The sequence below is a fragment of the Embleya sp. NPDC056575 genome (genome assembly GCF_042793325.1).
In the GTDB taxonomy this organism is placed as follows: Bacteria; Actinomycetota; Actinomycetes; order Streptomycetales; family Streptomycetaceae; genus Embleya.
This window is the reverse complement of the sequence record NZ_JBHTVA010000003.1, coordinates 127,255-184,315: the sequence shown is the minus strand read 5'-3', so window position 1 is coordinate 184,315 and position 57,061 is coordinate 127,255. Positions and strand designations below refer to the sequence as shown.

Annotated in this window: 52 protein-coding genes and 3 pseudogenes; 26 read left to right on the top strand and 29 right to left on the bottom strand. The window is 70.8% G+C overall.

Annotated features, from left to right (window positions below):
* The first annotated feature begins 385 nt into the window (after positions 1–385).
* The 4 genes from ACFRCG_RS03350 (at position 386) to ACFRCG_RS03335 (ending at position 5,558) form a co-directional block, all read left to right on the top strand.
* The gene (locus ACFRCG_RS03350; RefSeq protein ID WP_380028258.1) at positions 386–826 is read left to right on the top strand and encodes a hypothetical protein; all 441 of its coding nucleotides are present in this window, start codon (positions 386–388) and stop codon (positions 824–826) included.
* A 77-nt stretch (positions 827–903) separates the two neighbouring features.
* The gene (locus tag ACFRCG_RS03345) at positions 904–3,828 is read left to right on the top strand and encodes a tetratricopeptide repeat protein (protein WP_380028256.1); all 2,925 of its coding nucleotides are present in this window, start codon (positions 904–906) and stop codon (positions 3,826–3,828) included.
* Positions 3,829–4,253: 425 nt separating this feature from the next.
* Entirely contained in the window at positions 4,254–4,721 is a 468-nt protein-coding gene (locus ACFRCG_RS03340) for a hypothetical protein (protein ID WP_380028254.1), read from the top strand.
* A gap of 51 nt (positions 4,722–4,772) precedes the next feature.
* Positions 4,773–5,558 carry a transposase gene (locus tag ACFRCG_RS03335; protein ID WP_380028252.1) on the top strand — a complete coding sequence of 262 codons (786 nt, stop codon included), beginning with the start codon at positions 4,773–4,775 and terminating at the stop codon, positions 5,556–5,558.
* Positions 5,559–5,748: 190 nt separating this feature from the next.
* Here ACFRCG_RS03335 and ACFRCG_RS03330 read toward each other — a convergent pair whose 3' ends face one another.
* On the bottom strand, positions 5,749–6,336 hold the full coding sequence (locus tag ACFRCG_RS03330) for a hypothetical protein (RefSeq protein ID WP_380028250.1): 588 nt from the start codon (positions 6,334–6,336) through the stop codon (positions 5,749–5,751).
* Between the two features lie 474 nt (positions 6,337–6,810).
* On the opposite strand from ACFRCG_RS03330, the gene ACFRCG_RS03325 reads away from it, so the two are divergent.
* Together ACFRCG_RS03325 and ACFRCG_RS03320 are read left to right on the top strand one after the other, a co-directional pair.
* Positions 6,811–9,006, top strand: coding sequence for a hemopexin repeat-containing protein (locus ACFRCG_RS03325; RefSeq protein ID WP_380028247.1), 2,196 nt, complete (start codon positions 6,811–6,813; stop codon positions 9,004–9,006).
* 701 nt (positions 9,007–9,707) lie between these two features.
* Positions 9,708–10,022 carry a helix-turn-helix domain-containing protein gene (locus ACFRCG_RS03320; protein WP_380028245.1) on the top strand — a complete coding sequence of 105 codons (315 nt, stop codon included), beginning with the start codon at positions 9,708–9,710 and terminating at the stop codon, positions 10,020–10,022.
* Positions 10,023–10,945: 923 nt separating this feature from the next.
* On the opposite strand, the gene ACFRCG_RS03315 is transcribed toward ACFRCG_RS03320, so the two are convergent.
* Both ACFRCG_RS03315 and ACFRCG_RS03310 read right to left on the bottom strand, forming a co-directional pair.
* Positions 10,946–11,548, bottom strand: coding sequence for a GPP34 family phosphoprotein (locus ACFRCG_RS03315; RefSeq protein ID WP_380028243.1), 603 nt, complete (start codon positions 11,546–11,548; stop codon positions 10,946–10,948).
* 158 nt (positions 11,549–11,706) lie between these two features.
* Positions 11,707–12,030, bottom strand: a complete 324-nt coding sequence (locus ACFRCG_RS03310; RefSeq protein WP_380028444.1) for a hypothetical protein — start codon at positions 12,028–12,030, stop codon at positions 11,707–11,709.
* A 181-nt stretch (positions 12,031–12,211) separates the two neighbouring features.
* Here ACFRCG_RS03310 and ACFRCG_RS03305 point away from each other — a divergent pair.
* Positions 12,212–12,661 (top strand): annotated as a pseudogene (locus tag ACFRCG_RS03305) (transposase); the annotation flags it as partial.
* Here ACFRCG_RS03305 and ACFRCG_RS03300 read toward each other — a convergent pair.
* Positions 12,612–13,526, bottom strand: a complete 915-nt coding sequence (locus tag ACFRCG_RS03300; protein ID WP_380028241.1) for a transposase — start codon at positions 13,524–13,526, stop codon at positions 12,612–12,614. The pseudogene ACFRCG_RS03305 and the gene ACFRCG_RS03300 overlap by 50 nt on opposite strands.
* Before the next feature lie 923 nt (positions 13,527–14,449).
* Positions 14,450–15,112, bottom strand: a complete 663-nt coding sequence (locus ACFRCG_RS03295) for a class I SAM-dependent methyltransferase (RefSeq protein ID WP_380028239.1) — start codon at positions 15,110–15,112, stop codon at positions 14,450–14,452.
* Positions 15,113–15,173: 61 nt separating this feature from the next.
* On the opposite strand from ACFRCG_RS03295, the gene ACFRCG_RS03290 reads away from it, so the two are divergent.
* Together ACFRCG_RS03290 and ACFRCG_RS03285 are read left to right on the top strand one after the other, a co-directional pair.
* Positions 15,174–15,812 (top strand): TetR/AcrR family transcriptional regulator, encoded by a 639-nt coding sequence (locus tag ACFRCG_RS03290; RefSeq protein WP_380028237.1) that lies wholly within the window; start codon positions 15,174–15,176, stop codon positions 15,810–15,812.
* Between the two features lie 371 nt (positions 15,813–16,183).
* Positions 16,184–16,657: pseudogene (locus ACFRCG_RS03285) on the top strand (leucine zipper domain-containing protein); the annotation flags it as partial.
* Between the two features lie 99 nt (positions 16,658–16,756).
* Here ACFRCG_RS03285 and ACFRCG_RS03280 read toward each other — a convergent pair.
* Entirely contained in the window at positions 16,757–17,020 is a 264-nt protein-coding gene (locus tag ACFRCG_RS03280; protein WP_380028235.1) for a hypothetical protein, read from the bottom strand.
* Positions 17,021–17,117: 97 nt separating this feature from the next.
* On the opposite strand from ACFRCG_RS03280, the gene ACFRCG_RS03275 reads away from it, so the two are divergent.
* Positions 17,118–18,286, top strand: a protein-coding gene (locus tag ACFRCG_RS03275) for an IS3 family transposase (RefSeq protein ID WP_380028233.1) whose coding sequence is annotated in 2 segments (ribosomal slippage) — positions 17,118–17,367 and positions 17,367–18,286 — 1,170 coding nt in all. Because the reading frame shifts where the segments join, the coding sequence is not laid out codon by codon here.
* 39 nt (positions 18,287–18,325) lie between these two features.
* Here ACFRCG_RS03275 and ACFRCG_RS03270 read toward each other — a convergent pair.
* Complete coding sequence (locus ACFRCG_RS03270) at positions 18,326–19,099, bottom strand: hypothetical protein (RefSeq protein WP_380028231.1); 774 nt, start codon at positions 19,097–19,099, stop codon at positions 18,326–18,328.
* A 678-nt stretch (positions 19,100–19,777) separates the two neighbouring features.
* On the opposite strand from ACFRCG_RS03270, the gene ACFRCG_RS03265 reads away from it, so the two are divergent.
* Together ACFRCG_RS03265 and ACFRCG_RS03260 are read left to right on the top strand one after the other, a co-directional pair.
* Positions 19,778–20,131, top strand: a complete 354-nt coding sequence (locus ACFRCG_RS03265) for a GlsB/YeaQ/YmgE family stress response membrane protein (RefSeq protein WP_380028229.1) — start codon at positions 19,778–19,780, stop codon at positions 20,129–20,131.
* Positions 20,132–20,782: 651 nt separating this feature from the next.
* Positions 20,783–21,616: a hypothetical protein gene (locus ACFRCG_RS03260; RefSeq protein ID WP_380028228.1), complete on the top strand. Its 834-nt coding sequence runs from the start codon at positions 20,783–20,785 to the stop codon at positions 21,614–21,616.
* Between the two features lie 60 nt (positions 21,617–21,676).
* Here ACFRCG_RS03260 and ACFRCG_RS03255 read toward each other — a convergent pair whose 3' ends face one another.
* The 3 genes from ACFRCG_RS03255 to ACFRCG_RS03245 form a co-directional block, all read right to left on the bottom strand.
* The gene (locus ACFRCG_RS03255; protein ID WP_380028226.1) at positions 21,677–22,159 is read right to left on the bottom strand and encodes a hypothetical protein; all 483 of its coding nucleotides are present in this window, start codon (positions 22,157–22,159) and stop codon (positions 21,677–21,679) included.
* Between the two features lie 166 nt (positions 22,160–22,325).
* Positions 22,326–22,679, bottom strand: coding sequence for a hypothetical protein (locus ACFRCG_RS03250; RefSeq protein WP_380028224.1), 354 nt, complete (start codon positions 22,677–22,679; stop codon positions 22,326–22,328).
* A 176-nt stretch (positions 22,680–22,855) separates the two neighbouring features.
* Positions 22,856–24,499, bottom strand: coding sequence for a GMC oxidoreductase (locus ACFRCG_RS03245; protein WP_380028222.1), 1,644 nt, complete (start codon positions 24,497–24,499; stop codon positions 22,856–22,858).
* A gap of 442 nt (positions 24,500–24,941) precedes the next feature.
* Between ACFRCG_RS03245 and ACFRCG_RS03240 the strand changes: the two genes are divergently transcribed.
* Positions 24,942–25,709 (top strand): MerR family transcriptional regulator, encoded by a 768-nt coding sequence (locus tag ACFRCG_RS03240; RefSeq protein WP_380028220.1) that lies wholly within the window; start codon positions 24,942–24,944, stop codon positions 25,707–25,709.
* A gap of 113 nt (positions 25,710–25,822) precedes the next feature.
* On the opposite strand, the gene ACFRCG_RS03235 is transcribed toward ACFRCG_RS03240, so the two are convergent.
* Both ACFRCG_RS03235 and ACFRCG_RS03230 read right to left on the bottom strand, forming a co-directional pair.
* On the bottom strand, positions 25,823–26,251 hold the full coding sequence (locus ACFRCG_RS03235; protein ID WP_380028218.1) for a toxin Doc: 429 nt from the start codon (positions 26,249–26,251) through the stop codon (positions 25,823–25,825).
* Complete coding sequence (locus ACFRCG_RS03230) at positions 26,199–26,444, bottom strand: hypothetical protein (RefSeq protein WP_380028216.1); 246 nt, start codon at positions 26,442–26,444, stop codon at positions 26,199–26,201. The genes ACFRCG_RS03235 and ACFRCG_RS03230 overlap by 53 nt, the downstream gene beginning before the upstream one ends.
* 129 nt (positions 26,445–26,573) lie before the next feature.
* On the opposite strand from ACFRCG_RS03230, the pseudogene ACFRCG_RS03225 reads away from it, so the two are divergent.
* Positions 26,574–26,777, top strand: a pseudogene (locus tag ACFRCG_RS03225) (GNAT family N-acetyltransferase); the annotation flags it as partial.
* Between the two features lie 176 nt (positions 26,778–26,953).
* On the opposite strand, the gene ACFRCG_RS03220 reads toward ACFRCG_RS03225, so the two are convergent.
* The gene (locus tag ACFRCG_RS03220) at positions 26,954–27,226 is read right to left on the bottom strand and encodes a hypothetical protein (RefSeq protein ID WP_380028213.1); all 273 of its coding nucleotides are present in this window, start codon (positions 27,224–27,226) and stop codon (positions 26,954–26,956) included.
* 566 nt (positions 27,227–27,792) lie between these two features.
* Between ACFRCG_RS03220 and ACFRCG_RS03215 the strand changes: the two genes are divergently transcribed.
* Positions 27,793–29,139: a VWA domain-containing protein gene (locus ACFRCG_RS03215; protein ID WP_380028211.1), complete on the top strand. Its 1,347-nt coding sequence runs from the start codon at positions 27,793–27,795 to the stop codon at positions 29,137–29,139.
* Between the two features lie 338 nt (positions 29,140–29,477).
* On the opposite strand, the gene ACFRCG_RS03210 is transcribed toward ACFRCG_RS03215, so the two are convergent.
* The 9 genes from ACFRCG_RS03210 to ACFRCG_RS03170 form a co-directional block, all read right to left on the bottom strand.
* A complete protein-coding gene (locus ACFRCG_RS03210) occupies positions 29,478–30,233 on the bottom strand; it encodes an alpha/beta fold hydrolase (protein ID WP_380028209.1) in 756 nt (251 codons plus the stop codon).
* Between the two features lie 10 nt (positions 30,234–30,243).
* Positions 30,244–30,681: a nuclear transport factor 2 family protein gene (locus ACFRCG_RS03205; RefSeq protein ID WP_380028207.1), complete on the bottom strand. Its 438-nt coding sequence runs from the start codon at positions 30,679–30,681 to the stop codon at positions 30,244–30,246.
* Positions 30,682–30,806: 125 nt separating this feature from the next.
* Entirely contained in the window at positions 30,807–31,325 is a 519-nt protein-coding gene (locus tag ACFRCG_RS03200; RefSeq protein WP_380028205.1) for a flavin reductase family protein, read from the bottom strand.
* Complete coding sequence (locus tag ACFRCG_RS03195; protein ID WP_380028203.1) at positions 31,322–31,702, bottom strand: cupin domain-containing protein; 381 nt, start codon at positions 31,700–31,702, stop codon at positions 31,322–31,324. The genes ACFRCG_RS03200 and ACFRCG_RS03195 overlap by 4 nt, the downstream gene beginning before the upstream one ends.
* Positions 31,699–33,861: a 4-hydroxyphenylacetate 3-hydroxylase N-terminal domain-containing protein gene (locus ACFRCG_RS03190; RefSeq protein ID WP_380028201.1), complete on the bottom strand. Its 2,163-nt coding sequence runs from the start codon at positions 33,859–33,861 to the stop codon at positions 31,699–31,701. Before ACFRCG_RS03190 ends, ACFRCG_RS03195 begins: the two co-directional genes overlap by 4 nt.
* Positions 33,858–34,697, bottom strand: coding sequence for a carbon-nitrogen family hydrolase (locus ACFRCG_RS03185; RefSeq protein ID WP_380028199.1), 840 nt, complete (start codon positions 34,695–34,697; stop codon positions 33,858–33,860). Before ACFRCG_RS03185 ends, ACFRCG_RS03190 begins: the two co-directional genes overlap by 4 nt.
* A complete protein-coding gene (locus ACFRCG_RS03180) occupies positions 34,697–35,362 on the bottom strand; it encodes a GntR family transcriptional regulator (RefSeq protein ID WP_380028196.1) in 666 nt (221 codons plus the stop codon). The genes ACFRCG_RS03185 and ACFRCG_RS03180 overlap by 1 nt, the downstream gene beginning before the upstream one ends.
* Before the next feature lie 306 nt (positions 35,363–35,668).
* Positions 35,669–36,142, bottom strand: a complete 474-nt coding sequence (locus ACFRCG_RS03175; protein ID WP_380028194.1) for a nuclear transport factor 2 family protein — start codon at positions 36,140–36,142, stop codon at positions 35,669–35,671.
* Positions 36,143–36,407: 265 nt separating this feature from the next.
* Complete coding sequence (locus ACFRCG_RS03170) at positions 36,408–36,734, bottom strand: ArsR/SmtB family transcription factor (protein ID WP_380028442.1); 327 nt, start codon at positions 36,732–36,734, stop codon at positions 36,408–36,410.
* Between the two features lie 79 nt (positions 36,735–36,813).
* Here ACFRCG_RS03170 and ACFRCG_RS03165 point away from each other — a divergent pair, with 79 nt between their 5' ends.
* Complete coding sequence (locus ACFRCG_RS03165) at positions 36,814–37,230, top strand: tautomerase family protein (protein ID WP_380028192.1); 417 nt, start codon at positions 36,814–36,816, stop codon at positions 37,228–37,230.
* Positions 37,231–38,101: 871 nt separating this feature from the next.
* Here ACFRCG_RS03165 and ACFRCG_RS03160 read toward each other — a convergent pair.
* The 5 genes from ACFRCG_RS03160 to ACFRCG_RS03140 all read right to left on the bottom strand — a co-directional run bounded on the left by ACFRCG_RS03160 (position 38,102) and on the right by ACFRCG_RS03140 (position 42,386).
* The gene (locus tag ACFRCG_RS03160; RefSeq protein WP_380028189.1) at positions 38,102–38,425 is read right to left on the bottom strand and encodes a hypothetical protein; all 324 of its coding nucleotides are present in this window, start codon (positions 38,423–38,425) and stop codon (positions 38,102–38,104) included.
* A 341-nt stretch (positions 38,426–38,766) separates the two neighbouring features.
* Positions 38,767–39,279, bottom strand: coding sequence for a molybdopterin-dependent oxidoreductase (locus tag ACFRCG_RS03155; RefSeq protein WP_380028440.1), 513 nt, complete (start codon positions 39,277–39,279; stop codon positions 38,767–38,769).
* 107 nt (positions 39,280–39,386) lie between these two features.
* Positions 39,387–39,872 carry a hypothetical protein gene (locus ACFRCG_RS03150; protein ID WP_380028187.1) on the bottom strand — a complete coding sequence of 162 codons (486 nt, stop codon included), beginning with the start codon at positions 39,870–39,872 and terminating at the stop codon, positions 39,387–39,389.
* Between the two features lie 532 nt (positions 39,873–40,404).
* Positions 40,405–41,115, bottom strand: a complete 711-nt coding sequence (locus tag ACFRCG_RS03145; RefSeq protein ID WP_380028185.1) for a response regulator — start codon at positions 41,113–41,115, stop codon at positions 40,405–40,407.
* On the bottom strand, positions 41,112–42,386 hold the full coding sequence (locus ACFRCG_RS03140) for a sensor histidine kinase (protein WP_380028183.1): 1,275 nt from the start codon (positions 42,384–42,386) through the stop codon (positions 41,112–41,114). The genes ACFRCG_RS03145 and ACFRCG_RS03140 overlap by 4 nt, the downstream gene beginning before the upstream one ends.
* 132 nt (positions 42,387–42,518) lie before the next feature.
* Here ACFRCG_RS03140 and ACFRCG_RS03135 point away from each other — a divergent pair, with 132 nt between their 5' ends.
* Positions 42,519–43,085 carry a class I SAM-dependent methyltransferase gene (locus tag ACFRCG_RS03135; protein WP_380028181.1) on the top strand — a complete coding sequence of 189 codons (567 nt, stop codon included), beginning with the start codon at positions 42,519–42,521 and terminating at the stop codon, positions 43,083–43,085.
* Between the two features lie 798 nt (positions 43,086–43,883).
* On the opposite strand, the gene ACFRCG_RS03130 is transcribed toward ACFRCG_RS03135, so the two are convergent.
* Complete coding sequence (locus ACFRCG_RS03130) at positions 43,884–45,329, bottom strand: MATE family efflux transporter (protein ID WP_380028178.1); 1,446 nt, start codon at positions 45,327–45,329, stop codon at positions 43,884–43,886.
* 185 nt (positions 45,330–45,514) lie between these two features.
* On the opposite strand from ACFRCG_RS03130, the gene ACFRCG_RS03125 reads away from it, so the two are divergent.
* From ACFRCG_RS03125 to ACFRCG_RS03095, 7 genes are all read left to right on the top strand, one after another.
* Positions 45,515–47,059 (top strand): ABC transporter substrate-binding protein, encoded by a 1,545-nt coding sequence (locus ACFRCG_RS03125; RefSeq protein WP_380028176.1) that lies wholly within the window; start codon positions 45,515–45,517, stop codon positions 47,057–47,059.
* A complete protein-coding gene (locus ACFRCG_RS03120) occupies positions 47,047–48,045 on the top strand; it encodes an ABC transporter permease (RefSeq protein WP_380028174.1) in 999 nt (332 codons plus the stop codon). The genes ACFRCG_RS03125 and ACFRCG_RS03120 overlap by 13 nt, the downstream gene beginning before the upstream one ends.
* Positions 48,042–48,902 carry an ABC transporter permease gene (locus ACFRCG_RS03115; RefSeq protein ID WP_380028172.1) on the top strand — a complete coding sequence of 287 codons (861 nt, stop codon included), beginning with the start codon at positions 48,042–48,044 and terminating at the stop codon, positions 48,900–48,902. The genes ACFRCG_RS03120 and ACFRCG_RS03115 overlap by 4 nt, the downstream gene beginning before the upstream one ends.
* Entirely contained in the window at positions 48,899–50,572 is a 1,674-nt protein-coding gene (locus ACFRCG_RS03110) for an ABC transporter ATP-binding protein (RefSeq protein ID WP_380028170.1), read from the top strand. Before ACFRCG_RS03115 ends, ACFRCG_RS03110 begins: the two co-directional genes overlap by 4 nt.
* A gap of 222 nt (positions 50,573–50,794) precedes the next feature.
* The gene (locus ACFRCG_RS03105) at positions 50,795–51,475 is read left to right on the top strand and encodes a DedA family protein (protein ID WP_380028168.1); all 681 of its coding nucleotides are present in this window, start codon (positions 50,795–50,797) and stop codon (positions 51,473–51,475) included.
* Positions 51,472–52,083: a phosphatase PAP2 family protein gene (locus ACFRCG_RS03100; protein ID WP_380028165.1), complete on the top strand. Its 612-nt coding sequence runs from the start codon at positions 51,472–51,474 to the stop codon at positions 52,081–52,083. Before ACFRCG_RS03105 ends, ACFRCG_RS03100 begins: the two co-directional genes overlap by 4 nt.
* Positions 52,080–53,513 carry a sensor histidine kinase gene (locus ACFRCG_RS03095; protein WP_380028438.1) on the top strand — a complete coding sequence of 478 codons (1,434 nt, stop codon included), beginning with the start codon at positions 52,080–52,082 and terminating at the stop codon, positions 53,511–53,513. Before ACFRCG_RS03100 ends, ACFRCG_RS03095 begins: the two co-directional genes overlap by 4 nt.
* 95 nt (positions 53,514–53,608) lie before the next feature.
* Here ACFRCG_RS03095 and ACFRCG_RS03090 read toward each other — a convergent pair whose 3' ends face one another.
* Positions 53,609–53,830, bottom strand: a complete 222-nt coding sequence (locus ACFRCG_RS03090; RefSeq protein ID WP_380028163.1) for a hypothetical protein — start codon at positions 53,828–53,830, stop codon at positions 53,609–53,611.
* 343 nt (positions 53,831–54,173) lie between these two features.
* Between ACFRCG_RS03090 and ACFRCG_RS03085 the strand changes: the two genes are divergently transcribed.
* On the top strand, positions 54,174–54,890 hold the full coding sequence (locus tag ACFRCG_RS03085) for a response regulator transcription factor (RefSeq protein WP_380028160.1): 717 nt from the start codon (positions 54,174–54,176) through the stop codon (positions 54,888–54,890).
* A 328-nt stretch (positions 54,891–55,218) separates the two neighbouring features.
* Positions 55,219–56,286: a hypothetical protein gene (locus tag ACFRCG_RS03080; protein ID WP_380028159.1), complete on the top strand. Its 1,068-nt coding sequence runs from the start codon at positions 55,219–55,221 to the stop codon at positions 56,284–56,286.
* The last annotated feature ends 775 nt before the right edge of the window (positions 56,287–57,061 follow it).

Genomic DNA, 57,061 nt, shown 5'->3' with positions numbered 1-57,061 from the left:
ATCGGCCGCGTTCAGGGGCGGGTTGCCGGCAGGGTGGGGTGGGGTGTCCCTCGTGGGGTCCTCACATTCGTCTCGTGGCGTGGTGTGCGGGCTGTGCCCCGCGACACGGGCACCGAACGGCCCCGACCACGCGTACGCGGTCGGGGCCGCGAACGTTGCCCGCGTGGGGGTCGCCGTCGCGGCGGCCGTGCGTTGCGTCGAGGGTGGACGAGCCGGCACACGAACCGGATGCCGGTGACGATGACGTGGTGGTTGAGGCGGGTTCGGGGAAGCGGTCGTCGCCTCGACGGGGTCGGTGGGTGTCGCGGGGCGGTCGGTGTCACGGGCGGGTCACCGTCGGCGCAAGCGGGCTCCGCGGTGGGGGTGGTGGTCGGACGATGGGGGGATGACGGCCAAGACGTGGGCGTGGGTGGGCGGTGTGGTGGCGGGTGCGGCGCTGGTGGGATTGGCGGTGTACCTCGTGGTGGTCGGGTTGGACGAGGCGGACAAGTGGGCGAGCGTGCTCGGGTTGTTCGTGGCGTTGGTCGGGTTGGTGGTGTCGGTGGTCGGGGTATGGCGCGAACGCACCGCGTCGGGTGGGCAGTCGGTGACCGACGGCGTGATCGCCGGCGGCGTCGCGCAGGTGTCCGACACCGGCGGCAACGTGCGGATCACCCGCCGCGGCACCGGACCGGTCGTCCCGCCCTCGGCCACGCCGGGTGCACCGCCATCCGCGGGTGATACCGCGCCGGCGGACGGGCAGCGGGTGCACGGCGGCACGGTCTCCGGCCCGGTCGACCAGGTACAAGGCACCGACGGGGACGTCGACATCGAGGAGGTCCCGTGACCGGCCCGGGGCGCCGGTTCGGCTGGTGGCCTCGCCGTGCCACCCCGCCTGTTCCCGAGCCCGGGGGGCGTGCGGCCGTGGCGGGCACCCCGACGTGGACCGCGGGGAAGCGGCCGGGGCAGTGGGTGGCCGGATCGGTGGTCTACGGGCCGGTGAACATGGTGTCCGGCGTCACCGGGGACGTGCACATCACCACACACACGAGCGCGGAGCGGGCGCTGTACCGGATCGACGCCTTCCCCGCCGAGCGCGCGGCGCCGACGGTTGAGCAGGCACGCGCACAACCCGCCCGATTGCTGCAGGCGCGGTACGCCCTCGTCGACTTCACCGGTCGACACGGAGAATTGGCACGGCTTGCCGCGTGGCGCGACGGCCCCGCTCCGGTGGTGTCGGTGCTGCTGGTGCACGGCCCGGGCGGACAGGGCAAGACGCGGCTCGCCGCGCGTTTCGCCGTCGACACCCGTACGTGCGGCGGGGGTTGGGAGGTGTTGCAGGCCCGACATGCCTCCGACCCCGCGCCTGCGGACGTCTCTGGGGGCGCCTCGTCGGGGGCCGACCCCGGGGGGGGCGGGGGCGGCGCCGGGGGCGGGGACCGATTCGGGCCCGGGCCCGAAGCGGTCGGCGAAAGGGAGTCGGCGGCGGGGGTGTTGCTGGTGGTCGACTACGCGGAGCGGTGGCCGGTGGCCGACCTGCTCGCGTTGCTCGCCCACGCGGCCGTGCAGGGGTGTCCGGTGCGGGTGCTGCTGGTGGCGCGTCCGGCCGGACTGTGGTGGCAGACCCTGGCGCATCGCCTGGATCGCCTCGACGTGGACACCGGTGTCCTGCCGCTGCCCGCGCTCACCGACGATCCGGGCACCGGCCCCGACGTCCTGTTCACCGCCGCCCGGGACCGCTTCGCCGCCGCTCTGGACGTCCCCGATCCGCACAGGATCGCCGCACCCGCCTCGTTGGACGATCCTCGGCGGTTCGGGCAGGTGCTGGCCGTGCACATGGCCGCGGTGGCGGCCGTCGACGCCCACCGCACCGGCACCGCGGCGGACTTGGACGCGCCGGGGCGGATCTCGGGCTACCTCCTGGACCGCGAACGCGACCACTGGCGGGCGTTGCACGAGAACCGGCGGGTGAGCGTCCCCGCCGAGACCCTCGCCCGCACCACCTACACCGCGGCCCTGACCGGTGTGGTCTCCCACGACGTCGGGCGCGCCGCGCTCGTCGCGATCGGCGCCTGCACCGGTGACACCACTGACCGAGCCCTGACCGACCACGCCGTCCCGTATCCACCCGCCGACCCGCACGCGGGCACCGTCCTGGAACCGCTGTACCCGGACCGTCTCGCCGAGGACTTCATCGCCCTGTCCACCCCCGGCCACCATCTGCCCCACGCCACCCCCGACCCGTGGAGCACCACCGCACCCGCACGCCTCCTCCACGACGTGCCCGACGGGCACACCGGCACCACCACGAACACCACTGATTGGGTTGCCGGTCGGGCCCGATCCGCCCTCACCGTGCTGATCGCGGCCGCCGCCCGCTGGCCCCACCTCGTCCCCACCCAACTCGTGCCCCTGCTCACCAGCCGTCCCACCCTCGCCCTCCACGCCGGCGGCGCCGCCCTCGCCGCACTCGCCGCCTTCGACACTCTGCCCGTGGACGTCCTGGAGGCGATCGACGCCCACCTGCCCGAGGGCCGGCACACCGACCTCGACCCCGGCATCGCCGCTCTCACCGCACGCCTGACCCCCCACCGCCTCACCACCACCGACCCCGCCCACCACGCCCACCTCCATTCCACCCTCGCCAACCGCTACGCGAACGCCGGACTCCACCGACAAGCCCTCACCGCCGACCGACACGCACACGACATCCTGCGCCGCCTGGCCGAGGCCGATCCCGCCGCATACGAACCGGACCTCGCCACCGCGTTGAACAACCTGTCGATCCGACTCGGGAACGTGGGCCGGCGCGACGAGGGCCTGGCCGCGAACGAGGAAGCCGTCACCATCCGACGCCGCCTGGCCGCAGCCAACCCCGCCGCCCACGAACCCGACCTCGCCACCTCGCTGAACAACCTGTCGGTCGATTACGGTGCGGTGGGTCGGCGGGCCGAGGGTCTGGCCGCGATCGAGGAAGCCGTCACCATCCGACGCCGTCTGGCCGCGGCCAACCCCGCCGCGTACGAACCGAACCTCGCCGACTCGCTGAACAACCTGTCGGGCCGACTCGGGGAGGCGGGGCGCCGGGCCGAGGGCCTGGCCGCGATCGAGGAAGCTCTTGGGGTCTATCGTCGCCTGGCCGCGGCGAACCCCGCCGCCCACGAGCCGGACCTCGCCACCGCGTTGAACAACCTGTCGATCCGACTCGGGAACGTGGGCCGGCGGGACGAGGGTCTGGCCGCGATCGAGGAAGCCGTCGGCATCCGGCGACGCCTGGCCGCGGTCAACCGCGCCGCGTACGAACCGAACCTCGCCGACTCGCTGAACAACCTGGCAGTCGATTACGGGAACGTGGGCCGGTGGGACGAGGGTCTGGCCGCGATCGAGGAAGCCGTCGAGATCTACCGCCGCCTGGCCGCGGCCAACCCCGCCGCGTACGAACCCGACCTCGCCGGCTCGTTGAACAACCTGTCGATCCAGCTCGGTGCGGTGGGCCGGCGGGACGAGGGCCTGGCCGCGATCGAGGAAGCCGTCACCATCCGACGCCGCCTGGCCACAGCCAACCCCGCCGCCCACGAACCCGACCTCGCCGACTCGCTGAACAACCTGGCGATCGATTACGGGGACGTGGGTCGACAGGACGAGGGCCTCGCCGCGATCGAGAAAGCCGCCCGGATCCTCCGTCGCCTGGCCTCAAAGACACCCGAGGTGTTCGCCGAGCGCCTGCGGACCGCACAGGCGACTCGAGCGGACCTGCTCGACGGGCTCGGTCGTTCCGAGGAAGCCCGGGACATCCGCCGACGGCTCGGCAACGAACCCCCAGCGACTGACAACGTCCGCCTCCGGTAGAGATGCGGCGGTGCCGACCGCCCCTGCAGCGGGCGCAGCGCGGCGTTGGACGCGTTGGTGGAGGGTGAGGCGTTGCATCCGCCGCATTGGCGGCCGAGTACTTGGCCGGCCTCGGCGACGGGGCGCCGGACAGTGCGGGCCCGGACGTCGTGCACCGCGGGACGGGGATCGGGCGGTGGGCGCGCAGCAGCGGTCCGGGTGGGACGGGTTGAACGCGGCGCAGCGCGAGCAGCTGCTCGTGCCGGGCTGACCCCGCCGCCCGGGATGGCCGACACCGCCGGCTCGGCCGAGGCCGGGGCGGCGCCGGCCGTGCCGGACGGGCCTCGGCCCAAGCGCACCCGCGAGCAGGCGTGGACGATCGCGGCGGGTGCGGCGGCGTACCGGGCCCGGGTGGGGCACCTGGGAGCGAGACGCTCCGAGCCGCGTTGGAAGCATTGGCGTCAACCGCCGAGGAGTGGCTGTCCACGCAGGTCACGGCGGACTGGGCGGATCGATACGGGCGTCCGATCCGCTACGACCGCCTGCCCAAGGGCGAGGAGGCCCTGGCCCGACGGGTCGAGCAGATCGGTGAGGACGGCATGACGACCCTTCGCGCGATTCACGCGGACGACGCTCTGTCCGGACTGCGTCGCCTCGAGGCCTTGCAGGTGTTGCGTCGGGTCTGGGTTCAGCAGTACTGGTACGACCACGACGGCCGACTGCGGTGGCGTGGGCCGAAGGACACCAAGGACCGGCAGAGTCGGCGCGACATGTCCCGCAGGAACACCGGGAAACCGGGGGTCGACGGGCGGCCCGACCCGGCGACCGCGCGAGTGCCCTGGTCGGGGATGGAGATCGTCACCCCGCACGACCCCAAGGCGCGGTTCCCACGCCAACAGGGCAAGGCGGCGTGAGTCGGCTACCGGGTCCACCAGACCGAGACCTGCGACACGGGCGGCCCGAACGTGATCGTGCACGTGCTCACCACACCGGCCCCCGAACAGGACGTCGACGCGGTGGAACGCATCCATGCCGGGCTCGCGGCCCGGCGCTTCCTGCCCGCGGAACACCTGGTCGACAGCGGCTATGTCACCCCGGCGACCATTCATCGCGCCGCCATCGAACATGGTGTCGCCCTGGTCGGACCCGTCCGCGCAGATCCGGGCGCGGCCGCGCATCCCGGCTTCGCCAAGGAGGACTTCGCGATCGACCGGGAACGGCAGACCCACACCTGCCCACGCGGCAACGTCAGCCCACCGTGGAAACCCACCCGCGGCGGCCGGCAACCGCGCATCTCCGTACTCTCCCCACGCACCACCTGCCGCGCCTGCGAGGACCGTTTCAAATGCACCGGCAACACCGGCGGTCGAGGCCGGCAGATCCTGCTCATGCCTCGACCGCTCCAGGAGATCCAGAACCGGGTCCGCCGCGAACAGGAGACCGACGACTGGAAGCGTCGCACGGCGATGCGCGTCGGCTGCGAGGCCACCGTCTCCGAGACCGTGCGCGCCCACGGCCTGCGCAACTGCCGCTACCGCGGTCGGGCGAAGACCCACGTGCAACACGTCCTCGTCGCCGCCGGAACCAATGTTGCCCGTCTCAGCGAATGCATACCGCCCGGCACGGTCCCAGCCCGAACTCCCAAGCCTTTCAGCCGATTTCGAAGATCCTCATCACCCTTGACGTGGAGGCGTTCGGCCGTGAGCTGCCCCATGACGCGGGGGCCTGACCGGCGGAGAACTCGTTCATGACGACCTCGGTGGCCGCCAGGAGTTGCCCGGTGACGTCGACCCGGCCGGTGGTCGTGGCGGTGACGTCGCAGGTCCGCCGTGGTCGCATCGAGGTTGCGGGCGTGGGCCGAGCCGGCGGTCGGCTCGGACGCCTGGACCCCGGCCGACCACAGCTCGTGGTTCACTCAGGCGTTGTCGGCGACCGGTCCGTTCACGTCGGCGTCGCCGGCCGTGACGTCCCCGCGCCCGCGCCCCCGGGGTTCTCGACGTGCACGCCGGCGTCGGTGAAGCCGAAGCGACCCCCGGCGGTGGTGCCCTGGATCCGTGGCGTGTGTATCGCGGTGTCGGCGGTGAGGGTCTCGAACTCGGAATCGCGCACGTGGACGGTGGCGGCGTCCGCGCTGGGGCGCCGGCGGTAACTGCCCGGGGCCACGGTCTGGGTGGGCTCCTCGCGCCCGTCCGGGAGGACGAGCGGGGAGTCGAGGTCGTCGGGTCCGTCCCACGACAGAACCACGTCGGCGCCGGTGTCCACCAGGGTCTTCTCCGGTCGCAGGTACGTCGGGACCCGCGCGGCTCGCTTCCGCACCGGCAGGGTGGCGTAGCGGACGGCCTTCCGCATGCGGTTCACGCCGTCGGCGGCCTGGGCGAACTCGCGCGCCTGCCACAGGAGCAGGCCCTCTCCGACGGCGACGGAGTGTGTCGTCCGGAAGACGCGCTCGGTCGGCTCCCACACGAACGTCGGCCTCTCCCCCGCGTCGGACGAGCCCGGCGTGATCGTCGGCCGGTGAGCGCCGGGCACGGGCTCGGTGTGTTCATTCCAGGGGCGTCACCGCACGGTCGAACCACGCGGGCGCCGTACGCGTCGGGCCGCCGAGCCGTCTGGGGTGCGCGGGGTTCGCCTTCGGGTGGTCCCATGTCCCGTCCGAGTCCTCGACCTCCCTGGCGTCGCCTCGCGAGGATCACCATCGATTCGGCACGAGCCCCCGCCCGTTCCCATCATTGATCCGGTCGACCTTCTGCGATTTTCGGTCGCCGCCGATGGTGGACCGCTCGGACAGGCACCGGTCGGGGTGGGATGGGGTCGGCATGCCGATCGAAGCCCGTGCGCTACGTGCGGAACCGGCGGGACGGGACGGGCCCGACGGACGGCGGGCCGCGAGCGGCTCCTCGGGTCCGCTGCGTACCGGCCGACGCCGAGTAAAGCGTGCCCCCGGTTGGGGGGCGCGTGCCCGGACCCCGTTGTGACCCTTCGAGACAGGAGCAGGAAACCGACATGCCCGTGTACCTCGCCGCCACCTTGGACCTCGACGACGCCGACGTCGAGGTCTACGGCGCGTTCAACAGGTCCATCCGGGACCATGTCGCCGCCCCCCACGGCGACCGGGTCGACACGTCCGCCAACTCCGACGGGAGCGGCGTGGTCACGATGTACCGGCTGCGGCGGGCCCACGCCCGCGACCAGGCCGACAGCGTGTTCCGGGTCCGCCTCGTCGGGAGCGCCTCGTACGACGCCGAATCGAGGTTCTCCGTCGACTTCTACATCCAGGACACCGATGTATACGGGTGGGGCTTCACCCTGACCGGGCAGACCGCCTTCCACCATCTGTCGAACCTGCCCGACGGAGTGCGGGCGATGGCCGTCGACGAAGGCTTCACCCTCCACGACACGGGGATCCGTGAAAGCTATCGTTCCGACGGTCTGACCCGGGGCTGGTTGAACTGGGGCACTTTGCGCGACACGCTCGCGCGGCTCCAGACCGGGCCGGACCTGCGGGCCAACCAGCAGCCCGCGTTGAGCTTCCTGGTCGAGATGGTCTGCGAGGCCACACGGTTCCGCAGGATCGCGGCAATCCTGGGGCGGGGAAGGTGGGGAGTCACCGGGGGCACCATCACCCGGGACCAACGGGACCGGATCACCCAGTTGGAGACCAGCTGGGACTCGATCACGGGCCTGTTCACCGACTACCTCACCGCCCCGGGACGACCCGTGCAGGAGACCACCCTGTCCCGTGCCTACGGCAGCCTCCCCGCGGTCGCGGCGGCGCTGACGATCCTGCACGTGCGGCCCGGCCGCGGGGGCGCCGGCTCCACCTCCACCTCCGCGACCGGGGCCGCGCAGGCGAGGGCGTACGCGAGCGTGGCGTCCCCGCGGCTTCGTCTCTACCCGGTGCTGGACGCCGCCGGGAACCAACCCGACGCGAACAAGGCGTGGTTGTTCCGCCCGGGCACCTGCCTGACCTACGACCTCGTCCACAACACCGTCACCACGGGCGATCCCCGCCCCATCGCGTCGGTGTGGCCCGGCCTGAAGGACACCGACTTTCCCTCGCGCATCGACGCCGTCGTGTCCGTCCCCGGCAGCACCACCGACGTGTGGCTGTTCAGCGGACACCAGTACGTGCGCTACAACACCTCCACCCACCGCACCGGCGGCGTCCGCGAGATCGCCGACGGCTGGCCCGCCCTGGGCAACACCTCGTTCGTCGACTACGTCGACGCCGTCGTCCAGGACCCCGGCGACCGCACCGGCGGCCTGTTCTTCTTCCGCGACTCCGAGGTCCTCTACTACCACCTCGCGACCAACACCATCGACGGCCCCTGGCCCATCGGCCAACACCTGTACCACCTCGCGGACACCCCCTTCGCCCTCGGCGTCAGCGCCGCGCTGAACATCCCCGGCAGCACCGAGGATCTGTGGCTCTTCCAGGGCGAGGACTACCTCCGCTACAACATCCAGAGCCACACCGTCTTCGCCGGCCCCCGGCGCATCCACGCCGGCTGGGCCACCCTGCGGTACAAGACGTTCGTCGACGGCGTAAGCGCCCTCCTGCCCCGCCCCAACCCCGGCGCCGGACCGTGGACGCAGGTGTGGATGTTCCACGACGAGGTCTGCCTCCGGTTCGACGTCGACGACAACATCGTCGTCCAGCACGCCGACACGGCCGCCGCGATGTTCCTCGGCCTGGACGTCCACGGATTCGCCGACCGCGTCGACGCCACCCTCACCGTCCCCAAGAGGGACAACACGCCCCACCAGGCGTGGTTTTTCCACGGCGACCACTACCTGCGCTACGACCTCGACAACCACAACGTCGACGTCGCGCCCACCCCCATCGCCGACGCCTGGACGGCAACGAAGGGCACCGCCTTCGCCGGCGGAATCGACACCGCCCTCGACGTGCCCGGCACCGGCGACACGTGGTTCTTCGCCGGCGACCAGTACATCCGCTTCGGCGAATGGGGAGAGGTACGGGTTCCCCCCACCCCCATCGCCGACGGATGGAAGGGCCTGCGCGACACCCCGTTCAGCCGCCGCATCGACGCCGCGTACCACGCCCTCCACATCGCCAACGAGGTCTGGATGTTCCACGCCGACCTCTGCCTCCGCTACAACCTCACCCAGGACAGGATCGACATCGGGCCCAAACCCATCATCGACACCTGGAACCTCGGCTTCCCCGCCCCCTGATCGGTCGACGGCGACGCCGTGGACGCCGGCGAGGTGGGAACGAATGTCGCGCACGCTCGTCCCGCGACCACCAGGCCGGGCGATCCGCCGAACAGTTCCGCCCGGCATACCGGCGCGGGGTACCGAGGCTCCTGTGGCGAGTCCCCGTCACCGCCGGCATCGTCGAGGTCGGCCGACCCCCCCGGGGGTAACGTCCCCGGGGGTCGGCGCGCGGCCCGCTCGTCGCGCCGGCGGCCGTCGGTCACGGCGGGTGGTAGGAGTTCGCGACCATCCCGACGCAGACCGTCATCGCGATCAGACCGGCGGTCCGCGCGAGCACCGCGCCGTAACGCGCGGCCCCGCCGTCCTCGTCGTCGTGCACCCCGTCCTGTCGGTGATGGGCGGCATCGTGTCGCCTGCACGAGGGTCGGGCACATCCGATCGGGGACTGAACAAGGCGGTTGACCGTGCGGACGGGCTCATACGTGACCTGGGGGACCCGGAGCGCCGTGACGCGGCCGCGGACGCGCTGGTCGCCCTGGGCGGCGACGTGGTGCCGGCGCTCCTGCGAGAGCTCAATCGCGTCGGAGCGGGGGTGGGAAGGCGGCGTGCGGGATGTGCAATCGGTGTGCGTGTTGTGCACACGGCGTCGACGCTGGGTGATTCGCCGGCTACGGTGGGGGCGGACATCGTCTGCGCGCCGCGCGCCCAAGGGGGTCGTGATGGTCGAGCTCCGTCCGCCGTGGGATACGCCGCGGGTGCGGGTCCTGGCCGCGCGTGGTGATGTCGGGGGCCTGGTGCGTCCGGGGCGATTGGCGCGGAACTGGCGGCAGCGCGACCTGGGTTCGATCCTCGGCTACTCCGCCTCGACCGTCTCGCGCCTGGAGTCGGGCGCGCGTTCGGGTCGGGACGTGGCTGTGCTGCGCAGGCCGGCCGCCGCGGTGGACATGCCCGTCGAGGTGCTGGGTTCGAGTATGCCTGTGTCGTCGTCCCGGGCGAGGCGGCGGTGTGTGGTGAGCGGATCGTCGTGTCCGTGAGCAACTTCGGCTCGCTTGCCATGGTGGCGGCGGAGAACCCCGGCGCGTATCTGGGGACGGACGACGCGCGCGCGAGGAAGGCGCGCTGGACGTCGGGGACCTCTCCACCGTGGAACGCGCCCTGAGCGACATCGGGTATGTGGTGGTGTCGGAAAAACTGTTTCACACCCGCCACGACGGACCCGCGCCGTTGCGGACGGACGAGCGGTGGCCGGCCACCTGGTGGGATCGCTACTTCGGTCATCCATGGACCCGAAAGTTCCGGGCCGTGGTACGGCGACACCGCAGGCCGACCCACCCCCTCCGGGAGGGGCTCGCCGAACACCGCCCACCGAAACCGCAGGGCCGAGCGTCGGATCCATCGGGCTGTCGGCCTCCCTGGGTCTCGGAGTCCGTCGGGCTGCGGTGTTCGCCGGGCGCCCACCGTCTTCTCGCGCCAGCGGCCCCGACACACGCGCCGACATCGCCGAGGGCAGGGCCGCCCGGGGACGAGGACTCGGTCGGTGGTCTCCCAGGATTTCAGGACCGCCGCGAGGCTCGCCGCGGTGGAGGAGGCGCGGGTCGACTCGTCGGCGGGCGCGATGACACCAGCTTGGGCCAGGTCGGCCGACACCCCGCACGCCGAGAGGTAACCGTGGGCCACCGCGACGGCCACCCCCAGGTTCGAGTGCCCCAGCCGGCGCATGGGGCCCGGACTGTGCGCGAGCGCCGCGACCCTGGCGTAGGGGCCGTGGTAGACGTCCCGTCCGGCGATCACCGCCCGATGCCGCTCCACTGCCGCGACCGGCAGGGCGTGGTCGTCCGGGCAGGATCGTCGCGCCCGGCGCGGCGGGCTGACCTCGAGGATGCACGCCGGATCGACGCTCACGCTCACCTACGCGACTCCTCTGACGCGCGAACTGATCGGCTGACCGCTTGTCGGCTTAGAAGCCCCGCCAGATGTTGTCGAACGCAGCCTGCTCGATGCCGCGGCGCTGGCGCACCGCCTCCAGCTCCACGGTCGCGTCGTCGACCGCGGCGAGTACGGTCACCACCGCGGGGTCGGCTGACTGCCCGTTTCCGGGGGCCTCCTGGCGGATCCCGGCGGCAGCACCGAGGGTGGCGACGACGGGCTCGTCCGCCGCCCAGCGCGCGGCGGCCGCGCTGCGTTCCGGGGAGTCGGCCAGTTCCGGCGCCCCGCCATGCCCGAAGGGCATCCGTTTCCCCTTCGAAGCCAGCAGCCCTTCGTCGATGACGGCCGCCGCGTACGTGGCGGCCAGGTCCCGTCCGCGGCGCCACAGCCATTCCTCGACCGATTCGTACGGCGCCTCGCGTACCAGTGCCTCGGCGGCCTGGTCGAGGAGCGGGTCGGACAAGATGCTCTTCGGCCTGGGCCTGATGCGGTCCACGTCCAGCTCGATCGCCTCGGCGGCCAGGAGGTCGATCAGCTCGGCCCCTGCCAGCGCGAGCGACAACCCGCCACGCTCGACAGGGCGGCTGGGCCGCACGTCCAATGCCGTGATCATCAGGTCCCTGGCGGTCGACATGGCGCACTCCCCATCCGGGCTCGGGGCCCGAGGCGGACCCCGCACTGTCCTGCCACGAGCCTAGGGTCCCGCCTGCCCTGCCACACCTCGGCGCGTGGCGCCCGGCCTGGAGACGGAGGTGGAGGTGGAGGTGGTGAAAGGTTGTCCTCCGCAGCTCTTCAGGCCGAGATCCCCGATTTCGGCCCGGACCGTACCAAGCACTTCCACGAGGACCTTCGGGTGTGTGTCGCGTGTATGGTCTGCTCGATCAGCTGTGGTGCGGTCCGGAGGTCGTCGCGCAGCGAGCGGTACACCGACACCACGTCCACCTCGGCCAGCCCGGCCAGCCCGTGGGCCAGTTCCCGCAGCGGCCGCTGCGTGGGGGTCATGGTCAGCACCGGCCATCGCCCCGACCCCGGGCCCAACCCGTCCAGGGCCAACCGCGGCAACATCCCGGCCTGCAACAGCGACGATTTGCCCGCTCCCGAGTCCCCCACCACCACCTTGCGCAAGCACTCCCCCACCTCGCACGGCACCGGAACCGGAACCCGGCCCGAACACCGGACACTGTCGGAGCGACCGGGGCCGGCATCGCCGCGTCGCACCGCCCGGTCCCGTACGAACAACCCTCGTGGGCGTGCCCATGGTGCACCCTGCGCCACACCTGCGGCACCACCGCACGCGCACGGGCGTACCTTGCTCCGAACGTTCCTCGTCAGACTGGACAAGGAGGTCCCCGCGGACCTGGAGGTGCATCTGGTCTGTGACAATTACGCCACCCACAAGACTCCCGCCATCGCGAAATGGCTCGCGGCGCATCCTCGTTTCCACCTGCACTTCACGCCGACGAGTGCGTCGTGGCTCAACCAGGTCGAGCGCTGGTTCGGTCTGCTGACGGACAGGTGACTGCGACGCGGAGTCCACAAGAGCGTCCGCAGCCTGGAGAACGACATCCGCGACTGGACCAGGACTTGGAACGAGAGCCCACGCCCATTCGCCTGGACCAGAACCGCCGACGAGATCCTCGAACGCCTTGCTTCCTATCTGAAGCGAATTCCTGGCGCAGGACACTACCGGTGGTTTGTCAGACCGGGGTGTAGAGGTCGATGGGTCTTCCTGTGCCGAGGGCGTTGATCAGGGTCTGGAGTTCGGTGGGCGGGGGCGGGGCGAACCAGGTGTCCCAGCAGAAGGAGAATGCGCAGTTGACCAGGGTCTGGTGGCGGCGGATGGCGGTGTCGGAGCGGACTTGGAAGTCGGCCCATCCGAGTTCGTCCTCGACCTGCTTGTAGCTTTGCTCGATCCAATGACGGATCCCGTATATGCGCACCACTTCGGCCGGGTCGGCGGCCCGGTGCCGGCTGGTGGCCTCGCGGGGCGATCCCTGCCGGGGCGGGTTGGTGGCCAGGTACCGGGTGGAACGCGCGGGCGGGGTGGCCGGATCGGTGGTGGCGACCACCGGGCGGGTGGTGCCGTCGGGGCCCCACCAACCCAGTCGTGCGTCGGCGGCCCACCGGGTGGCCGTGCCTCCGTTGCGGAAGGTGCGGGTGACCGCTGTCCAGTCGCCGGGGTGGTTCGGGCCCGCCCGGGCACGTTCGCGGGCGGTGTCGGTGGGCCTGAACGCATCCTTGTGGCTCCAGGCGCCGTGGCCGGGCTTGAGCGCCATCACGAACGGCAGCCCCGCGTCCGCGAGTTCGCTGCGAAAGCCGTCCTGGTCGCCGTGGGCGCAGTCGGCGGCCACCGCCCGGAAGAACACCCCCGCCTGCTTCGCTTCCCGGGCCGGGGCGGCCCCGATCCGCAGTTTCGCGCGGAAGTCGGGGTCGTTCCTGCCTTGTGGGAAGTGGTGGGCCGGGGTGTAGGGAACAGCGTGCAGGAGGTAGTAGACGCGCTCGTCCGCCCAACACGTGGTCACCGTGACGACGCCGCGGTCGATCTTCCCGACCGATCCCAGGTACTGCTTGCCGACGATATGAACTCCCGCCCCAGACAAGGCAATTGCCAACCCCGAAACCTCATTACCCGGCACCCACACCCGCCCTGCGGGCACCACGCCGACCCGGCCGAGAGCACTCTTCCGTGCCGCCGGTGGCCGGTGAAGGAGACGCTGCGCCCGGGCACGTACCGTTCGTTGACCAGGTGTCATCGCAGTCGCCGGTGCGCTCTCGCCGGGCGTAGCCGGGGCCGTCGGGGAATTCACCTCCTCCGAGATCATCCGTGCCGGGTACTCACGGCGCCGGAGGAGCGCAGCCGGGAGTCCCGGGATGATCACCTTCGGGGTGTCGTACAGGGTACGCGTCCACGCGAGATGGCGGTCAACCCTCGGGGTCGACCAAGGATCGCAGCCATCGGTGTCGACTCCGCCTTCGACGTGGACGTCGGCAGGCACCGGCGGCGCGTCCCGCACGCGGGGACCGAAATCGTCGAGGAACCGAATCCCCCAGGTGCCCGGACCCGACTGCACGAAGTGGACTTCTGGCCGTCCCCCACCGGGACCTCCCCCGCCTACTGCGGGGCCGATCCGACCAGAGCGCGCCAGTGTTGGCGGTACTGGGGAACATCCCCGCGCTCGCGGGGCCGACCCGCGTAATCCGAGATCACGCCGCGCTTGCCCAGGAGCATCCCCGTGTTCGCGGGCCGACCGGAGGCAGCGCGGGTGCGCCGCATCGCGAGGAGGACCATCCCCGCTTGCGCGGGGCCGACACTGGATGACCTGGGCATCTACCAGCGGGTAACAGCTTTTTCGTTCGGTTGCATCATGCCATCCATGCGTCGTCTTCGGCGAGGCGAATCTCCGCCGCCACGGCGGTGGTTCACCCGACCGACCCCCTCCGTGCGCGGAGGCGGCGGTCGTGCCGGACCGACCGGCGGCGGCCCGAGCGGGGGCGACTCGCGCGCTTCTGGTCCGACATCAACCCCTGCGGCATCTTAGGCGTCGCGGCGCAGTGTGAACCAGAAGGTCGGCACCGAGTTGGTACCGGGTGTGACGTCGAGCAGTTCCCAGCCGGGGAATCTGGCGCGGAGTTCGTCGGCTGTGACGCCCGCCGCCCATGACGTGATCTCGGTGGTCGAGTTGCCGTGTGGCTCGGGGCCGTATCCGAACATCAGCAACCGTGCTCCGGGAGCGGCGCGTTGGGTGAGCCCGGCGGCGTAGGCGTCGCGGCGGTGCAGCGGGATGCCGCAGTAGCAGCTCAGGTCGAAGAACAGGTCGAAGGGGCCGGGCGCGTCCAGCTCGTCGAGGCGGGTGGCGTCTCCGTGCAGCAGTCGCACCGTTACTCCCGCCTGCGCGGTCTTCTTCTTGGCCTGGTCGACTGCGCGGTCGATCAGGTCGACGGCTGTCACCTTCCAGCCGTGTCGTGCGAGGTGGATGGCGTTGGTTCCGGTGCCGCAGCCGAGTTCGAGGGCGCGGCCGGGCGGCAGTGCGCCTTGCCCCTCTGTCAGGGTGACCAGCTCGGGCGGTGTCACTCCGGTGTCCCATGGGGCCTTGCCGGTGCGGTAGTAGCCCTCCAGTGCGCGGTGGACGGCTTCCTCTTCCGGGTTTCGCCGTGTCGAGGCCGGGTCGGGCTTCCGGGTGGTGTTGGACTGGTCCATCGTCTCCCCCAAGAAATTAGAGTCAATCTCTAGTGTCGTACTCTAGAGATATGCTCGCCACATGGACAATGTCAAGCGGCCGGACAAGCGCGCCGAGCGCTCACGACGCACGCGCGAGAAGATCGTCGAGGCGGCTCGCGAGCTGTTCGTCGCGCGGGGTTACGGGGCGACGAGCCTGCAGGAGATCGCGGACCGGGCGGGCGTGGCCGTCCAGACGGTCTACTTCGTCTTCCGCAACAAGCGCACGCTGTTCAAGGACGTCGTCGACGCGTCCATCGCCGGGGACACCGAGCCGGTCGCGACCATGGACCGTGAATGGTTTCGCGCCGCGTGCGCCGAGCCCACCGCGGCCGGCCAGCTGCGCGCGCACGTCCGCGGCACCCGCGCGATCCTCGGCCGCGTCGCCCCGATCATGCCGCTGATCGCGACCGCCGCAGCCACCGACCCCGAGATCGCCGCACAGTGGCCGGACGGCCCCGACCCGCGTTACACCGTGCAGTACGCAGCGGCCGAAGCCCTCGCCCGCAAGCCCGACATCCGTCCCGGCTTCTCCGTCGAGATGGCTGCAGACCTGCTGTTCGGCCTGCTCAGCCCACAGCTCTACCTGATCCTCGTCCGCGACCGCAACTGGTCACCGGACACGTGGGAAGAGTGGGCCCGAAGCACCTTGACCTCCCAGCTCTGCGCCGACCCCGGCTGAACGGACGGACATCACGATGTCCTCCAGCCCGCAATGCCGGTGCCCGACCACCCGGCCGACACCCGTACCGGACCCCACACCGACAGGATCATCCCGGCCACCCAAGTCGTCGGACCGGTAGGCCGACCACGACAAACAAACTCCGGCCCTCCCGACCACTCCCTGTCCAGGGCCCGACTCGCGGGGCAACGCTGCGGGGTATCAGGGGTGACGTGACTCGGCAGGAGCATCCCCGCGCTCGCGGGGCCGACCAGGTGTATTGCCCACGGAGGTTGGTGACGGACCGCATGGTCGGGTGGTCTTGAACGGATGAGGGCCTTTCGGGTTCGGTGTGGATTGCGACATCTGCACCGACCAAACGAAAGGCCGTCGTGCCCCACCGTAATGCACCTCTGACCGAGACCGGACGCCTGCGCCCGGCCCGCTGCGTCGTCGACGATGCCTGGCCCCTGCGACGTGCCGCGGAGCGCTTCCAGGTGTCGGCGACCACCGCCGCCCGATGGTCCGCCCGCTATCGCGAGGCCGGCGAGGACGGTATGGCCGACCGCTCCTCCAGGCCCCACCGCAGCCCGCGACGGACACCGAGCCGGACCGAGCGCAGGATCGTGAAGGTCCGCGTGCTCCGCCGGTGGCGACCCGCCCGCATCGCCTACCTCCTCGGCCTGAACCCGGCGACCGTGCACCGCGTCCTCACCCGTTACCGCCTCGCCCGCCTCACCCGTCTCAAGCGGGCCACCGGACGGGCCGTCCGCCGCCACGAACACGCCGCGCCCGGCGACCTCGTCCACGTCGACGTCAAGAAGCTCGGCAACATCCCCGAGGGCGGCGGCCACAAGACCCTCGGCACTCGGCGGCCACCCACCCGCCGGCCGCGTCACCTACCACACGGGTGAATACACCTAGATCGCTTGCAGCGCGCCGGGAACAACAGACCGGGTCCGAGATCAGTCGTTCCCTCCATCGGTGGCCGTGAATTCCCGGATCTCCATTTCGTGTCGCGCTTGGAGTCGCAAGGTCGCCTCCAAAGCGCGCAGGTCGGTGATGATGCGATCGTCACAGTCGAGCACACTGGAGGCCAGCCCGATCAACGAGTCGTCTGCGTGGGGGGTGGACCACTTGAAAAGCAGGTCACTCAACTCGCCATGGGTCTCGACCGAATCGGGTGCCATGCGCACGCCGAGCCACGATCCGCCCGTCCAGTGCTCCAAGAGCCCGGCGAATGTCGCAATGCAGTGCTCTGAGGTGCCCTTGATCTTCCGGACAGCAGCCCGCGTAGGGTTGTAAGGAACCGGAAAGAGAAGGCACGTGCCGAAGAGATATACGCAGCAGTTCAAGGACGAGGCCGTTCGCCTGGTGTTGGACGGGCCTCGCCCGATCGTCCAGGTCGCGCGTGAGTTGGGAATAAACGACACCACGCTCGGGAACTGGGTCGCGCAACACCGCAGGGCCACGACGGAACCCGGATCGACGCCCCGAGGCGACGGACCCGTGTCCGCGCGGGAACGGGAACTCGAACGCGAGATCAGGAAACTCCGCGAGGAGAATGCCTTCCTGGTAAAAGCAAGCGCCTTCTTCGCCCGCAACCATCGGTGAGTTCCCGCTACGAACTCGTCGACGCGGAGAAGGCAGGTTTTCGCATCGCCGACATGTGCCGATGGCTCGACGTATCCCGCTCCGGATACTACGAATGGCGCACCCGCCCGGAATCGGCCACGGCACGACGACGCCTCAGACTGATGTCGGCGATCAAGGAGATCTTCACCGCGAATCACGAGACCTACGGATATCGGCGCGTCCACGCCGTCCTGGCCCGCTCCGGCGAGACGGCCTCGCCCGAGCTGGTCCGCGCCCTGATGCGCGACCTGGGCCTGGTCCCGTGCCAACCACGGCCCTGGCGGGCCGTCACCACCCGGCCCGGCGCGCCGCACCCGCGCATCCCCGACCTCGTCCGCCGCGACTTCACCGCCGACCGACCGGGAGCCAAACTCGTCGGCGACGTCACCTACATTCCGACCTGGGAAGGCTTTCTTTATCTCGCGACCGTGATCGACTGCCACAGCAAGGCGGTCGTCGGCTGGGCGATGGCCGACCATTTCAAAACCTCGCTCGTCACCTCGGCACTCGACATAGCCCGGGGACGCATGGTGATCGAGAAGGACGCGATCTTCCACTCCGATCGCGGCAGCAATTACACCTCGGAGGAATTCGCCCGCATCCTGGACCGTCTCGACATGCGGCAATCGGTCGGGCGCACCGGAGTGTGCTGGGACAACGCGATGGCGGAATCCTTCTTCGGCGCGCTCAAGAACGAATGCCTGAACCGCTACGTCTTCACGAACCACGCGAAGGCACGCCGCGAAGTTGTCAGATACATCGAGGGCTTCTACAATCGCCGACGACTCCACTCCGCTCTGGGATACCGCACACCCCTCGAAGCCCTGCGGGACCACGACGAACTCAGACTCGCGGCATAAGAAGACAGCAAACAAGGCGTCCGGAAAACGCGGAGCACCTCACTCGTTGTTCTCGGGCTCCGCACCGGACTTCAACCGGGCGACCAGATCGGCGTAGAGATCCGGCATGCCCAAGCCCAATACACGCGCGCCCGCATAGGCCCACCGAACCGAACCGGTGGCACTGCTATGGGCCTCCCACCACGGATTCCACAGCAGTCGGGTGAACTCGTCGCGTGCGGCGTCGCCATGCAGCGCTGTGCCGAGAATCAGCCCGCCGTTGCAGTCCGTCGACGCACCGCCTTCACCCCACTCGACGAGCCTTCGCAACCACGACGGGTCGCCCGTCTTCGTCGCCAGTACCGGCAGGAACTCGGGGAACAGGTTTTCGCCGAAATGCCGCTCCAGCGCCTCCGCGATCTCGTGCCGCAATCCCCGGCAGGACAGGTGCAACAACCCCAGGCACGCGTCTTTCGCCTCGTGGTACGAACCCTCCACGTGGTCCCACAACAGCCGCTCGGCCGGTTCGTACCCGAGATAGCCGACGGCGTGAAGCACCTCGGTCGGCACTCCGTCACGCAACCTGCCGGCCTCCACACTCGCCTCCAGCAGGCACTCGGCCATCGCGACGTCTCCGTGCCGGGCGAAGACCGGAACCAACTCCTCGCGCGCCTCGGGATCGCCCAGGAACACCGGGAGCAGCACCTCCGCGTCGAATCGGGACCCGTACCGCAGCACCACGTCCACGACGCGCGACTCCCACTGCCACGTCACCTCCGTCGGGGCGGCGGCATACCTGTCCAGTAGTTCCCGCGTCGCCCGCAACTCCGCCACTACGATCGCTCTCCCCCACGACAACTCCGTACATCATGGCTGGAGAGTTGTGCTCCCCGCGACGCGATTCGGCGAGCACGCCTCCCCGCGCCATCGAGGCACCGCACCATCGGGTTCCCATCGAGACGGTCGGGGGGTGTCGGGCTTCCCGCTCCACTTGCGGGCCGCCCCCGGCCGAGCACCTTCTGCTTGCCGCTTCCACGCGACCGAGGACCGGTGGGGCGACGATCCCGACCGCCTGTTTGCCGTTGTTTGCCGTTGAACATGGCACGCCGACTGCGGCATCACCCTGCCCTGCGTAGACGTCGAACACGCCGGTGACAGCGAGCCGTAGGCGTCGCCCGGATCGGCAGGTCGGCGAACAGCGCTCACTCCCGATCCCCACGGCCCGTCGTCGATTCGGCCATGCTCGTTGGACCGGTTCGCCAGGATCGCCGACGAGAACGAAAACAACGACGACGGCGACCGATTCGAACCCGGCGAGCAGCGAATGCCACGGGCGCCATGCCGACCCGCGTGCCGGTATCAGCCGCCTTCGCCCCCGGGGCATCCGGCACATCGCGATTCCTCTCATCTCGGAGGCAACGTCGGCTCGATCGAGCCACTTGGCGCTCCTTGGCCCCCTGCGTCATCACGGCGCGCGCAGTCCGAGCCGACCGGTCGAACGGAGCGCAAGAAATGTATAAATCAGGCTTATTAGTCCATTTTTGGAAGAATTCCAGAGGGACACCTCAGGAGGCTGAGATAGGCATCGGCGCCCTCATATGGCTGATCATCGCGGGCTTCGTCATCGGGGCATTGGCCCGGCTGTTCCTGCCCGGCAAGCAACACATCGGAGTGCTTGCGACCATTCCGATCGGCGTCATCGGCACGCTGGTCGGTTATGCCATCGCGAACGGCCTGGGCGTCGAGGACACCAGCGGCGTGGACTGGATCCGGTGCATCATCAGCATTTCCGTGTCGGCGGTCCTGGTCGCACTGGCCACGGGGTACATGAGGAAGACCCGGGGGCCGGAGGGCCGCCTCCGATGACCTCCGCGCCACCACCACGAGGTGAATGCACCACCGGGAGTGGGAGGTGGTACCAGATCCGTCGGCCTCCCGACGCCTGGTCGATCGAAGGGACCGACCGGGGCCGAACGGCGACACGGACTCTCGACTGCCCTGGCGGATCCGGTCGCCCGGGTCGGCGTCGACACCGGGGACGGCAGCGTCGTCCTCACGCTGCCGACGGCCGGGCCGAAGCCTGCGGTCCGCCCCACGTGTGCGCAGCGACCGCCCGGGACTTCTCCCGGTGCTGGGACCTCTGGAAAGCCGAGTACCGAGGGGCGCTCGCGTTCACATCGAACGCGAAAGCCACATGGTCCGACAGCGGGTACCGAGAGCCTGCTCGGATGCACGACACCCTCGGCGCCATGGCGCGCGCGACGGGGTGGAAGGACGTCGACCAGCAGCTCGGGCGGCGACTGGAGGGCTGGTTTGCTCACCGACTTCGGACTGACGATGGCACCGACCGATTCATCCCTCGGAAAGAAGACTCGGTCGATTTCAGTCGAATTTGCTCCAATCTCGACCGTTCCGATCCGGTCGGCCCGATCCGGTCGCCGGCCCGCGCCGGCCGCGCTTTCCGGGGCCGGCGGTTGCGTGGTACACCTCGGTGCACGCCACGCAGAAAGACCGCCCATGCGCCTGCACCGCCTGCTCTCCGCGACCGTCGTCGCCATCGTGACCTGCTGCGCGTGGATCGTCGGGGCACCTGTGGCCTCGGCCGATCCGGAACGGGTGTGCGCGTTCCCCCCGACCTCCGAAGTCGTCGGGCTTCCGGACGAGTTCACCGCCAGCGGCGAGGCCCGAACCTTGAAGGTGTCGATCACCAACGACACGCCGCGCGAACTCCCCTTCGTGCACTATGTCGAGGTCACGGACTGGGCCTCCGGCAAGGAGCCGGCCCGCCACGCGACGCTGGAATACCGCAGTCCGGAGACCGGGGAATGGCTCCCGATGCCCTTGGTAGCCGCAGGCTTCGAGATCCTGATCCCGAAACCGGACGACATCCCTCCCGGCCCCGGCAGGTGGTCCACCCCGTGGCACCTGGCGAGCGGCGCGACGCTCACCATCGACGTACGTCTGGCGTTCGACGCGGAGGCGAAGTTCCCGCCGGGTGGCGTCCTGGTGGTCTATTGGGCGCATATCGTCACCGGCGAGTGGACCTGGCAAACGAGGACCCCGCCCTGCGACCTGACAGTCGTCCCCGTCGACGGATCGACGCCGAACCCGGAAACCGACACCGGCCCCGATCCGTCGGCGGCCACCGATCCGGGCGCGGCGCCGCGCGCCCCGTCCTCGGCACCGCCCGCCGGATCCACCCGACCGTCCGGGGCCTCACCATCCCCGGGCGGCACGGCCGACGGCGGAGGCGACACCGCGAAGATCGCCGCCAGGGTCGGCATCGCGGCCCTGGCCATCGGCGCCATCGCGGCGGTCGTGGTCCTGCGCCGACGCCGCGCCTCGCACTGACCCCCACCGCGCCACCGCACCACCGCCGGCGAGCCCGAGCCCGACGGCAATGACCGCCTCCTACCTCTCCAGCAGCGTGAACGCCGACAGCGGCTGCCCCACCCGGATCCGGCGAGACGCCGCCTTCGGACAGCGGTCCACCGTCGGCCGGGCGGCGAAGATCCGCGTCCGACGCCGCTTCGGCTCGTACGCCGGCCATCCCGGGTCGCCGCGTGCGGCGAACGCCATCCAGGCGGCGCGCATGTGAACCGACAGCGCCGCCACCTCCTCGGTCGGGCCCGCGCCGAACAGCGTGGCGGGTTGGCCCCGATCCAGGTTGCCGACTACGTCGAGGCCGTGACACGCGCCGAGGACTCCGCCCATGCCCGGCGCCGGCCAGGTCGGTTCGTACACGTGCGCCCGACCGCCACCGGCGATCCACATCTCGGCCACACGCAGGCTCGGCATCCGGAACAGCCAGTCGGAGCACACCGGTTCGTACAACTCCTCCGGAGCCGCCGCGGCGTTGATCGCCTCCGACCGCGGCCCCGCGCCTGCGAACACCGACTGCTGACCGAGACGGTCCGCGCCTCGGGACTGGACGGGAAAGCAATCCCCGAACCGCCGCGCCGCGACCTGAACAGGGCACTGGCGTCTGCGGAAGACCGCATGCGCGCGCTCCTCCCCGACGGCGCCCCACCGAGGCAACCGCACCGGACGTAGCTCGTGCTCAGTCGACGAGTTGGTTCCGTCGCGCCGTGAACCCGTCCCGCCCGTCCGGCGTCGCCACTCCATGGGGCGAGGTCGAGACGGTCACCGTGCCGCCGTCCTGCGGCGACTCGCGGCCTTCCCGGACCACGCATGCGACGGCGGCCTCCACCGGATAGGCCGAATCCGGACCGAGCCCACCCGTCGCCGCGAAAATCGAGGGCTTGTCCAACAACGACCAGCGATGTCCCACCGCGTCCGTGAACCCGGCCTCCACCCACCCGGGAAACGGCTCGTCGTCCACCCGTCGAACCACCACGCAACGCAACTCGACCACGAATCCCCCGCCCCGGAAAGCCGAATCGACAACGACCACGAGTATCTCCGCAGCACCCCGCCCACGGACATACACATGACGCCGCGTGGCGGGGTGCGCCGCGATGTCGAAGGCGCGGCGTGCGGCCCGGGGCCGGCCGGAGGGTCCGGCCGGCCCCGGAATCGCGCTCGCACCGGGGGTGGTGAGGCTCACCGGGGCGCGCGGTCAGGGCGGTTTCACAGGTCGGTGGCGATGATCTTCTCGATGTTGCGTTCGGCGAGGGCGGTGATGGTGACGAACGGGTTGACGCTGGTGTTGCCGGGGATCAGCGCGCCGTCGATCACATACAGGCCGGAATATCCGTGCAGGCGGCCGTAGTTGTCGGTGGCCTTGGTCAACACCGCGCCGCCGAGCGGGTGATACGTGAGGTGGTCGCCCCAGATCTTGTAGGTCCCGAAGAGGTCGGTCCGGTAGATCGTCCCCTCCTTCGCGTTGATCTTGTCGAAGATGGTCTTGGCCATGTCGATGGACGGTTGTTTCCAGGAGGTCTGCCAGTTCAACTCGACCTTGCCCGTCGCGGCGTTCCAGGAGAACCGCGCGCGGTTCGGGTTCTTGGTGATCGACAGGTAGAACGACGCGTAGGTCTCGATGCCGGTGGGCAACGGGGCGACTTCGGCGAACGCGCCGCCGGCGTTCCAGTTGTCGATGCCGCCGGTGGGGATGGACGACTGGAGGGAACCGGTGGGGTCCCACAGGTGGTTGGCCCGGCCGCACATCACGTTGCCGTTGTCGCCCCAGCCCTGGCCGATCTCGCCGTTCAGCGCGGGCAGTGCTCCGGTGGCCTTGAGCCGGACCAGCAGTTTGCTGGTTCCGACGCTGCCCGCGGCGAAGAAGACCTTGGCGGCGGTGACGGTCTTGGTGAGGGTGGTGGCACCGCCGGTGTCGGTCTGGTCGATCACCACGGTGTAGCCGCCGCCGGCCGCCGGGGTGACCGAAGTGACCTTGTGCAGCGAGGAGATGGTGACCCGACCGGTGTCCTTGATCCGGGCGAGGTAGGTCTTCTGCAGGGACTTCTTGCCGTAGTTGTTGCCGTAGAGGATCTCACCGGCCAGCGCGGACTTGGGGACGGCTCCGGCGGCCTCCTGCTTCATGTAGTCCCAGTCGTACACGGTGGGCACGAATACGAATGGGAAGCCGGAGCGCTGGGCGTGCTTGCGGCCGACCCTGGCGTACTGGTAGCAGGCGGTGGTGTCGAACCAGGCCGGGTCGATGGTGGCTACGCCCAGACCGGCGTTGGCGCGCGGGTAGTAGGTGTCGTACATCTCGTCGACGTTCACCGAGGGCAGGATGGCGCCGAAGTTCTCCCGCTTGGGGGTCACCGCCATGCCGCCGTTCACCAGCGAGCCGCCGCCGACGCCTCGACCCTGGTAGACGGTGATGCCGGCGAACTCCTCGGCGTCCAGGATGCCGGTGTACTTGGGGATGTCCCGGTCGATGGGGAAGCCGAGGAAGTTGCTCAGCGGTTGCTTGGTCTTGGTGCGGAGCCAGAAGGAACGGGCGTCGGGGGAGGTGGTGTTGGCGAAGATCTTGCCGTCCGGGCCGGGGGTGTCCCAGGACATGCCCATCTCGATCATGTGCACGTCGACGCCCGCCTGGGCCAGACGCAGTGCGGCGACACAGCCGCCGTATCCGGTGCCGATCACCAGGGCCGGGACGTTTGCCCCGGAGGGGATCGAGGCGGCGGCGGCAGCCGCCGTCGGCTGGGCCGCGCCGGCGCGACCGGCGAGGGCCGCGGCGCCGAGGATGGAACCGGTTCCAGTAATGAAAGCGCGGCGCGAGAAACCCTGGGAACTGTTTCTGTGCATGGCGGAATCGCTCATGTGACGTTCCTCACTCTGGGGGGAGAGTGAGAACAAGTTCTAGGCGTGATCGCGTGACAAGTCACGGCATACTCGTGAGTAACATGTGGGCGATCCCGGGTACTTGCCCAGTACTTGCCCACGGGTCGCGCAGCGTCGATCGGTGGTCACGCAAGCGGCTGTGCGGACGGCCCGGAGACGGTTGGGCAGACGGGCGCACAAGCGGCCACGCCGGGCGCGGGGGAACCCCGGCCGAGGGGTCGTCCCCCGCACTCGGGGTCGGTTCGACGATCGCGGGTCGTGAAGGGTTACCGCTGTCGGGAGTTCAGGCGCATACCGAGCAACCGACCGGGCCAGGACGGACGTCCGGGGCGCTCGACCGCGAATTGCGTCAGGGGGCTGAAGTGGAAAGGGCGCCGCCATGGCTTGAACCTCACGCGACGGGAGGATGCATTGTGGCTCCATGACCACTTCTGCAACCTGGAAAGTAGGCCGACTCGCGGAGTCCAGCGGTCTGACCGTGCGCACGCTGCACCACTGGGACACCATCGGTCTGCTCAGTCCCTCACAGCGCACCACGGGAGGACACAGGGAATACACCGAGGACGACCTCGTTCGTCTCTATCACGTGTTGGCGCTGCGGAGTCTGGGGCTGGCGCTGGACTCCATCGCCGTCTGTCTCGACGCGGGTGTCGATCCGCTGCGGCTGGTCCGGGATCACTTGGCGGGTGTGGAGACCTCCATCGAAGCGCTCGGTGTCCTGCGCGAGCGGCTCGTGCGACTCGGTGAGGAGTTGTCGGCCGACGAGGCTCCGGCGGCCACGGCTCTGCTCGATGCGCTGCGGGCGCTCGGCGGCACCGGTCCGGAGGGCGAGCACACGCTGGGCCGCCATCTGGACGCCGACGAGATACGGGTCCTGCGGACGCGTACCGGCGCCCTGGGGCCCGCGACGCATTACCTGCTCGAAGTCGAGTGGCCCGAGTTGTACCGAAGAGCCGAACGACTCCGTGCGGCCGGCACTCCTGCCACTGATCACAAGGTCCGCCGGCTGGTGGCCCGGATGGATGAGCTGAGCGCGTTGTTCACCGGCGGCGACGCGGGTATCTCCGCCGGCGTCAGGGCCGCCTGGCACGATGATCCGGCCGCCATGTCGGGAGACCCCGGTGCTCCGGCCGACGACTGGCGAGCGCTGGCCGACTATCTGGACCGTGCTCGCCACGGCTCAACCTGACCTGCGCCCGCCGTGGTCGCCCCCGCATTCTCATGTGCGCCGAGGGGTCTGCCGATGAAGCGACGGATCCGTATGCGTATCGCTGATCGACGCCCGCACGCGTCGGGGGCGGGTCAGATGCGCCAGGAGCGCAGGTGGTCGGCGATGGTGTACACGTCGGCCTTGCCGGTGTCGACGGCGCGGGCGAGATCGACGAGCGCGCCGTACGGCGGATCGACGCCTTGGTCCGAGGCGGCCATGTAGGCGACGGCGACACCGCACGCGAACAAGGCGTTTCGCGCGGGCAGGGGGCTCAGCCGGATCAGGGTGTGCATGAGCGACGCGGCGCGCCAGGCGGGGTCGGCATCCTCGCCCAGGCGGGGGGTGTTGACGCGGTGGCGGGCGACGGCCGCGACCAGGCCGGAGTAGTCGTGGACGTCGGGCCCCTCGGGCAGGACGTCGGTTTGGCGCTCGAGGAGCCAGCGCAGGTCGATGTGCAGGATCACCGGGTCAGGCCGCCCCGCGTCGACGGGCCCCGGTGGGGGCGTCGTCGGGGAACGCATCGTCGAACGCGGCCGTGTGCTCGGCGGCGAAAGCGCGCAGGACCGCGGTCATCGAGGCCAGCGCGCGGCGCTGCGCCAAGTCCTCGGTGACGGCCTCGTGGACCAGGCTCTTGAGGGTGACGCCGCGGGCCTTGGCCGTCTCGCGCAGTTCGGCGAGTTCCTCGTCGGTGAAATCGATGTTCAATGCGGGCATGGCCTCAGCATACGGCTGGGGTACCGGGAAAGGAAGAAACGCAGGTGAGAGGCTATGGTTGTCGGTACCCCGAGCACCTGTGCACACAGGGGCCGCGCGCTCTGTTGCGCGTGAGACAGGTTGCCACCCATGACCGGAGTCGGTCCCGTCGCCTGGCCACCCACACCGATGGAGACCGCACGGCTCGTGCTCCGCGAATCCGCGGCCCGGGACCGTGCGGCGTTCATCGAGTTGTTCGCGTCGCGGGAGGTGGGCGCCTACGTCGGTGGCGCTCGACCGCGCGACGAGCTCGAACGCGCGATGCCCGCGGTCCCCGGGTGGCGCCCCGGCCTCGCGCGGCCCGCGCGTGCGGCCGGTGTGTCGATGCTGGGCGCGGGCACGCTGGTGGTGCGCCGCCGTCGATCGGCAACGGCCTTATTCCATGCGGTAGTCGGACCTCGGGTGACCGCCCCGACCGCGGTGGCCCTGCGCGTACGGCGCCGTCGTGCGTCACGCGGGTTCGACGGAATCTATCGCCCCGCGATCGTGCAGGCCCACAGGGCGGTCTCGCGGGGGACGCCCTCCGCGCCGATGAGCAGGGTCGCGCAGTTGTAGGTGCCCGGCGTGCCGTTGGCGCCGAGCGCGCAGGCGCTCGCGTTGATCATCGAGGTGTATCCCCGTACGGCGAGATACGACACGCACTGGGCCGGAGTGGCCTGTGCGGTGGGTGCGGCGGCGGCGAGGCCGCCGAGGGTGAGGGCCAGGACGCCGGTTGTGGCGGCGATCCGATGGGACAAGCGCACGGGTCACCTGCTCTTTCGGTCATGGACGCGAACAAAGCGATGCCGCCGCCGCGTTCGGGCGGCCGAAAGGGCCGACCCCACACCGACCCACCCGTCACGGTAGGCCGTCGCGCCGACCCGGGACAAGCACGCGCAGGGTCCGCCACGGCGTACCCGCCACAGCCGTTTCGGGAACCGCCCGCACGTGGTCTGCACCGTCGTGCCCGGGCAGGGCGGTCGATGATCACTGGTCCCGAGCAATCGGGTGTGCCTGGAAAGGATGTCCCTGCCGATGATGCGGGGCGTGCGGCCGACGCCCCGAGGGGAAGGGCCGGCCGGCCAAGGTCCCGCCCGAACGGCGCCCGATCGGCGATCCGAACTTCGGCGGCCCACGCGACAGCCCGCGTGGATCGCGCGGTTCGGACCGGTGTGGGGCACGCTCCCGGTGCCGTGGACGTCGCCGTGGGTGTCGTACCGATGGTCGGACACCGCGAACCACTCGACGATGCGGGCGCCCGAGTGCGGGGAACGCCGGTCCGGGTGACCCGGGTTGTGGCGCGACGATCGGTCTTCGGCAAGATTACGCCATGACATCGCCATCTTTGAGCCAAGGCGCCAACCTGCGTATCGAGTCCACGCGGGTTCGCGTGGAGCTGTCGTGGTCCGCGCGGACCGGCGTGCCGGACGTCGACGCGTCGGCGCTGCTGCTCACCGACGTCGGACACGTGCGCGGTGACGCCGACTTCGTCTTCTACAACCAGGCTCGACACCCGTCCGGCGCGGTGGCGCACCTGGGCAGGGACGTCGCCGCCGAGGGCGTCGTCGATGCGATCGTCGTGGATCTCGCGCTCGTGGAAGAGGCGATACACCGGGTCGTGCTGTGCGCGTCGGCCGACGGCGGCACCTTCGGCCAGGTGCCGGACCTGTGCCTGCGGGTGCTGGACGCGGCGACGGCGGCCGAGATCGCGCGCTTCGACATGACCGCCGGGGTCGAGACCGCCTTCGTCGGCGGCGAGTTGTACCGACACGGAGATCGTTGGAAGTTCCGCGCCGTCGGACAGGGGTACGCCTCCGGGCTGGCCGGGTTGGCCGCGGATTTCGGCATCGCGGTGCACGACGAACCGGCGGCGGACCCGATGACCGCGCAGCCGGGTCCGACGCCGCCGGCCACCGCGCCCGCCGTCGTGCCGGTCGGGAAGGGCGAGGAGGCGCTGCCCGCGCAGATGCGCGAGCGTCTTTCACTGCGCAAGGAGCAGGTGGCCGTGAGCCTGCGGAAGCAGGGCGCGGAAGGGATCGCCGCGCGGGTGATCCTGGTCATGGACTCGTCCGGTTCCATGGATGGGCTCTATTCACGGGGTGTCGTCGCCGACGTGGTGGAGCGCATGGCGGCCGTGGCGGCGAAGCTCGAGGACGACGGGGTGATGCAGGCGTGGACGTTCGCCTCGCGCCCGGCACGCCTGCCGGACCTACGTGTGGGTGACATGCCCGAATGGCTGCGGCTGCATGTACGTCCGGGCATGGACAAGCCCGAACAGGGGCTGTTGCCGAGCCAGGTCGACATGACGGCGGTCGGCTACGGCAACGAAGAGCACAAGGTGATCGCCGAGGTCCGCACCTATCTGCGGGAGAATCCCTCGGCGATCCCCACGTTGGTGCTGTTCTTCTCCGACGGCGGCGTCTACTGCGACGACCAGATCAAGCGTGAACTCAAGGACGCGTCCAAGGAACCGGCGTTCTGGCAGTTCGTGGGGCTCGGCAACGCGGACTACGGCATCCTGAGGCGTCTCGACACGATGCGCGGGCGCCGGGTCGACAACGTCGGCTTCTTCGCCGTGGACGACATCGGCGAAGTCCCCGACCAGGAGCTGTACGACCGACTGCTTTCCGAGTTCCCGACGTGGATCACCGCGGCGCGGCGCAAGAACGTGCTCTGAGCGGTCGCCGGGCCACAGCGACCCAAGCGATCCGAACGTCGCTCGCATCGGCCGGCCGGCCACTTCCAGGAATCGTGATCATCGGCGGATCCGGGCGGTGGATACCCGGTCCGAGCTCGGGGTGGGAGGCGCGGTGGTCGGTCCTGCTCGCCGGGCTGCCGGGGTTGCGACTCGGTGGGATGTCAGGGGGTTACGAGCGGTGCCAGGGTTTGTCGGGCGATGGTCGGGCTCCGACGACGGCCGCTCCGACTTCAACGTCGTCTTTCGCGCGGGCTCGTGCGCCTGCGGCCCCGACGCCGTCATGCGTCGGGGCCGCGGGTTCGGCGTGTCGCTCTCGATCAGGGGCTCGGCTCGCCGGTTGCGGTCAGGTGGGCCAGGAGTTCGGTGTTGAACGGCTTCCCGATGCGCTGTACCGCGTGCGGGCTGCCGTCGAACAGGACACGCTTGGCCGCGAGTTGCTCGGCCAGAGCGTCGGCGACGTCCTCGAATCCCGGTGTGCCGCCCCCGGTGACCACGAGCTTCGGGAAGGTGGTGGCGGCCAGTTCGGCGGCCGGGGCTCCCGTGAGCCAGGGGCGTTCGGTGGTGAGGTTGCGGATCGCCTCGGCGAAGGGCTCCGGCAGCGGCGAGGACAACGTCATGGACACGTTCAGCACTCGGAGGAACCCCGCCGCGAAGGACTCGAGGTCGTCGGGATCGGCTCGGCCCCAGTATTCCCGCATCGCCGTTGCAAGTTCGTCGGCCGCGGGCCGACCCGCGCCGTTCGGCATGGCCGGTGGTTCGACCACGGTGAGCGACCACACCCGGTCGGGGGCCAGCGCCGCCGCGCGCATGGCGACCACCCCGCCCATGGACGTGCCGACCAGATGTGCGCCGGAGCCGAGGAGTTCGACGATGTCGGCCGCGTCGCGATCGGGGTCGACCCGGTCGGTCGGCGGACTCGGCCGATAGCCGCGCCGGTAGGGGGCGATGAGCCGGTACCGGTCGCCGAGGACCCTTTGTTCGGCGAAGGCGGCCGCGGCGGAGTTCAGACTGCCGTGGACGAGGACGACCGGCGGCCCGGTGTCCCCCCACCGTTCGACTGCGAGGACGCTCACGGGTCGGCCCTCAATCCTGCTCGGCGGCGGCAACGGCGGCAGCGGCCGCGAAGACGCCGTTGTCGATGTCGAGTCGGCGGGACTCGTACCGCCAGCCCTCCGGGGTGCGCACGGCGACGTCGTTGTAGACGCCCGTGGCGATGATGTGCGGGGCCTTCTCGACCTGGACCTTCACGACCAGGCTGTACGAGGCGGCGCGGTCGCCGTCGCCCTCGACGACGTGGTTGGTCATCACGTGCCGGGCGCCGTCCTCCTTGCCGGCCGCGATGTGGCCGACGATGAACTCCCTGATGGCGTCGTGGCCGGTGAACGTGCCGTAGGTGGCGGTGAACCGCCCATCGGGCACCCAGCATCCGACCCAGCCGTCCACGTCGTGCGCATCGAGGCAGCGCATCTGCGCGTGTGACAGTTCCTGAATGGCGAGCTTGTCCTCGACGGACAGGGGCATCGGGTACTCCTTTCCGGGGTGGGCGGCACGAACGGTGCGGCCCGGGATGGTGTGCGGCGGATCGTGTTCGTGGTCGTCGGCGACCGGAGGCGGTGCCGGGGTGGGATTCGTGCCCCGGACGGTTCTCAGAAGAACCAGTGCTCGGGCTCGCGGTCGTGCGGAACGACGTCGGCGAACCTGCCGCCGTGGAAGCCGAGCGCGTCGCCCGGGCGAACACACGTGTCGATCACCGCGCCGAGCACGATCACGTGATCCCCGGCGTCGATCATCCGCTCCACGTCGCACTCGAGGTGCGCCAGCGCGTTCGGGACGACGGGCACCCGGTGGGTGCCGTATTCCGGGGCGAGTCCGGCGAAGTGGTCCTCCCCGCGGCGGGCGAAGCGCAGGGCGATGTCCTGCTGCCGGTCGGAGAGGATGTTGACCACGAACCTGCCGGAGGCCGCCACCGCGTCGGCGCTGCGCGCGCCGTGGTTGAAGCAGACCAGCAGCAGCGGGGGTTCCAGTGAGACCGAGGTCAGCGAGTTGACGGTCATGCCGTGCGGGCGCCCGTCCTCCTCGGTGGAGATCACCGCGACGCCGGTGGCGAAGGTGCCCATGGCCCGGCGCATGGTCGTCGGGTCGACGAGCGAGGGTGTCATGGTCATGGTCCCTCCTCGGGTCTCGGCTTCGGCTCTTGCGAGGCCGGGTAGCGGACCTCGAACGTAAGCACCCCCTCGTCGGAGCGCCAGGGGCCGTGCGGCATGCCCGGTGGCCGGCACGCGTATCGGCCGGCGGTGAACGTCTCGCCCAGCGTCAGGTCCACGAAGGAACCCTCGAGGATGTAGACCTCCTCCCAGAAGTCGTGCCGCTGGACCCCCATCGGGGTGGAGTCGGCGCCGGGCGCGTAGCGCAGGATCCGGGTGGCGACACCGGTTTCCGGGTCGCGCGCGAGGATTCGCTCGGTGATGAGCGGGTCGCCCCCGGGGCAGACGGTGAACTCCACGTCCCGCACGGGGAAGAACTCCAGTTCGGGCTTGTTCACGCGACCGCCTCGGTGGAACTCGTGCCGGCGGCGGCCGGGGCCGGCACACCGTAGGACGCCAGGAACTTCTCGACGGCGCGGACCGGGCCGGCGTAGTCGAAGTTGCGGAACGCGTATCCCTTCACCACGAAGGGCGCGCCGGCGTAGAAGAGTTCGTACTGCTGGTGTCGCCCGGCGAACTCGCTGCCGATCGCGTCCCAGACCAGCTTGAACAGCTTGACCCGCTCGATCGCGGAGATGTCGGGGCCGCTCACGTAGCGCTCCATGTCCCCGGCAGTGTCCGCGTTGACCAACTCGGCGACGCTGGAGGGGACTTGCAGCACGCCGCCGCCAACGAGGTCGCGCAGGATGTTGATCACGCGCGGGTGGATCTCGGCCTGTAGGCCCATGGCGCCGTACAGCGCCTGCGCGCCCGGTCGGAACAGGCCCTGCGCGTCGGCCGCGGCGGTGTGTTCGGCGGCGAGTACGCCGGACTCGACCACGGAGACCAGGCCCGCGAGTTCGCCCAGCTTCTCGACGACACCGGGGAAGGTGTCCACGCCGTTGACCGCGGCCACCTTGCGAGCCAGGCCGGCGAGGAAGCGGAGCTTGGTGGCGAAGCGGATCTGCGCCTGCCAGTTGCCCAACACGTGCGCCGCGGTGTCGAAGAACTGCCTGCGCAGGCCGGGGACGTCCTTGTAGACGAACACGTTCTCCCATGGGACGAACACGTCGTCGAACACGAGCAGGGCGTCGGTTTCGTCGTATCGGGTACTCAGCGGGTAGTCGAACTCGTCGGTGGCGCCCGGGGCGTAGGGCCGACGGCAGTACAGGGTGAGCCCGGCGGCGCCGACCGGCACCGTGAACGAGACGGCGAAGTCGGTGTCCTCGGGGCGCAGCGGCTTGATGCAGGACACCAGGATCTCGTCGGCCACCGCGCCACCGGTGGCCAGCATCTGCGCGCCGCGCACGACGATGCCGTCCTCGCGTTCCTCCTTCACCCCCACCTGGACGAAGTCCCCCTCCCACGCCTGCGTGGCGGTGGCCCGGGAGGCCTGCGGCGGGATGATCGCGTAGGAAACGTACAGATCGTTCTCGACGATCCGCCGGTGGAACGCGGTCACGTTCGCCGCCAGGCCGCGTTCGTCGGCGAACGCCTCGGGGTGGGCGGCGAACGCCGCGACGAACGCCCCGACGTGGTCGGGCGAGCGGCCCACCCAGCCGCTCGTGTGGTCGGCCCACACCTGGGCGGCGTCGCGCCACGCGCGCAGTTCCTCGGCGCTGCGCGGCGGCAGGAACAGCCGGTTCACCGGCCGGCCGGTCTCGGCATCGGGGGCTTGCATGCCGTTGGCCGGGTCGGCGGCCAGGTCGAGGAGTTCGCCCACGGTGCGGGCGATGGGGGCGAAGGCCGGATGGTCGGCCACGTGCGCGACTGGGGTTCCGTCGACGATCACCCGACGTCCGTCGTCGAGAGAGGCCAGATATTGGGTTCCGGAGCGCATGCGGGAACTCCTCACACGGGTGTCGTAGCTGAATTCGATCGGGGCGTGGCCGGGGACATCCAGGCGCATGCGCCACGTGCGGCCGTAGCGAAACGTTCCGTCGCGCAACGGCATCGTGCCGCCGAACAGGACGAGGGTGTCGTCGGCGGGGGCGTCGTGCGTCCACGCGGCCGACACCTCGGCGATCGGCAGGAGTTGCGCCAGGGTGCCTTCCTGGTAGAGGTCGCCGTCCACCCAACTGCGGGCGACGATGGCGTCCCAGTCGACGGCGCCGGGGTCGGTGCCGAGGTCGACGACGGTGGTCGCGAGCGGTTTGGGACAGGCGGCCTTGGACGCGCGGATGTCGAGGGTCTCGAGTTCGCGGTCGGTGTGGTCGGACCCCACGGTCAGGTAGTGGCGGCCGTCGGCGCGGATCAGCACGGGCTCGATCTCGCCGGAGGTACGGGCGCCGTCGACCACGACGTCCGGGTGCGTGCTCAGTCGGTCGGGGTCGATGTCGTAGAAGGCGGGGATCGACTCGGGTTCGGGTACGCCGATCGCGGCGAGTTCCGCTATGTGGTGCCGGACCGCGGTGGTGTCCCGACCGGTGTAGCCGGCCACCACCAGCCGGGTCGGGGCGACCTCGACGAGCGCGCCGTCGGTGGTGCGTAGTCGCAGCCGCGGGGCGGTGCGGGTCATGTGTGCTCCTTCGCCGCGCTCGGGGCGGCGGAATCGGGCCGGTCGGCGGAGCCCGTCCAACGACGGTCCGTCAGGGCGGGGAAATCGGCGCGCGCACGCTCGGGGAGCCCGGGGTCGAGGTCGGCGAAAGTGAAGCCCTCGTTCTCGCCCGCCTCGACCACGACCCGGCCGCTGGGATCCACCACCCGGCTGTGTCCGCCGAGCGCGACACCGGACTGCTCACCCACCGCGTTGCAGGCGACGACGTACATCTGCTCCTCGACGGCGCGCACGGTCGTGAACAGCCGCCAGTGCTCCAGCCGGGCCTTCGGCCACGCGGCGCAGACCGCCACCTGCCGCGCGCCCGCGTCGACGAGGCTGCGGTACAGCTCGGGGAACCGCAGGTCGTAGCAGGTGGTGATGCCCGTGGCGAGCCCGGCCACGTCGCTGGTGCCGATGGTGGTCCCGGGTGTGAGCAGCGTGGACTCGCGGGACCCGTAGCCGAACAGGTGGACCTTGCGGTAGGTGTTCTCGACCGTTCCGTCGGGGCCGACGACGGCCGAGGTGTTGTACAGCCGGCCGTGTTCGTCGACCTCGACGAAGCTGCCGAGGTGGATCCCGACGCCGATCTCGCCCGCCCACCGCCGCGCGGCGGCCAGAGTGGGGCCCTCGAAGGGTTCGGCGCGGGACGCGTAGTGCTCGAAGGAGAAATATCCGGCCGTCCACATCTCCGGAAGGATCAGCAGATCGGTTCCGCGCAGGGCCCGTTCGGCCAGGACGGTGCGGCCGACGCGGGCGAGGCGATCCGCCGGCGACTCGTCGTCGGGACTGGCCACCTGGAGCAGGGCGACACGCATCAACGCCTCCCGTGGGAGGGCAGCAGGTTCAGCGTGCGAAGCGTGCTGGCCAGGTGTGTCCGCAGCGCGGTCGCCGCGGCTTCGGGGTCGCCGCCACGCAGCGCCTCGACGATCGCCCGGTGCTCGTCCAGGACGACGGCGGGCCTGCCCTCGGTGCCGGCGAGCGCCGACAGACCCATCCGTACCTGGCGCTCGCGCAACGATTCGTAGAAACCCGTGACGACCGGATTGCCCGCCTGGGCCACGATCACCCGGTGGAAGGCGCGGTCGGCCTCGATGAACCGCCGGGGGTCGTCGATGAGCCCGGCCTGTTCGGTCAGCAGCTTCTCGAGATCGGGCACGAGCAGTTCGGCGACCGCGGCGGAGCGGCGGACGCACCAGTCCTCCAGCAGTTGTCGGGCCTCCATGGCGGCGTTGACCTCGGGGTCGGAGATCGCCGGCACCAGGATTCCCCGCTTGGGAATGATCTGTACGAACCCCTCGGTGTCCAGCCGCAACAGGGCTTCGCGCACCGGTGTGCGGGATGTCTGCGTCGCGGCGGCGATCTCCGATTCCGACAAGAACACACTGTCGGTGCGGGGAATGCTGGAGATGTGTTGTTTAAGCCATTCATAGGCCACCATCTGCGCGGATGCGGCCCGCGTCGTCGTTTGCGCTCCACTCATAGACCGAATGTATGCAAGCTGTGTGCCAGCGTCAAGACCCCGTGTCGACAGCGGGATTCGGCGGGTTCCGACCGGACCTGTGCCCGGCGCCTCGGCGATCCGCGACGAGAGCACGACGTCACCGGCGGCGATCCGCTCCACCAGTCACCGGGCGGCGATCGGGAAGAGCGGGACGGCTCGCCGGTTCGACTCATCCACCACCGGGTCCGCCGGCGGATCGAAACGACCCGACAGGACCGGGACACAGCCCCCATGGCGCAGCGGCGGGGCGGGGACGGTCCCGTGAGTGCGGGCGCGCTGCCGGGTTCAGTGATCCCCATCTTGTTGATGGGCGGGGCCGGCCATTCGGGAGGCGGGGTCCGCCCGGCCGTTCTCCCAGACGACCTTCAACTCGACGCGCGCGAACCGCCAGCCGTCGTCGGTGTGTTCGCACACGCAGTGATACACCGCCCCCACGTCCCAGTGGCTCCGGGTATCGGCGCCGTGGCGGTGGACGGCGAGCAGGTTGGCTCGCAGCCGGACACCCTTGCCCCCCGTCTCGAAGATGTGATTGCCGGTCATGTGGTGGGTGCGGTCGAAGCGCCCCAGATCCCGACGCACGAACTCCGCCACGTCGGGGGCCCGAACCTCGCCCGACGGCAGCGACAACACGCCATCGGGAGTGAAGCACCGGGCGTAACCCTCGAAATCCTTCGTATCCAGGCAATAGTCGAACCACGTCAACAGATCGACGAGTGCCTGCCGCTCGTGCGGAGCGAGCGGGTGAGAACGTTCGACCAAGAGACTCACCTGACCGCGTGGGATCATCCGGACACCCAGCGTAGCGAATCGGTGTCGTTTCCACGTGCACGCCGTCCGGACACGGCCGAGGTCCGATGTCCCGACGGGCGTACTGCGCCGTGTCGCCTCGGTCGTCGAGCGCGGTTGCGCGTCGCCGGCGCTTCCACCCCGCGTACCCCGGTGCCGCGGGTCGCGGGTCCGTGCCCGCGGGCACACCACGCGGAGTACGTCGAGCATCGCTCCCAGTCCGCGCGCGTCTCGTGCCTCACGAGGGCGGCGGCTCGCGGAGGATCAGATCCAGGAGACCCGGAAATCGGATGTCGAATTCGGGACGACGCAGCCGATTGAGGCGCCGCGACCCCTCGTCCCGCTGCTCCACCAGGCCGGCTGCGCGCAGGACCGCGAAGTGATGGCTGCGCGTCGCTTTCGTGACGGGCAAGTCGAATGTGCCACATGCGCGTTCCCAATCCGGCGTGGCCGCGAGCTCCCTCAGGATCGCGCGGCGTACGGGATCGCTCAACGCGTCGAGCGCGTCCTGGAGGGAAACCGAGGCCGGATCGGTGTGCGTGAGTCGACTGGAGCGTAGGGACAATCGACATCCTTGGCAAAGTGTTCGATCAACGTCGTACACTTCAGCCTACCGTACGACCTCTGATGGAAATGAGCGATCCATGCCCCTGGTGCGTATCGACCTCGCCTCAACTCGACCGCCCGCCATGCGCCGTGCCATTGCCGACGGCGTCCACCGGGCTCTCGTCGACGCCATCGGCATCCCGGCCGAGGACCGTTTCCAGATCGTCACCCCGCACGGCCCGGACGAGTTGATCTTTCATCCGAGCTACCTCGACGTGGCTCGTGAGGACATCGTCTACGTACAGATCACCCTGGTGACCGGACGACCTCGGGAACTCAAGCTGGACCTGTATCGACGCATCGCGGCAAACCTGACCGAGGTCGGCGTACGCGCCGGCGACGTGTTCGTCACACTGACCGAGAATGCTCTCGACGGTTGGTCGGCGGGCGACGGCCAGGCACAACTGGTCGACTTGCAGTCTGTCGCCGGGACGGGAGACCCACAGTCCACGTGAGCCGCCGGCACCAAATGGCCGGCGCGGAGGCGCCTCGTGCGTCTCGCGGAATTGTTCGTCGGTCAGGGCGAGTTGCCGGAGTCGGGAGGTGGCGACGCGAGGATCCCGGGTCGACTCTCGGTTCCGGCGGCGGTGTCGCCGTCGGCGAAAAGGTCGGCTATCCGGCCTCGAAGGCGGTGCGCAGGATGTCACGATGGGCGCCCGTCGAAGCGCAACAGGCCCGGCCGCGATGCCGGTGTGGGCACGCCGTGTGCCCCGGCATTCACGTACGGGTGGCGCGGCGGCTGTTCGTCGTCACGGGGCGTACAGGTCGGCGATCAGCGGGACCAGATCGGTGTTGATGCCACGAACCAGGGCGTCGATTGCCTCGCGGGCCCGGCTGTACACACCGACCGCGACCGTTCAGGGGCAAGGTCCGCTCCGGGCGCTTCGCCGACGACACGACCGTCACCACCCGGACCCTGTCACCGCTGCCGGCCGCCGGACGAACCGGCGCGCCGACGTGCCGTACGGGAGATCCTCACCCACAGCCGCCCGGGTCACGGACCTGCGTCGGTCGGATGCACGGAACGGCGCGCGGTGTCCCCCCGCCGGGCCATCGCGAAGGGCGTGACGGCGTCGGCGGCGGAACACCTCCGTGCGCGGACCGACATGCGGACGGTCGGCCGGGAGGCTGACGGTGTGCGGTGGATCGTCTCGATGAACCGCTCGAATTCCGATGGTTCGACGAATAGCTCACTCGATCACGCGGTTGCGCGATCATACGATCACTTGACGTGCGGGGCGGAAATTGCCGCCCGCCGCGTTGTTCACGTCCAGGTGCGGGACGCGCCGGCACTCGAAACGACAGCGGGAGCGTCGCTGCGGATTCCTAGTGGGGCGAAACCGCGAACGGGAGCGGGACGTCCGACAGGATCCAGAGCTCGACGCCGGGCTGGTCCCATCGCGGGCGGCAGGCGTACGCCTTGTAGTGGGGGTTGTTCAACAGGCCTACGGCGTACTGCTCGCAGGCGGACGTGGACGAGAACGCCCGCTTGTACCGCCACTGGAAGTCGTCCGGCGCGGACCGGCTCGTGTCGGTCGACGCGGCGGGCGACGTGGTGGGCGCGGCGACGGCCGGAGCGACGGCGGAGAGCGCGCCGAGGGCCAGGCCGAACGCCAGGACTCCCGACACCGCGCGAAGCTTGTGGTTCATGGACCTTCCTTCCGGGGGAAACGACCGACGGATGTCGGCCGCCGGATCGAACGACCCGACAATCAGATTGAACGGGATCGGGCATGATCCATGTGACCTAATACGGGGGGAAGTACGTTGAAACATAAAGGAGTTCGTCTATCGCTGCCTGAACTCGCCGCGCCGGCTCCCGGGCGTGCCCACGGTAGGGCCGGCGCAGCGAGGCGAGCGGGGTCTCCTTCGGCGTTCGGCCGAGAGAACGGCGAGGCCCTGGGACGCGCCCGTCGACATCGGCGGTTGGAGCGCCCGAGCCGGGCCCGGCGGCGGACCGTACTCGCCGCCGTGCACGCGTGTGCGTCGCGTCAGGGAGTGAGGATGATCTCGCAGCCTTCGACGGCGAGGCACGGAGTCGGCACGCACGGGCCGAGCCAGATGTCGGTGACGGCGCTGACGTAGCGCGCGCCGCACCGGTCGGACGGGACGACGAGTTGGGTGCCGTGAACGTCCAACGCCCGGCCGTCCATCGCGGTGGCCAGGAGTACCGGGGCGTCACCGAAATCGGCGTCGATCTCCGCCCAGGACAACACTGTATGATGGCCGTCGCCGCCGGATATCACAAGGACGTAGCGGGACCGGTCCTTACGCCACCGGGCGTCGAAGGTCGGACCGGCGGCGGTGACGACCTCCCGCAGGAGCGGACCGTCGAAGGTGTGCCGTTGCGGTCCGCTCGTCGCGCAGTCGAACGTCACCACCGTGTGGTGCTGTGTCCATTTCTCCCGGAGCTCGGCGACCGTGACCGCGACGGGTCGGTGCAGGTTCCCGCGCAGCCGAAACGGTTTGGTGGGTATCGGCACGCCGAGCCGGCCCATCGACATCGCCTCCACACGGTCGGCACTTCGTCGTCCTCGCAAGCATGCCCAACGACTCGACACCCGAAGCGCAGATGCGCCGTCGAAGGCCATTTCTCCTTGCTCATGGCTCTTTAGAAGGGCAATTCTCCTGGCAGTTGCTTCTCCGACCAGAGGCGGGACCCCATCGCGGCCATTCCGCCGCGCGACGATCCCAGGCGCCGTACACGGCCCGGTGGTCCAGTTCGACGTACGCGTCGTCGAGGTCCTGTTCCGACGCGGCCTCCTCGAACCGGGCGAACGCCGCCGCGTCGGCGTCGGTGAGCGGGCGCACCGAGGCATCGTCGGGCTTCGGTGGTGAAGTAGAACAGGTTGTCGGCCCCGTTCAGCGTGATGTCGGACGCCGCCAGTCGTTCCCGTAGCGCCGCCTCGTCGACCGGCCGGACGCCGTCCAGGCCGAGCGTCGACGCGACCGCCGGGGTGAGCAGCACGCGGGTCGTGCCCTCGATGGTGGTCAGGACGCCGAGCCGTTCGTCCTCGTCGAGGGTGTCGTCGGCGTGCGGAAGGCGACTCGTGGGCGCGGGGATCCGCCAGAAGTCGGTGATGGTGGACGGGAACACGTCGGCTTTCCGGTTGTGGTGTCGGTCGGGGTGGTTCGTGCTGTCGAGGTGGTCGAAAGCGTTCTACGAGAGTGATCGAGCGGTCGGTGACGGCGAACCCGAGGCTTCGGTACGGGCCGACGGCGCCGGTGGGACTGTCGGCGTCGACGTCGAGTCCGCGGGCCTCGCGGCGCACGCCGAAGGCCGTGATGTATCCGAACGGGCCGCCATGCAAGGGCCATTCGTCCGGGGCCACGTCGACGAAGACGAAGCCGACGACACATTCGCCGTCGAGCGTGTCGGGAGCGTCGGGCGAGCCACCCGGGCAGGGCGGCGTCGCAGGCCGCGGGATGTTGCCGGCCGCGCACCTCCTGCCAGGCCGGGAGCGCACCGCCGATGCCTTCGCGACGCCGGTCCGGGGCCACCGTGCCGTCCAGGGCGGCGGGGGGCTCGGTCGGACGTCGATCGGCCCGGTCGGGTTCGCAAGCCGCGCGTGGCGCCACTCATGCGAGCCCGCCCTCCGGGCTTCGCCTGGCGCCGTGCCCGTCGCTGTTCAGTCCCCGGCCCGTATCAGCCCGCTCTCGTAGGCGAAGATCACTGCGTGGATGCGGTCGCGGAGGCCGAGTTTGGTCAGGATGCGGCCGAGGTGGGTTTTGACGGTCGTCTCTCCCACGAAGAGCCGGTCGGCGATCTCGCCGTTGGCCAGTCCCCGGGCGATCAGGACGAGGACTTCCCGTTCCCGGTCGGTGAGTGCGGCCAGGAGTTCGCGCTGGGCGGGCGCGGACGCGGGGGCGTGCCGGACGAAGCGTTCGACCAGGCGCCGGGTGAGTGAGGGCGCCACCATGACCTCTCCCCGCAGCACCGCGCGGACGGTGACCAGGATCTCCTCGGCGAGGGCGTCCTTGACGAGGAAGCCGTTCGCGCCGGCGCGCAGAGCGGCGTAGGCGTACTCGTCGAGGTCGAAGGTGGTGACGACGAGGATCCGGGGTCCATGGGGCTGTGCGCAGAGGTGTTCGGTTGCGGCGAGCCCGTCCATGCCGGGCATGCGTACGTCCATCAGGACGAGGTCCGGCTCCAGGGCGGCCACGCCCGTGATTGCCGCGTGGCCGTCGGCGGCTTCGCCCACCACGGTGAGGTCGGGCTGGCTGTCGATGACCATGCGCAGGCCCATCCGGATCAGCTCCTGGTCGTCGCAGATCAGCACCCGGGACAATGCCGGAGCGGGAGCCGGGGTCGGGGTCGGGGTCGGGGTCGGGTCGATCATGGGGTCGCCGTGACGGACTCGGGCTCGGTGGGGCGCAGGGTGGCGGTGACCCGGTAGCCGCCGTCGGGCGTGGGTCCGGCGTCGACGCTCCCGCCGTACAGGGCGGTGCGTTCGCGCATGCCGGTGAGCCCGTGACCGGAAAGGAGCAGCGGGGTGGGGTGCTTCGGGGCTGCTTCCCTTCCGGCTCCGGCCGAATTCTCCACCCGGACGCGGACCAGCCGCTCGGGCCCCTCGGTACCGGTGTCGACCCGTACGTGGATCGTGGCATCCGGCGGTGCGTGCTTGACGACGTTGGTGAGAGCCTCCTGCACGATGCGGTACGTCTGCGCGGTGAGATCCGCCGGAAGACCGCCATCCTCTCCACGAAGATCCAGCCGGGCGCGGGCGCCGCTCGTGTTGAGGCGCCCGACCAGCCGCCGCAGATCCGCCGAAAGGGACGTACCGGCCCCACCGTGATCCGGCCCGGGGCCTGGGCCGCCGGCCGGGGTGTCCGTGTCGGAGGTGCGCAGTACCTCCAGCAGCCGGCGCAGTTCGTCCAGTGCCTCGCGGCCGGTCGCGCTGATGACACCGAGGGTACGGTCGACGACCGTGGGGTCGGCGTGCCGCATCATCCTGCCGCCCTCCGCGCTCAGCACCATCACGCTCACACTGTGCGCGAGGACGTCGTGGATCTCGCGGGCGATGCGCGCCCGTTCCTCGGCGACGGCGACCCGGGCCAGCGCGAGGCGCTCCGACTCGGCGAGCGCGGCCCGCCGCTCGAACTCGGCGATATAGGCGCGCCGGGCACGGACGTACTCGCCGAACACCCAGGCCCCGGCCAGCAGGAGCCCCACCGCGAGCGGGGTGAGCCAGGCCCCCCGGGTGCCCGGGCCCCCGTAGTCCCGCTGCCAGGCGGGAATCCACAGCACGACACAGCCGGCGGCGCAGAGCACCGTCGCCGCGGCGACCCGGCGCAGGCCGCGTACCGTGAGGGTGGCCAGGACCGCGGCCAGTGCGACGGCGCCGCGTCCCGGTTCCTGTCCCCACACGTGTCCGAGGTACTGCGCCCAGAACGCGGCCGTCACCACGGCCGCGACGAGGACCGGCCGGCGGCGGCGCCAGAGCAGGGGCAGCACAAAGGCGACGTAGACGCACGTCTGTACCCAGACCGGTTGCCAGCCCGGCTGCCGGCGGATCACCGGGGGCACGGCCACCAGCACGAGCAACAGGACGTCCGCCGGCCACGAATGTTCGCGCCGCAGGCGAAGCAGGGTCTCGATCAGCCGTTGCACCGCCTCACGCTATGGTCGGGGCCCGTTCCCCGGCATCATCCTGGCGGGCGTCACGGGGTCCTCCCGCAGTCGTACGGACACCGGCCGGGGATACGACGTGCGGCTACCCGGGGCGCTTCCAGCATGGCCGCCATGTCGATCACCACCGAGTTCCTCAGGCGTCCCCTCATGACCGGCGCCGTGGCGGCCAGTTCACGGCGGCTGGCGTACGCGATGACCGAGGGCATCGGCCTGGAGCGGGCCCGGCTCGTCGCCGAACTCGGTCCCGGGACCGGGGTGTTCACCGACGCGATCCTCGCTCGGCTTGCCCCCGACGCACGGCTCGTCGCGGTCGAGCTCAACCCGGTGCTCGCCGTACGGTTGTCGGCCACCCGGCGCGACAGCCGGCTGACCGTGGTCCAGGGTTCGGCCGCCGGGCTGGCCGCCGCAGTGGGCGAACCGGTCGACGCGGTGGTCTCCGGGCTGCCGTGGACGGTCATGTCGCAGGACCGGCGCGGGCACATCCTGGATGCCGTGACCGAAGTCCTCGCGCCCGGCGGCCGGTTCACCACCTTCGCCTATCTGCACACGGCCCGGACTCCGCCGGCCCGTCACTTCACCGCCGAACTGGCCCGCCGTTTCGACCGGTTGGAGCGCTCGAAGGCGGTGTGGGCGAACCTCCCGCCCGCTTTCGTGCACAGGGCCACCCGGAGGCCATGACCGCGAGCAGGCCCGCGAGAGCGAGGCCCGAGACCGGGAACCAGTGCGAGGGGTGAGCTCATCCGGGGGACGGTGCGGAGGTTGCCGGTCCAACGCGCCGGCCGGGTTCCCTGGCAGTTCGTGCCCCCGAGACGAGGAGAGCCCTGCGGCACAAAGGCCGGTACTTCTACGGTGGTGCGGACTCACTCCTGATCGGCCTGCCGCCGGATTGTTCCTCGACACCGTCTCGTTCCGCATCGCTTCCTCGGCCAGAGCCCGAGCCGCCGGACCGTCGTAACGCGTCCCGCACAGCCCGACGGACAACACTCCGGTGGCTCTCGGCCGTCCGCTCCGAGCCGTACACCGGCACGGTGTCCTCCGGGAATTCCGCCGCCCGGCGTACGAACTCCTCCACCTGGTACGGAACTTCGCCCCTTGGGGAAGGCGCGCGTCCTGTCACACACGGATCAACACGCTGCGGCGTTCGGCTGGTGAAGCCTTCTTGGCCTTGCCGAATCGGACGCAGCTCCGGGACCTGACCGTCCTTGTTCCCCGGCGGCGGCCTGCCCTTCGACGGATCCGGATCCGGCTCGCTGTGTCAGCGTCGGCTTCTCCACCGCGACCCCGAGCGGGACCCCGATCAGCCCGGTGACGGATACCGAGGTCGGCACTATCGCGATGGTCTGCTTGGGTGTCATCCCGAGGGCCTTGAAGATCCCGCGTTGAGAAGAACAATCGCCGACCACGAATTCGCCGTGTTCGCAGGTGCTCACACCACCTGCCCGCGGCGGGATTCGAGGCGAGGCCGCGGCGGGCCGGTCAGGCCGGGGCGACGGTCGGGCCGGCGGCGCGGCGGGCGAGGGTGGTGGTGAACGCGCGCAGGAGCAGCGCCGCGGTGGCGGCGAGACCGGTGAGCAGGCCGAGCCACAGGCCGAGGGTGTGTCCGCCGAACCCGAACGCGAACAGGCACGACGCCGGCAGTCCGATCGCCCAGTAGCCGACGAGCGTGACGCGGAAGCCGGTTCGGGTGTCGTCGAGGCCGCGCAGGAGTCCGACGCCGATGTTCTGCGCGCAGTCGAAGAACTGCAGGACGGCGGCGACGATCAGCAGGCGGGTGGCGATCGTCAGGGCGTCCTCCGATGTGGAGTCGAGGAACGGGGCGAGGACCAGGCGCGGCACCGCCAGGTACACGGCGGCGACCGCGGCCATGACACAGGCCGCGCAGCCGAGCGCGGTACGCATCAGACGGCGGGCTCGGGCGTGGTCGTCGAGAGCGATCTCGCGGCTGACGTTGATCGACGCGGCGTGGGAGAGTCCGACGGCGACCTGGAAGACGATGTACACGAGTTGGTTGACCGCGGTGTGGGCGGCGAGAGCGGCGGGGCCGAACGATCCGGCCATCAGTGCCGTGACGAAGAAGAACCCGGCCTCGGAGCCGTATGTCGCGGCGATCGGCATGCCCAGTGCGACCAGACGGCGCACGGTGGCGCGGTCCGCCTTGGCGGGATCGAGGGCCAACAGCGGGGCGAGTTCGCGGTCGCGGCGGGCGACGGTGTACAGCGCGAGGAATGTCAGCAGGTAAACCGTCGACGTGGCGGCGCCGATCCCGACCAGCCCTGCCTCCGGCAGGATCCATGTGCCGTGAACGAGGGCCCAGTTCAGTCCCGCGTTGACGGCGACGGAGGCGACCGTGATGTGCAGGAGCGCCTGGGGACGGCGCATGCCGACCGTGAACTGGCGCACGACCTGGAACCACAGGCACGGCAGCAGGCCGGGGGCGAGGGCGGCGAGCATGTGCCGCGCGCGGCGGGCGACCTCGTGGTCCTGGCCGAGCAGGGGCAGCGCCTGGCCGACCGCGAGCATCAGTACCGCGCCCACGAGGCCGGCACCGGTGGCGACCACCATGGCGGCACGCACGACGCCGCGTACTTCCTCGCGCGCGGTGTTCGCCGTCGTCCCCGGCTCGGCGATCCCCGTGTTCGCGGTTCCCGGCGCGGTCGTCGCCGCCTCGTCGGCGGCGCGTTCGGCACGTGCGGCGGCTGCGGCGACCTGGTTGCCGACGGCGGTCACCAGGCCCACGCCCATGGTGCGCACCTGGTTGAACACGACGATCGCCAGTCCGCCCGCAGCGAGTTCCTCGGTACCGAGCAGGCCCATCATCACGGTGTCGGTCGTGGTCAGCGCGACCTGGGCGAGCTGGGTGAGGATCAGCGGGACGGCGAGCACCGCCAGGGCGCGGCCGTCGCGGAGGAAGGTCGTGGACATCGTGCGCAGCGGCTCCTCGGGGTCGGGCAGGGCACCGTAGCAGCCGGGTTCCACACCGTCGGAGCGGGGTCGGGCAAGGGCCGGGAGGACCGCGCGCCACCGTCGGTGATCTTGCGCGAGCCACCTGAATTAGGGTAGGCACACCTAATCCATTCGTGGTTGTGGTTCGGGAACGAGGACGCACCGTGTACGTGAACAGGCGCCAACTGCTGATATCCGGCGGAGGGATCGGGGCCGCCACCCTCGTCGGATGCTCGTCCCGGGGCGGCGACACCCCCGCGCCGCAGACCACGGGCGGCACCCCGAAGAAGGGCGGCACGCTCCGCGTCGGCGCGCTGGGCCGGGCCAGGGCGATCACCCGAGACCCGCACGGCACGCAGAGCAACGAGAGCGACTACCTGGTCCTGTCCCTCGTGTTCGACACGCTGACGGTGCCCGCGGGCAAGCCGAACACCGCGCCCCGCCTGGCCGCGTCGTGGGAGTCCACCCCGGACCTGAAGACCTGGCGCTTCAAGATCGCACCCGGCGCCCTCTTCCACGACGGCAGTCCGGTCACCGCGGCCGACGTCGTCTGGTCGCTGCGCCGCCTGCGCAACACCAAGTCGGGTGCCTCGCGCCTCCCGGGCATCCAGGCGGACAACATCACCGCCGACGGGGACACCACCGTGGTCCTGGTGTCCGACTACCCCAATGCCGAACTGCCGCTGCTGACCCGGCTGAGCAGCTTCGTCCTCAAGAAGGACACCCCGGACGGGGCGCTGGACAAGGCGCCCGGCACCGGCCCGTTCAAGCTCGACTGGTACCGCAACGGCAACGCCCGCCTGGTCCGCAACGAGAAGTGGTACGGCGGCGAAGTGTTCCTCGACGCCGTCGAGATCACCATGTTCGAGACCGCGCAGGCGATGTCCAACGCGATCCTCGCCGGCCAGATCGACCTGGCCTCCAACGTCGGCCCGGTGGCCGCGCGCATCGCCGAGACCCGCAAGGACCTGCGCGTGGTGCGCCGCGCCGACGACATGGCCATGCCGATCGTCATGCGCGCCAAGGACGGCCCGTTCGCCGATCCCCGCGTACGCGAGGCCCTGCGCCTGGTCGTCGACCGCGACGCCATGGTCAAGCAGGTCCTGTCCGGCTACGGCACCGTCGCCAACGACATCATGGGCACCGGCGACCCGCGCTACGCCCGCGACGTCCCCCAGCGCACTCGCAACCTGGCCCGCGCCGGGCAACTCCTCGCCGAGGCCGGCTTCGACCTGGGCAGGACGTACGACCTGATCACCACCGAGGACATCGCCGGACTCGCCGAATCCGCCACGCTGTTCGCCAACCACGCCCGCGAAGCCGGCATCAGGATCAACGTCGTCAAGCAGGAGTCCGGCAAGTTCTGGGACGAAACCTGGCAGAAGGGCACTCTCTACACGACGTACTGGGGCACCAACGACTCGGTGCTCTTCCTCGGCTCCAAGCTCATGGTCGGCGACGCCGGCCAGAACGAGGCCCAGTTCGCCGACCCGGCCTTCGACGACGCCTACCGCCGAGCGGTCGGCGCCGCCGACGAGGCCGGCCGCGCCGCCGCGCTCGTCGAGGTGCAGAAGATCCAGCACGAGCGCTCCGGCTACCTGCTGTGGGGCATGGCCGACGGCATCGACGTCGCCGCCGCCAAGGTCCAAGGTCTGCCCACCCTGGCCGGGTACGGCCGCGTCCAGTTGCAGAGCACGTGGCTGCGCTGACCCCGGGCGCAGCGGCGGCCGGGGCCACCGACCCGGTGCGGCGCGCGGGGCGGGCCGCACTGCGCGTGGGCGCCGTCCTGCTGCGCCGCGCCCTGGTGTTGGCCGCGCTGTTGGCGGTCGTGTTCGCCGCCGTCGAGATCCTCCCCGGCGACGCGGCCACCGCCACCGCGGAGCGCGGCGACAGCGCCGCCGACCTTGCCGCCCGGCGCGAACACCTCGGCCTGGACCGGCCGTTGTGGGAGCGCTTCACGGACTGGATGACCGCACTGCCCACCGGCGACCTGGGCACCTCCGCGCGCGGCGAGAAGGTCGCCGACCTGCTGCGCGACCCGTTCCCCAACACCCTCGCCCTGGCGGGGGCGGCGTTCGTCCTCACGGTCGCCGCCTCCCTGGCGCTCGGCTGCCTGGCCGCCGCGCGACCCGGCGGGCGCACCGACCGCGTGATCGGCCACACCGCCACGACCGCGTTCGCCGTCCCCGACTTCGTCCTGGCCACCGGCCTGATCCTGGTCCTGTCCCTGTGGACCGGCTGGCTGCCCGCGGTCACCGTCGCCGACGCGTCCGGCGAACCCGCCGAATGGACCATGATGATCATGCCGGTGCTCGCCCTCGCCATCCCACAGGCGGGCTGGAACACCCGCATCGTGCGTGGTGCCCTCGCCGACCAGGCCGGCACACCTCACGTCGAAGCCGCCCGCCTGGACGGCCTGTCCACCACCCGCGTCCTGCTGCGCCACGCGCTGCCCGGCGCGCTCCCCGTCATCGCCACCGGCGTCGCCACCTCGACGGGCATGCTCCTCGGCGGCGCCGTCGTGGTGGAGACCCTCTTCAACTACCCGGGCATCGGCACCGTCCTGGCCGGCGCGGTCGCCGGCCGCGACACCGCCCTGATCGCCGGATCCGTCGCCCTCTCGGGCGCCGCGATCACCGTCGTCCTCCTCGCCGCCGACCTCGTCCGCGCCAAGACCGCGGGAGCCGGCCGATGACCACCACCTCCAGCGACACCGCCGCGCCGGCGCCCACCCGCCCCGGCCGGCGCCGGCTCGCGCGCCGCGTGCTGCCCCTCCTCCTCCCGGCCGCGCTCTTCCTGGGCGCGGCTCTCGCCGGGCCCTGGCTCGCGCCACACTCCATCGACGCCCCGGTGACCGCCACCTACGCCACGGCCGGCGACGGCGCCCTCCTCGGCGGCGACCAACTCGGCCGCGACGTGTGGTCCCGACTCCTGCACGGCGGAGGCGAGTTGATCGGCTGCGCCTTCCTCATCGGCGCCGCCGTCACCGCGACCGCGGCCCTGCTCGGCTGCCTCGCGGTGCTGCGCCCACGCGCGGGCCGCGTTCTCGAACGCACCGCCGACGTCGCCATCCTCCTGCCGTCCGTGTTGGGCATCATGCTCGTCGCCCTGGCCTGGCCGGACGGCGGACGCTGGGCCGTGATCACCGCCGCCATCGTCCTGGGCGTCCCGTTCGCCGTTCGCGTGGTCGCCGCGGCAGCGGCTCCGCTCGCCGACGCCGGGTACGTCGAAGCCGCCCTGATGCGCGGCGAGTCCAGCCTCTCGATCACCGTGCGCGAGCTCCTGCCGAACCTCCGCGGCACCGTGACGGCCCTGTTCGGACTGCGCTTCGTGGAAGCCGTCTACATCATCTCCACGGCCGCGTTCCTGCAGATCGGCCCACAGCCACCCGAAGCCGACTGGGCACTGATGATCCGCGAGAACGCCCCCGGCATCCTGCTCAACCCGTGGGCCGTCCTGGCCCCCGGCGCCGCCATCGCCCTCCTGGCGATCACCGTCAACCTCGCCGCCTCGGCACCGGCCCCCCGCACCCAGGCGGTGACGACGGCATGAACCCGCGAACCCCCATCGGCACGACGCCCGACGACGGCATCGGCCACGACAACCGGCCGGACATCTCCCGCGATGCGGTGCGCGCCGACGTCCCCGACACGGTGGCCGTCGACCTCGCCGGACTCGGCATCCGTCTCCGCCACGGCCCGCGCCTGCTGCACCCGATCTACGCGACCGTGCACGCGGGGCGCGTCACCGCGCTCACCGGCGCGTCCGGCTCCGGAAAGACCACCCTCCTCAAAGCCCTGCTCGGTGAACTGCCGCCCGGCGCGAGAGCGGACGGCACCGCACACGTCCTCGGCCACGACGTGCTGCGGCTGGACCGCGCCGCACTGACCCGCCTGCGCCGCACCGAACTCGCCTACGTCGGCCAGGATCCCGGCTCCGCGCTCAACCCCCGCATGACCGTGCGCCGCCTCGTCGCCGAGACCGCCCACGACCCGACCCGGCAGGCCGTCGAAGCCCTCCTCACCGAATGCCGCCTGCCACTCGAGGACGGCCTGCCCGACCGCCGACCCGGCGCCCTGTCCGGCGGCCAGCAGCGCCGCGTCGCACTCGCCCGCGCCCTGGCCCGCAACCCCCGACTCCTGCTGCTCGACGAACCCACCGCCGGACTCGACCCCGCGCTGCGCGACGAGATCGCCCGACTCCTGCGCCACCTCGCCGACACCCGCGGACTCGCCGTGCTGATGGCCTGCCACGATCCGGAACTGGTCGGGGCGTGCGCCGACGACACCATCGCCCTCATCACAGCCGGCACACCGGGCACACTCGGTGCGGCCGGTAAGGCGGCGCGCTCCCTCGCCGACCCAACACGGGTGCGGACCCGGATGCCGGCGGAGCCGATCGCGCCCGGCGAGCGCACCGCACCCCGGATCGCCACCCTCCACGTGCGCCCGCCCATCGGGTCCATCGCCGCGGCGGTGCCCGCGCAACACGGACTCGCCGCCCACGGGGTCACCGTCGCCTTCGGCACCGGGCGCGGTCGCCGCCCGGCGCTGGACGGCGTGGACCTCACGCTGCCGGCGGGCACCGCGGTGTCGATCGTCGGCCCGTCCGGATCCGGGAAGACCACGCTGCTGCGGGTGCTCGCCGGACTCGCGCTGCCCGACTCCGGCACCCTCACCCTGGACGGCGCGCCCCTGCGTCCTGCGGTGCGCCGCCGAGGACGCGACCGGCAACGCCGCATCCAACTCGTCCCGCAGAACCCGCTCGCCACCCTCAACCCGAGCCGCACCGTCGGGGCCGCCCTCACCCGCCCACTGGCACTGCACACCCGACTCACCCGCGGCCCGCGCACCACACGTGCCGTCGAACTGCTCGAACTCGTCGGCCTGCCCGCCGCCTTCACCGACCGCTACCCCGCCGAACTCTCCGGCGGCCAACGCCAGCGCGTCGCCATCGCACGGGCGCTGGCCGTCGACCCCGACTACCTGCTGTGCGACGAGATCACCAGCGCCCTCGACCCCGACACCGCCACCGCGATCATGGATCTCCTGCGCACCGTGTGCGCCGAACGCGGCACGGCCCTCGCCCTGGTCACCCACGACCACCACTTGGCCGCCGACTACACCGAGACGGTGCACGTCCTCACCGACGGCCGACTCACGTCCCGCGGCGACAGCGCGACCCTCCCGTCCCAGGACACGGGGGTCCTCCGGGCGCCCTGACCGGCCAGGCGGCGCACGCCGAAGCGGACACGCGCCCCCCTGCGACCGGGTCGCCGGGGCGATCCCCACGCCGACCCGCGCCGCGTCGCCCGGTCCCCTTGCTCTCAGCGTTCTCTCAGGCGTGATCCGCGATGGTTTCGGGGACAGAGCACCGGTGCGTCGTCGTTCCCGCGATACGTGGTCGAACCGACAACCGGACCGCGAAATATCGGAGGGATCACTATGGCACCGTCGGCCGTGTCCGACCTGGCCGTGAACGTCCTGGACGCGAGTTCGTTGTTGTCCGCGTTCGGGGCGATCGGAATCGCCGTGGTGTTGTTCGCGGAGACCGGTCTGCTGATCGGCTTCTTCCTTCCCGGCGACTCGTTGCTGTTCACCGCCGGTCTGCTGTGTGTGTCGAGTTCCTCCGGGGTCCACCTGACGCTGTGGCAGGTCCTGCTCGCCGCCGTGGCCGGCGCCCTGATCGGCGCGCAGGTCGGGTACGTCCTGGGTCGGCGCGGCGGACGCGCGCTGCTCGCCCGGTACAAGAACAAGAGGCTGCACGAGGGTGTGCGGCGAGCCGAGGAGTTGCTGGCCCGGTACGGACACGCCAAGGCGGTGGTGTTGGCCCGCTTCGTACCGATCGTGCGCACCGTGCTGAACCCGCTCGCCGGCGTCCTGGAGATGCCGGTGCGCACCTTCACGCTGTGGCAGACCCTCGGCGGGGCGGTCTGGGCGATCGGACTGGTCCTGGCGGGCTACGGCCTGGGTTCGTCGGTACCCAACGTGGACACCTACCTGCTGCCGATCGTGGCGCTGGTCGTCCTGGTGTCGCTGACGCCCATCGCTCTCGAACTGCTCAAGGCGCGACGACGGAAGCCGCGCACCGCACCTCGGCACGCCGCACATGGGGAGGAATCATGACCGCGTGGGCCCTCTCCGGCTCGTCCGTCGACGGCGGGCTGTACACGCGGGTGACCGAATGGGCCCGGCACACGCCGGATTTCGTCAACCGGGTGATCGACGACTGGACCGCGTACGGCCTGGTCGTCTTCGCGGCGCTGATGGTGCTCGCGTGGTGGTCGGCACGCGGGCAGGACACGGTGCGGATGGCGCGGGCGCTGTGCGCGCCGCTGGTGGTGTCCCTGGTGTACGCGCTGGACACCGGACTCAAGAGCCTGGTCCACGAGCAGCGGCCCTGCCAAAGCATGGCGAACTCGTTCACCGTCGAGAGCTGCCCGGCTCCCGGCGACTGGTCGTTCCCGAGCAACCACGCGGTGATCGCGGCCGCGGCGGCGACCGTGATCTGGCTGCTGAACCGTGCCCTGGGCATCCTCGCGGCGGTCGCGGCGCTTGCGATGGCGGCCTCCCGGGTGTGGGTGGGCGTGCACTATCCGCACGACGCGCTCGTCGGTCTCCTGGTCGGGGTGCTGTTGGCGTGGCCGCTGACCCTTGCGGCGGGTCGGGCCGCGCCCTTGGTGGAGCGGATGCGGGACTCGCGGATGCGTCCGTGGGTCGCCGCGGGGCGATGATCGAGCGCGGCCGCACCGCGTTGGCGAGCCGGTGGGCGCGGGTCCGTGGGTGGTACCGGCGGCACGCGGGCGTGCGCACCCGGTCGGCACTGGCCGCCGCGGTGGTGGTGGCACTGGTCCTGGCCGTGGCGATCGCCGCGTTCGTCCTGCTCTACCGGAGGTCCCTGGAACGCACGATCGACGCCGACGCGGCCCGGCAGGCCCGGACGGTCGCCGCCGACCTGGCCCGCACCGGCGTACCGGAAGGCGAGTTCCCCACCGAGCGAGGTGGGTCGGCGCTGGTCCAGGTGCTGCGTCCGGACGGCACGGTGCTCGCGTGGTCGGGCGCGCTGAAGGGACGGCCGCCGATGTCGGCCGCCCGGCCCGCGGCGGGCCGGCTGCTGAGCGAGGGCCGGCGCGGGATCATCGGCCACGAGGACCGATACCGGGTGGCCGCGATCGGCGTGGGCCTGACGGACGGCACGTACACCGTGGTGGTCGGTGAGTCCCTGGAGCCGATCCGGGACAGTGTCGAGGACGCCGCCGCGCTGTTGATCATCGGATATCCGGTGCTGGTGGTCGTGGTCGCCGGCGCCACGTACGCCTTCGTGGGGCGATCGCTCGGACCGGTGGAGGCGATCCGGCGCAAGGTGGCCGGCATCGGCGCGGCCCGCCTCGGCGATCGGGTCCCGGTGCCCGAGGCGCGGGACGAGGTGGCCCGGCTCGCCGAGACGATGAACGAGATGCTCGACCGTTTGGAGAAACAGGTCGACGCGCGGCGTCGGTTCGTCGCGGACGCCGGGCACGAGTTGCGCAGCCCGCTGACCACGCTGCGCACGGGCCTGGAGGTGCTGGGCACGCGCCCGCTCGCGGACCGGGACACGGCCATGGTCGAGCTGCTGACCGCGGAGACCGCACGCCTGGACCGCCTGGTCGACGACCTGATCCTGCTCGCCCGCGCCGACGAACGCGAACTGCGACCGCGCTTCGCCGACGTGGATCTGGACGACCTGGTCGATGCCGAGCGGCACCGGCTCGCCGCCCGGCATCCCGGCCTGGCCGTGTCGGCGGAGATCACTCCGGTACGGATGCGCGGCGACGCCCATCGACTCGGTCGAGTGCTGCGCAACCTCGCCGACAACGCCGCCACGCACGCCGAGGGGAGCGTGCGGTTCACCCTGCGCGAAGTCGACGGCAACGCGGTCGTCGAGGTGATCGACGACGGGCCCGGCATTCCGGTCGAGGAGCGGGAGCGGGTGTTCGAGCGGTTCGTACGACTGGACGAGAGCCGGCGCCGCGATTCGGGCGGCACCGGATTGGGGTTGGCGATCACGCGCGAGGTGGTCACCGCGCATGGGGGGACGGTGGAGGTGTTCGCCTCGGCGCGGGGCGGGGCGCTGTTCCGGGTGGTCCTGCCGTTGGATGCGGGTGACGAGGCCACCGGCCGCTGATACGCCGAGGGTGGGCGACGGTCGATGCGGGCCGGGCCGGTGAAATCCGCACCGCGCCCTGAGTCCGCGGAGCCTTTGGCGAGTCCGGTTTCCGGTCAGCAGGTGTTCATCGGCATGGGGTGCACATCGTGCTTGTGCCGGAGCTTGTCGAGCAGGTTGTCCGCGTGTTCGACGGCCACGTGCAGCGCGTGCGGTGCTTGCACAGCGTCGGCCCCGGTGGTGCAGGGGCGCGGATTCCGCTCCTGGGCCGCAATCGGCGGCAACATCAAAATGGCCACCACAGCCGCGGCCAAAACCGTCGTCGCGATGACTCGCATCCGCCATCCACGCCGACCACGCAGGGAACTGGAACGGGTGATCACTGCCTTTTCCCTCCCCCGGCACCACACAACGCCGGCCCGGTCGGGCCACCCTCACCGGCAGCCAACCACCCGCCGGCTGAGAATGTGCTGAGAAGGGGAGAGCCCCGGGAGGACATCCGACCCCGACCCGCCCCCCTTCGTACGCCCGCGCCCGCCTCCGCCGCCGCGTGTGCCGGGCGCGATGCGGCCGGCATCGCCCGGCGTTGTCGTGTCTCAGCGTCTTCTTGGGTTCGGGGTGATGTGCTGGCTGCACGGTCGGCGGTTTCGGCGGCCGGTGCGCGGGCGGTGGAGGTTTCGGGTGCGGGTGCTGTTGGTGGAGGACGAGGTGCGGTTGGCGGAGACCGTGCGGCTGGGATTGGTCGACGCCGGCTTCAACGTCGAGGTGGTGCACACCGGGACGGACGGTCTGTGGGCCGCGACCGAGAACACCTACGACGTGATCGTGCTCGACATCATGCTGCCGGGCATGAGCGGCTATCGGGTGTGTGAACGGCTGCGCGAGGCGGGCGTGTGGACCCCGGTGTTGATGCTGACCGCGAAGGACGGCGAATACGACCAGGCGGACGCGTTCGACCTGGGGGCGGACGACTACCTCACCAAGCCGTTCAGCTTCGTGATCCTCATCGCGCGCCTGCGCGCGCTGGTGCGCCGGGGAGCCCCGGTGCGACCCGCCGTGCTCGAAGTCGGCGGCCTGGCCCTGGACCCCGCACGTCGCCGGGTCGTCCTCGACGGCGTGGAAGTACGGCTCACTCCGCGGGAGTTCGCGCTGCTGGAGTTCCTGATGCGGCGGGCCGGCGACTCGGTGTCGAAGACGGAGATCCTGGCGAACGTGTGGGACGCGCACTACGAAGGACCCGCGAACGTGGTCGAGGTCTACATCGGCTACCTCAGACGCAAGATCGGCCGCGAAGGCCGCGACACGGACACGGGTACGACCGAACCGTCGGGCGCGCACGGCCGGCCCATGATCGAGACCGTGCGCGGAGTCGGATACCGGCTGATCGTTACCGACTGAATCGCAATGACGGCCGCGATCGTCACCGAAGGCATCGGCGCCGCGCCACCCGTACGCGAGAGTGCCTCGGCCGGAACGTGGTCCGCCTCGAACTCGAAGTGGTCTTCGCGGCGTTGTTCGACCGGGTGCCAACACTGTGGCTCGCCGGCTCGGGCGAGGACGTCAAGCCGCGGCCGAGCGCGCACGGTCGGAAGTCCTCGCAAAGAGCGCCCTGTGTCCACGGCCGACCATGACATCGTCACCCGACAAGCGCAATCGTGGCGGGGCGACACGCCGGGACGTGGGGCGTGAAGGGGTGCGGGGCAGATGCGCGCCTACGCTTCGGGACATGACGTCAGCGGCGCGTACGCGGGTCGCCGTATGGGGTCTGAGCAGGGCAGCGGCGGGTGTTCGGCATGTGCAGACGCTGGTTCTGGCGGCCGTGGTGACGGTGTTGCTCACGCGCCTGGCGTTGTCCGAGTCCGGCTATCCCAAGGTCGGCGTCAACCACCTGCACATCGCGCACGCGGTGTGGGGCGGGCTGCTGATGTTGCTCGCGATGGTCCTGCAACTCACCCTGATCGGGCCGCGTCTGCACGATGTCACCTCCGTCGTCGGCGGCGTGGGCTTCGGCCTGTTCATCGACGAGATCGGCAAGCTGGTCGGCCGCACCGGCGGCTACTTCTACAAACCGGCCGTGGCCATCATGTACGTGACCTTCGTGGCGCTGCTCGTGCTGGTGCAGTTGTTGTTGCCGGTCGAGCGCATGAGCCCGGACGACCGCCTGGTCAACGCCGCCGTGGCCGCCGCCACCCACCTGCGCCGGGGCCTGACCGCGCCGCAGCGGGAGCGGGCCCGGGAGGCGCTGCGCGATCAGGCAGGCACCCCCGAACACTTCGCCGTCATGGGGCTGATCGAGGCCTGTCCCCTACACGTCTCACGCGTCGCGGGCCTGTCCCGGCTGATCGAGCGCCGGGTGACCCGGATCCGCGAGGGCATCGAGGCGCACACGTGGTTGTGGCTGGTGATCGTGGTCGCCCTCGGGCTCCAATCGGGCGTCGGCGTGCTGATCCTGGAATCGCTGGGCATCGATCGCGCGGCATTGGGCTACGACGCGCTCGACTCGATCCTGCCCGCCGTCTCCTCGGTGGTCTCGCTGACCCTGGCCGCCGCCGGAGTGGGGGTGTTCCTGTGGAACCGCCTGCTGGCCTATCGCCTGGTCGCCGCGTCGCTGCTGGTGAGCATGCTGGTGACCCAGGTGTTCATCTTCGCCGAGTACCGGTTCTTCGGGCTGTACAGCCTGGCCGCCAATGTGATCGTGTACCTGATCGTCGGCGTCAAGATCCGCCTGCTGCGTCGAGATCGCACGCGCCCCCCGACCTGGACGGCGTCCGTGGATCACCACCCCGCGGGCTGAGCACGTCCGGCCGCGCATATAAAACCGACGATCATCGTTGACATGTGGGTCTCCCGCTACCGGGGAGATCCACATGCCGAAGTCCGCCGCCGCCCCACCGCTCGACTGTGAGGCCAAGCGGCGTTTGGCAGTCGAACGCCACGTCGAGCAAGTCACCGGGAACGTCGCGATGTCCGGCCGGTACTTCGAGATCGGCAGGCAGGCGTACTACGGCTGGTGCCGCCGCTACCAGGCCGAGGGGCACAGAGGGCCCGCGAGGATCGCGATGTACCTCGAGCGATACCACGACGTCACCATCAGCAAATCCGGTGTCCGGCGCATCCTGCACCGACTGGGCATGGGTCGCCTGCCCGCCTCCCAGCGCTGCAAGCGCCACGACCGCCGTTGGAGTCCGACGAGGTGTGGTGGCAGCGCCACGGCCCGGCCTGGGTCGCCATACGTCAGGACATCCTCACGAAGTCACCCCCGCCGAACTCCAACAGGCCCGGGCCGATCGGCCACACGACGCGCTGCTCGAACCGCGCCGGGACGCTCCCCCCTCGTAGGTGCCCGCCGCGAGGGCCCTTTGCCGACGTGCGATCGGTCCCGAAGCACGGGCACGACTTCGGTCCGCTGGAACTGGTCGCCCGCCGGGGTTCTCGGCCGCGCGCAGCTGGGCTGTCGTCGGCATCCCCGACGTATCTTCCGGCCGGGGGGGGGGGGGGGGGTGGGCCGCCCAACGACCAGGAATAGTGGGGCCAGACACCCGGGAGGGGGGGGGGGGGGGTGGCTGTGT

Coding starts and splice junctions, on each gene's coding strand:
- ACFRCG_RS03350 (WP_380028258.1), top strand. CDS start 386: ATGACGGCCAAGACGTGGGCGTGGGTGGGCGGTGTGGTGGCGGGTGCG.
- ACFRCG_RS03325 (WP_380028247.1), top strand. CDS start 6,811: ATGCCCGTGTACCTCGCCGCCACCTTGGACCTCGACGACGCCGACGTC.
- ACFRCG_RS03320 (WP_380028245.1), top strand. CDS start 9,708: ATGGTCGAGCTCCGTCCGCCGTGGGATACGCCGCGGGTGCGGGTCCTG.
- ACFRCG_RS03315 (WP_380028243.1), bottom strand. CDS start 11,548: ATGTCGACCGCCAGGGACCTGATGATCACGGCATTGGACGTGCGGCCC.
- ACFRCG_RS03295 (WP_380028239.1), bottom strand. CDS start 15,112: ATGGACCAGTCCAACACCACCCGGAAGCCCGACCCGGCCTCGACACGG.
- ACFRCG_RS03290 (WP_380028237.1), top strand. CDS start 15,174: ATGGACAATGTCAAGCGGCCGGACAAGCGCGCCGAGCGCTCACGACGC.
- ACFRCG_RS03265 (WP_380028229.1), top strand. CDS start 19,778: ATGTATAAATCAGGCTTATTAGTCCATTTTTGGAAGAATTCCAGAGGG.
- ACFRCG_RS03260 (WP_380028228.1), top strand. CDS start 20,783: ATGCGCCTGCACCGCCTGCTCTCCGCGACCGTCGTCGCCATCGTGACC.
- ACFRCG_RS03245 (WP_380028222.1), bottom strand. CDS start 24,499: ATGAGCGATTCCGCCATGCACAGAAACAGTTCCCAGGGTTTCTCGCGC.
- ACFRCG_RS03240 (WP_380028220.1), top strand. CDS start 24,942: ATGACCACTTCTGCAACCTGGAAAGTAGGCCGACTCGCGGAGTCCAGC.
- ACFRCG_RS03235 (WP_380028218.1), bottom strand. CDS start 26,251: ATGCGTTCCCCGACGACGCCCCCACCGGGGCCCGTCGACGCGGGGCGG.
- ACFRCG_RS03230 (WP_380028216.1), bottom strand. CDS start 26,444: ATGCCCGCATTGAACATCGATTTCACCGACGAGGAACTCGCCGAACTG.
- ACFRCG_RS03215 (WP_380028211.1), top strand. CDS start 27,793: ATGACATCGCCATCTTTGAGCCAAGGCGCCAACCTGCGTATCGAGTCC.
- ACFRCG_RS03205 (WP_380028207.1), bottom strand. CDS start 30,681: ATGCCCCTGTCCGTCGAGGACAAGCTCGCCATTCAGGAACTGTCACAC.
- ACFRCG_RS03200 (WP_380028205.1), bottom strand. CDS start 31,325: ATGACCATGACACCCTCGCTCGTCGACCCGACGACCATGCGCCGGGCC.
- ACFRCG_RS03190 (WP_380028201.1), bottom strand. CDS start 33,861: ATGACCCGCACCGCCCCGCGGCTGCGACTACGCACCACCGACGGCGCG.
- ACFRCG_RS03185 (WP_380028199.1), bottom strand. CDS start 34,697: ATGCGTGTCGCCCTGCTCCAGGTGGCCAGTCCCGACGACGAGTCGCCG.
- ACFRCG_RS03180 (WP_380028196.1), bottom strand. CDS start 35,362: ATGAGTGGAGCGCAAACGACGACGCGGGCCGCATCCGCGCAGATGGTG.
- ACFRCG_RS03165 (WP_380028192.1), top strand. CDS start 36,814: ATGCCCCTGGTGCGTATCGACCTCGCCTCAACTCGACCGCCCGCCATG.
- ACFRCG_RS03160 (WP_380028189.1), bottom strand. CDS start 38,425: ATGAACCACAAGCTTCGCGCGGTGTCGGGAGTCCTGGCGTTCGGCCTG.
- ACFRCG_RS03155 (WP_380028440.1), bottom strand. CDS start 39,279: ATGTCGATGGGCCGGCTCGGCGTGCCGATACCCACCAAACCGTTTCGG.
- ACFRCG_RS03145 (WP_380028185.1), bottom strand. CDS start 41,115: ATGATCGACCCGACCCCGACCCCGACCCCGACCCCGGCTCCCGCTCCG.
- ACFRCG_RS03135 (WP_380028181.1), top strand. CDS start 42,519: ATGTCGATCACCACCGAGTTCCTCAGGCGTCCCCTCATGACCGGCGCC.
- ACFRCG_RS03130 (WP_380028178.1), bottom strand. CDS start 45,329: ATGTCCACGACCTTCCTCCGCGACGGCCGCGCCCTGGCGGTGCTCGCC.
- ACFRCG_RS03115 (WP_380028172.1), top strand. CDS start 48,042: ATGACCACCACCTCCAGCGACACCGCCGCGCCGGCGCCCACCCGCCCC.
- ACFRCG_RS03110 (WP_380028170.1), top strand. CDS start 48,899: ATGAACCCGCGAACCCCCATCGGCACGACGCCCGACGACGGCATCGGC.
- ACFRCG_RS03105 (WP_380028168.1), top strand. CDS start 50,795: ATGGCACCGTCGGCCGTGTCCGACCTGGCCGTGAACGTCCTGGACGCG.
- ACFRCG_RS03100 (WP_380028165.1), top strand. CDS start 51,472: ATGACCGCGTGGGCCCTCTCCGGCTCGTCCGTCGACGGCGGGCTGTAC.
- ACFRCG_RS03095 (WP_380028438.1), top strand. CDS start 52,080: ATGATCGAGCGCGGCCGCACCGCGTTGGCGAGCCGGTGGGCGCGGGTC.
- ACFRCG_RS03090 (WP_380028163.1), bottom strand. CDS start 53,830: ATGCGAGTCATCGCGACGACGGTTTTGGCCGCGGCTGTGGTGGCCATT.
- ACFRCG_RS03080 (WP_380028159.1), top strand. CDS start 55,219: ATGACGTCAGCGGCGCGTACGCGGGTCGCCGTATGGGGTCTGAGCAGG.